General features: G+C 73.0%; 54 protein-coding genes and 1 pseudogene (2 of these 55 running past the window's edge). 35 read left to right on the top strand and 20 right to left on the bottom strand.

Annotated elements, in window-relative coordinates:
- The 12 genes in view from ACF1ED_RS25935 to nuoN are tightly spaced (at most 11 nt apart) and all read left to right on the top strand, a layout consistent with a single transcriptional unit that may run on beyond the window.
- On the top strand, nt 1-64 hold the 3' portion of the coding sequence (locus ACF1ED_RS25935) for an NADH-quinone oxidoreductase subunit C (RefSeq protein ID WP_391764307.1). Its footprint begins 668 nt before the window's first position; 64 of the gene's 732 nt are visible here — the last part of the coding sequence; its start codon lies off the left edge, out of view; the stop codon is at nt 62-64.
- Nucleotides 61-1,383: an NADH-quinone oxidoreductase subunit D gene (locus ACF1ED_RS25930; protein WP_391764305.1), complete on the top strand. Its 1,323-nt coding sequence runs from the start codon at nt 61-63 to the stop codon at nt 1,381-1,383. Before ACF1ED_RS25935 ends, ACF1ED_RS25930 begins: the two co-directional genes overlap by 4 nt.
- A complete protein-coding gene (gene nuoE, locus ACF1ED_RS25925) occupies nt 1,380-2,120 on the top strand; it encodes an NADH-quinone oxidoreductase subunit NuoE (protein WP_391764303.1) in 741 nt (246 codons plus the stop codon). Before ACF1ED_RS25930 ends, nuoE begins: the two co-directional genes overlap by 4 nt.
- On the top strand, nt 2,120-3,469 hold the full coding sequence (gene nuoF, locus ACF1ED_RS25920) for an NADH-quinone oxidoreductase subunit NuoF (protein ID WP_391764301.1): 1,350 nt from the start codon (nt 2,120-2,122) through the stop codon (nt 3,467-3,469). Before nuoE ends, nuoF begins: the two co-directional genes overlap by 1 nt.
- Nucleotides 3,466-5,946, top strand: coding sequence for an NADH-quinone oxidoreductase subunit G (locus ACF1ED_RS25915; RefSeq protein WP_391764299.1), 2,481 nt, complete (start codon nt 3,466-3,468; stop codon nt 5,944-5,946). Before nuoF ends, ACF1ED_RS25915 begins: the two co-directional genes overlap by 4 nt.
- Nucleotides 5,943-7,298: an NADH-quinone oxidoreductase subunit NuoH gene (gene nuoH / locus ACF1ED_RS25910; protein ID WP_391764297.1), complete on the top strand. Its 1,356-nt coding sequence runs from the start codon at nt 5,943-5,945 to the stop codon at nt 7,296-7,298. Before ACF1ED_RS25915 ends, nuoH begins: the two co-directional genes overlap by 4 nt.
- On the top strand, nt 7,291-7,908 hold the full coding sequence (gene nuoI, locus ACF1ED_RS25905) for an NADH-quinone oxidoreductase subunit NuoI (protein WP_391764295.1): 618 nt from the start codon (nt 7,291-7,293) through the stop codon (nt 7,906-7,908). Before nuoH ends, nuoI begins: the two co-directional genes overlap by 8 nt.
- On the top strand, nt 7,905-8,729 hold the full coding sequence (locus ACF1ED_RS25900; protein WP_391764293.1) for an NADH-quinone oxidoreductase subunit J: 825 nt from the start codon (nt 7,905-7,907) through the stop codon (nt 8,727-8,729). The genes nuoI and ACF1ED_RS25900 overlap by 4 nt, the downstream gene beginning before the upstream one ends.
- Nucleotides 8,726-9,025, top strand: coding sequence for an NADH-quinone oxidoreductase subunit NuoK (gene nuoK / locus ACF1ED_RS25895; RefSeq protein ID WP_043227770.1), 300 nt, complete (start codon nt 8,726-8,728; stop codon nt 9,023-9,025). The genes ACF1ED_RS25900 and nuoK overlap by 4 nt, the downstream gene beginning before the upstream one ends.
- A gap of 11 nt (nt 9,026-9,036) precedes the next feature.
- The gene (gene nuoL, locus ACF1ED_RS25890) at nt 9,037-10,929 is read left to right on the top strand and encodes an NADH-quinone oxidoreductase subunit L (RefSeq protein ID WP_391764291.1); all 1,893 of its coding nucleotides are present in this window, start codon (nt 9,037-9,039) and stop codon (nt 10,927-10,929) included.
- 4 nt (nt 10,930-10,933) lie between these two features.
- Nucleotides 10,934-12,520 carry an NADH-quinone oxidoreductase subunit M gene (locus ACF1ED_RS25885; protein ID WP_391764289.1) on the top strand — a complete coding sequence of 529 codons (1,587 nt, stop codon included), beginning with the start codon at nt 10,934-10,936 and terminating at the stop codon, nt 12,518-12,520.
- Nucleotides 12,517-14,166 (top strand): NADH-quinone oxidoreductase subunit NuoN, encoded by a 1,650-nt coding sequence (gene nuoN, locus ACF1ED_RS25880; RefSeq protein ID WP_391764287.1) that lies wholly within the window; start codon nt 12,517-12,519, stop codon nt 14,164-14,166. Before ACF1ED_RS25885 ends, nuoN begins: the two co-directional genes overlap by 4 nt.
- Before the next feature lie 59 nt (nt 14,167-14,225).
- On the opposite strand, the gene ACF1ED_RS25875 is transcribed toward nuoN, so the two are convergent.
- Entirely contained in the window at nt 14,226-14,786 is a 561-nt protein-coding gene (locus ACF1ED_RS25875; RefSeq protein ID WP_391764285.1) for a hypothetical protein, read from the bottom strand.
- A 252-nt stretch (nt 14,787-15,038) separates the two neighbouring features.
- Here ACF1ED_RS25875 and ACF1ED_RS25870 point away from each other — a divergent pair, with 252 nt between their 5' ends.
- Entirely contained in the window at nt 15,039-15,956 is a 918-nt protein-coding gene (locus tag ACF1ED_RS25870) for a helix-turn-helix domain-containing protein (RefSeq protein ID WP_391764283.1), read from the top strand.
- Between the two features lie 40 nt (nt 15,957-15,996).
- Nucleotides 15,997-16,821, top strand: coding sequence for a carbohydrate-binding protein (locus ACF1ED_RS25865; RefSeq protein WP_391764281.1), 825 nt, complete (start codon nt 15,997-15,999; stop codon nt 16,819-16,821).
- Here ACF1ED_RS25865 and fahA read toward each other — a convergent pair whose 3' ends face one another.
- A complete protein-coding gene (gene fahA, locus ACF1ED_RS25860; RefSeq protein ID WP_391764279.1) occupies nt 16,822-18,051 on the bottom strand; it encodes a fumarylacetoacetase in 1,230 nt (409 codons plus the stop codon).
- A gap of 285 nt (nt 18,052-18,336) precedes the next feature.
- On the opposite strand from fahA, the gene ACF1ED_RS25855 reads away from it, so the two are divergent.
- Nucleotides 18,337-19,758, top strand: a complete 1,422-nt coding sequence (locus ACF1ED_RS25855; protein WP_391764277.1) for an LAETG motif-containing sortase-dependent surface protein — start codon at nt 18,337-18,339, stop codon at nt 19,756-19,758.
- Nucleotides 19,759-19,790: 32 nt separating this feature from the next.
- Here ACF1ED_RS25855 and ACF1ED_RS25850 read toward each other — a convergent pair whose 3' ends face one another.
- The gene (locus ACF1ED_RS25850) at nt 19,791-21,791 is read right to left on the bottom strand and encodes a CocE/NonD family hydrolase (protein ID WP_391764275.1); all 2,001 of its coding nucleotides are present in this window, start codon (nt 21,789-21,791) and stop codon (nt 19,791-19,793) included.
- A gap of 54 nt (nt 21,792-21,845) precedes the next feature.
- Nucleotides 21,846-22,206, bottom strand: a pseudogene (locus tag ACF1ED_RS25845) (MFS transporter); the annotation flags it as partial.
- A gap of 101 nt (nt 22,207-22,307) precedes the next feature.
- Between ACF1ED_RS25845 and ACF1ED_RS25840 the strand changes: the two are divergent.
- Together ACF1ED_RS25840 and ACF1ED_RS25835 are read left to right on the top strand one after the other, a co-directional pair.
- Nucleotides 22,308-23,318, top strand: a complete 1,011-nt coding sequence (locus ACF1ED_RS25840) for a polyprenyl synthetase family protein (protein WP_391764273.1) — start codon at nt 22,308-22,310, stop codon at nt 23,316-23,318.
- A gap of 164 nt (nt 23,319-23,482) precedes the next feature.
- On the top strand, nt 23,483-24,649 hold the full coding sequence (locus tag ACF1ED_RS25835; protein ID WP_391764271.1) for an outer membrane lipoprotein carrier protein LolA: 1,167 nt from the start codon (nt 23,483-23,485) through the stop codon (nt 24,647-24,649).
- A gap of 124 nt (nt 24,650-24,773) precedes the next feature.
- On the opposite strand, the gene ACF1ED_RS25830 is transcribed toward ACF1ED_RS25835, so the two are convergent.
- Both ACF1ED_RS25830 and ACF1ED_RS25825 read right to left on the bottom strand, forming a co-directional pair.
- Nucleotides 24,774-26,078 carry a M28 family metallopeptidase gene (locus tag ACF1ED_RS25830; RefSeq protein WP_391764269.1) on the bottom strand — a complete coding sequence of 435 codons (1,305 nt, stop codon included), beginning with the start codon at nt 26,076-26,078 and terminating at the stop codon, nt 24,774-24,776.
- 446 nt (nt 26,079-26,524) lie between these two features.
- On the bottom strand, nt 26,525-27,511 hold the full coding sequence (locus ACF1ED_RS25825) for a LuxR C-terminal-related transcriptional regulator (RefSeq protein ID WP_391764267.1): 987 nt from the start codon (nt 27,509-27,511) through the stop codon (nt 26,525-26,527).
- A gap of 263 nt (nt 27,512-27,774) precedes the next feature.
- Between ACF1ED_RS25825 and ACF1ED_RS25820 the strand changes: the two genes are divergently transcribed.
- From ACF1ED_RS25820 to ACF1ED_RS25805, 4 genes are all read left to right on the top strand, one after another.
- Entirely contained in the window at nt 27,775-28,005 is a 231-nt protein-coding gene (locus tag ACF1ED_RS25820) for a hypothetical protein (protein ID WP_391764265.1), read from the top strand.
- Between the two features lie 5 nt (nt 28,006-28,010).
- Nucleotides 28,011-28,286: a hypothetical protein gene (locus ACF1ED_RS25815; RefSeq protein WP_391764263.1), complete on the top strand. Its 276-nt coding sequence runs from the start codon at nt 28,011-28,013 to the stop codon at nt 28,284-28,286.
- Between the two features lie 200 nt (nt 28,287-28,486).
- On the top strand, nt 28,487-29,692 hold the full coding sequence (locus tag ACF1ED_RS25810) for a peptidase S1 and S6 (protein WP_391764261.1): 1,206 nt from the start codon (nt 28,487-28,489) through the stop codon (nt 29,690-29,692).
- A 104-nt stretch (nt 29,693-29,796) separates the two neighbouring features.
- Nucleotides 29,797-31,113, top strand: coding sequence for a hypothetical protein (locus tag ACF1ED_RS25805; RefSeq protein ID WP_391764259.1), 1,317 nt, complete (start codon nt 29,797-29,799; stop codon nt 31,111-31,113).
- A 31-nt stretch (nt 31,114-31,144) separates the two neighbouring features.
- Here the strand turns inward: ACF1ED_RS25805 and ACF1ED_RS25800 are convergent, their stop codons facing one another.
- The 4 genes from ACF1ED_RS25800 to ACF1ED_RS25785 form a co-directional block, all read right to left on the bottom strand.
- Nucleotides 31,145-32,110, bottom strand: coding sequence for a HEAT repeat domain-containing protein (locus ACF1ED_RS25800; protein WP_391764257.1), 966 nt, complete (start codon nt 32,108-32,110; stop codon nt 31,145-31,147).
- 158 nt (nt 32,111-32,268) lie between these two features.
- On the bottom strand, nt 32,269-32,625 hold the full coding sequence (locus ACF1ED_RS25795) for a hypothetical protein (RefSeq protein ID WP_391764255.1): 357 nt from the start codon (nt 32,623-32,625) through the stop codon (nt 32,269-32,271).
- Between the two features lie 79 nt (nt 32,626-32,704).
- Nucleotides 32,705-33,544, bottom strand: coding sequence for a helix-turn-helix domain-containing protein (locus tag ACF1ED_RS25790; RefSeq protein ID WP_391764253.1), 840 nt, complete (start codon nt 33,542-33,544; stop codon nt 32,705-32,707).
- Between the two features lie 281 nt (nt 33,545-33,825).
- On the bottom strand, nt 33,826-34,245 hold the full coding sequence (locus tag ACF1ED_RS25785) for an ATP-binding protein (RefSeq protein WP_391764251.1): 420 nt from the start codon (nt 34,243-34,245) through the stop codon (nt 33,826-33,828).
- Between the two features lie 143 nt (nt 34,246-34,388).
- Between ACF1ED_RS25785 and ACF1ED_RS25780 the strand changes: the two genes are divergently transcribed.
- Genes ACF1ED_RS25780 through ACF1ED_RS25765 form a run of 4 tightly spaced genes read left to right on the top strand, consistent with a single transcriptional unit; the run spans nt 34,389 to nt 36,100 of the window.
- Nucleotides 34,389-35,255, top strand: coding sequence for a helix-turn-helix transcriptional regulator (locus tag ACF1ED_RS25780; protein WP_391764250.1), 867 nt, complete (start codon nt 34,389-34,391; stop codon nt 35,253-35,255).
- A complete protein-coding gene (locus ACF1ED_RS25775; protein ID WP_391764248.1) occupies nt 35,252-35,443 on the top strand; it encodes a DUF397 domain-containing protein in 192 nt (63 codons plus the stop codon). Before ACF1ED_RS25780 ends, ACF1ED_RS25775 begins: the two co-directional genes overlap by 4 nt.
- Nucleotides 35,444-35,469: 26 nt before the next feature.
- Entirely contained in the window at nt 35,470-35,658 is a 189-nt protein-coding gene (locus ACF1ED_RS25770) for a DUF397 domain-containing protein (RefSeq protein ID WP_391764246.1), read from the top strand.
- 22 nt (nt 35,659-35,680) lie between these two features.
- Entirely contained in the window at nt 35,681-36,100 is a 420-nt protein-coding gene (locus tag ACF1ED_RS25765) for a hypothetical protein (protein ID WP_391764244.1), read from the top strand.
- A 7-nt stretch (nt 36,101-36,107) separates the two neighbouring features.
- Here ACF1ED_RS25765 and ACF1ED_RS25760 read toward each other — a convergent pair whose 3' ends face one another.
- Both ACF1ED_RS25760 and ACF1ED_RS25755 read right to left on the bottom strand, forming a co-directional pair.
- Nucleotides 36,108-36,911 (bottom strand): MerR family transcriptional regulator, encoded by an 804-nt coding sequence (locus ACF1ED_RS25760; protein WP_391764242.1) that lies wholly within the window; start codon nt 36,909-36,911, stop codon nt 36,108-36,110.
- On the bottom strand, nt 36,904-37,446 hold the full coding sequence (locus tag ACF1ED_RS25755) for a VOC family protein (RefSeq protein ID WP_391764240.1): 543 nt from the start codon (nt 37,444-37,446) through the stop codon (nt 36,904-36,906). The genes ACF1ED_RS25760 and ACF1ED_RS25755 overlap by 8 nt, the downstream gene beginning before the upstream one ends.
- Nucleotides 37,447-37,588: 142 nt before the next feature.
- On the opposite strand from ACF1ED_RS25755, the gene ACF1ED_RS25750 reads away from it, so the two are divergent.
- Nucleotides 37,589-38,170: a YdeI family protein gene (locus ACF1ED_RS25750; protein ID WP_391764238.1), complete on the top strand. Its 582-nt coding sequence runs from the start codon at nt 37,589-37,591 to the stop codon at nt 38,168-38,170.
- Between the two features lie 84 nt (nt 38,171-38,254).
- On the opposite strand, the gene ACF1ED_RS25745 is transcribed toward ACF1ED_RS25750, so the two are convergent.
- The gene (locus ACF1ED_RS25745) at nt 38,255-40,462 is read right to left on the bottom strand and encodes an FG-GAP repeat domain-containing protein (protein ID WP_391764236.1); all 2,208 of its coding nucleotides are present in this window, start codon (nt 40,460-40,462) and stop codon (nt 38,255-38,257) included.
- 197 nt (nt 40,463-40,659) lie between these two features.
- On the opposite strand from ACF1ED_RS25745, the gene ACF1ED_RS25740 reads away from it, so the two are divergent.
- Complete coding sequence (locus tag ACF1ED_RS25740; RefSeq protein WP_391764234.1) at nt 40,660-41,352, top strand: alpha/beta fold hydrolase; 693 nt, start codon at nt 40,660-40,662, stop codon at nt 41,350-41,352.
- A gap of 40 nt (nt 41,353-41,392) precedes the next feature.
- On the opposite strand, the gene ACF1ED_RS25735 is transcribed toward ACF1ED_RS25740, so the two are convergent.
- A complete protein-coding gene (locus tag ACF1ED_RS25735; protein WP_391764232.1) occupies nt 41,393-41,815 on the bottom strand; it encodes a hypothetical protein in 423 nt (140 codons plus the stop codon).
- 94 nt (nt 41,816-41,909) lie between these two features.
- On the opposite strand from ACF1ED_RS25735, the gene ACF1ED_RS25730 reads away from it, so the two are divergent.
- The 4 genes from ACF1ED_RS25730 (at nt 41,910) to ACF1ED_RS25715 (ending at nt 43,947) form a co-directional block, all read left to right on the top strand.
- On the top strand, nt 41,910-42,293 hold the full coding sequence (locus tag ACF1ED_RS25730; RefSeq protein WP_391764230.1) for a VOC family protein: 384 nt from the start codon (nt 41,910-41,912) through the stop codon (nt 42,291-42,293).
- Nucleotides 42,294-42,413: 120 nt separating this feature from the next.
- On the top strand, nt 42,414-42,905 hold the full coding sequence (locus tag ACF1ED_RS25725) for a DUF1203 domain-containing protein (protein ID WP_391764228.1): 492 nt from the start codon (nt 42,414-42,416) through the stop codon (nt 42,903-42,905).
- A gap of 267 nt (nt 42,906-43,172) precedes the next feature.
- Nucleotides 43,173-43,517: an RNHCP domain-containing protein gene (locus ACF1ED_RS25720; protein ID WP_391764226.1), complete on the top strand. Its 345-nt coding sequence runs from the start codon at nt 43,173-43,175 to the stop codon at nt 43,515-43,517.
- 1 nt (nt 43,518) lies between these two features.
- Nucleotides 43,519-43,947, top strand: a complete 429-nt coding sequence (locus tag ACF1ED_RS25715) for an RNHCP domain-containing protein (protein WP_391764224.1) — start codon at nt 43,519-43,521, stop codon at nt 43,945-43,947.
- 36 nt (nt 43,948-43,983) lie between these two features.
- Here ACF1ED_RS25715 and ACF1ED_RS25710 read toward each other — a convergent pair whose 3' ends face one another.
- From ACF1ED_RS25710 to ACF1ED_RS25695, 4 genes are all read right to left on the bottom strand, one after another.
- A complete protein-coding gene (locus tag ACF1ED_RS25710; RefSeq protein WP_391764222.1) occupies nt 43,984-44,451 on the bottom strand; it encodes a VOC family protein in 468 nt (155 codons plus the stop codon).
- A gap of 50 nt (nt 44,452-44,501) precedes the next feature.
- Nucleotides 44,502-45,182, bottom strand: coding sequence for a DUF4291 domain-containing protein (locus ACF1ED_RS25705; RefSeq protein ID WP_391764220.1), 681 nt, complete (start codon nt 45,180-45,182; stop codon nt 44,502-44,504).
- Between the two features lie 63 nt (nt 45,183-45,245).
- Nucleotides 45,246-46,208 (bottom strand): EamA family transporter RarD, encoded by a 963-nt coding sequence (rarD, locus tag ACF1ED_RS25700; RefSeq protein ID WP_391764490.1) that lies wholly within the window; start codon nt 46,206-46,208, stop codon nt 45,246-45,248.
- A 218-nt stretch (nt 46,209-46,426) separates the two neighbouring features.
- Complete coding sequence (locus tag ACF1ED_RS25695; RefSeq protein WP_391764218.1) at nt 46,427-47,302, bottom strand: SDR family oxidoreductase; 876 nt, start codon at nt 47,300-47,302, stop codon at nt 46,427-46,429.
- Nucleotides 47,303-47,423: 121 nt separating this feature from the next.
- On the opposite strand from ACF1ED_RS25695, the gene ACF1ED_RS25690 reads away from it, so the two are divergent.
- The 4 genes from ACF1ED_RS25690 (at nt 47,424) to ACF1ED_RS25675 (ending at nt 53,528) form a co-directional block, all read left to right on the top strand.
- On the top strand, nt 47,424-47,816 hold the full coding sequence (locus ACF1ED_RS25690) for a winged helix-turn-helix transcriptional regulator (RefSeq protein ID WP_391764216.1): 393 nt from the start codon (nt 47,424-47,426) through the stop codon (nt 47,814-47,816).
- Nucleotides 47,817-47,898: 82 nt separating this feature from the next.
- Entirely contained in the window at nt 47,899-48,744 is an 846-nt protein-coding gene (locus ACF1ED_RS25685; RefSeq protein ID WP_391764214.1) for a hypothetical protein, read from the top strand.
- Between the two features lie 419 nt (nt 48,745-49,163).
- Nucleotides 49,164-51,335, top strand: a complete 2,172-nt coding sequence (locus ACF1ED_RS25680) for a bifunctional serine/threonine-protein kinase/ABC transporter substrate-binding protein (protein ID WP_391764212.1) — start codon at nt 49,164-49,166, stop codon at nt 51,333-51,335.
- A gap of 3 nt (nt 51,336-51,338) precedes the next feature.
- Entirely contained in the window at nt 51,339-53,528 is a 2,190-nt protein-coding gene (locus tag ACF1ED_RS25675) for a bifunctional serine/threonine-protein kinase/ABC transporter substrate-binding protein (RefSeq protein ID WP_391764210.1), read from the top strand.
- Between the two features lie 51 nt (nt 53,529-53,579).
- Here the strand turns inward: ACF1ED_RS25675 and ACF1ED_RS25670 are convergent, their stop codons facing one another.
- Nucleotides 53,580-54,641 carry a 2-oxoacid:ferredoxin oxidoreductase subunit beta gene (locus ACF1ED_RS25670; protein ID WP_391764208.1) on the bottom strand — a complete coding sequence of 354 codons (1,062 nt, stop codon included), beginning with the start codon at nt 54,639-54,641 and terminating at the stop codon, nt 53,580-53,582.
- Nucleotides 54,634-55,116, bottom strand: the end of a protein-coding gene (locus ACF1ED_RS25665) for a 2-oxoacid:acceptor oxidoreductase subunit alpha (RefSeq protein WP_391764206.1). Its footprint extends 1,455 nt past the window's final position; 483 of the gene's 1,938 nt are visible here — the last part of the coding sequence; its start codon lies beyond the right edge, outside the window; the stop codon is at nt 54,634-54,636. Before ACF1ED_RS25665 ends, ACF1ED_RS25670 begins: the two co-directional genes overlap by 8 nt.

The raw sequence follows: 55,116 nt of genomic DNA, 5'->3' as shown, positions 1-55,116 counted from the left end.
CATCGCCGTCGAGTACAAGGGCGCCCAGATCCCGGCTCCGGACCAGCGGAGGTCGTACTCGTGAACAGCACAGCATCCAGCCCCCGCGACACGACCGAGGGCGCCGTCTACACGGTCACCGGCGGCGACTGGGACGAGGTCGTCCAGTCCGCGGCGAAGGCCGACGACGAGCGGATCGTCGTCAACATGGGCCCCCAGCACCCGTCCACCCACGGCGTGCTCCGGCTCATCCTGGAGATCGACGGCGAGACCGTCACCGAGGCCCGCTGCGGCATCGGCTACCTCCACACCGGCATCGAGAAGAACCTCGAGTACCGGACCTGGACGCAGGGCACCACCTTCGTCACGCGCATGGACTACCTCACCTCGTTCTACAACGAGACGGCGTACTGCCTCGGCGTGGAGAAGCTGCTCGGCATCACCGACGACGTCCCCGACCGGGCGAGCGTCATCCGGGTCCTCCTCATGGAGCTCAACCGGCTCTCCTCGCACCTGGTGTGCATCGCCACCGGCGGCATGGAGCTCGGCGCCACCACGATCATGATCTACGGCTTCCGGGACCGCGAGATGATCCTGGACCTGTACGAGCTGATCACCGGCCTGCGCATGAACCACGCCTACATCCGGCCCGGCGGCCTCGCCCAGGACCTCCCGCCCGGCGGCGTCGACGCCGTGCGCGAGTTCGTGAAGACCATGAAGAAGAACCTGCCGGAGTACGACAAGCTCGCCACCGGCAACCCCATCTTCAAGGCCCGCATGCAGGACGTCGGCCACCTCGACCTCACCGGCTGCATGGCCCTCGGCGCCACCGGACCGATCCTCCGGTCGGCGGGCCTCCCGCACGACCTGCGGAAGACCGACCCGTACTGCGGCTACGAGAACTACGACTTCGAGGTCCCCACCGCCGACACCTGCGACGCCTACGGCCGCTTCCTCATCCGCCTGGAGGAGATGCGCCAGTCGCTGCGGATCGTCGAGCAGTGCCTCGACCGGCTCGAACCCGGCCCGGTCATGGTCGGCGACAAGAAGATCGCCTGGCCCGCGCAGCTCGCCCTCGGCCCCGACGGCCTCGGCAACTCCCTCGACCACATCAAGAAGATCATGGGCACCTCCATGGAGGCCCTGATCCACCACTTCAAGCTGGTCACCGAGGGCTTCCGGGTCCCGGCCGGCCAGGCCTACGCGGCCGTCGAGTCCCCCAAGGGCGAACTCGGCGTGCACGTCGTCTCCGACGGCGGCACCCGCCCCTTCCGGGTCCACTTCCGCGACCCGTCCTTCACCAACCTCCAGGCCATGGCCGCGATGTGCGAGGGCGGCCAGGTCGCCGACGTCATCGTCGCCGTCGCCTCCATCGACCCCGTGATGGGAGGCGTCGACCGATGACGGAGAACGTCAGCCTCGGGATGCCCCAGCTTCCCGCCCCCGCCTACCCGGACGACGTCCGGGCCCGGCTGGAGGAGGACGCGAAGGCGATCATCGACCGCTACCCCGGCTCCCGCTCCGCGCTCCTGCCGATGCTGCACCTCGTGCAGTCGGAGGAGGGCCACGTGACCCGTACCGGCATGGCCTTCTGCGCCGACATGCTCGGCCTGACCACCGCCGAGGTCACCGCCGTCGCCACCTTCTACACGATGTACCGCCGCAAGCCGTCCGGCGACTACCAGGTCGGCGTCTGCACCAACACGCTCTGCGCGGTCATGGGCGGCGACGCCATCTTCGAGGAGCTCCAGGAGCACCTCGGCGTCGGCAACAACGGCACCACCGAGGACGGCCGGATCACCCTCGAACACATCGAGTGCAACGCGGCCTGCGACTTCGCCCCCGTGGTGATGGTCAACTGGGAGTTCTTCGACAACCAGACCCCCGAGTCGGCCAAGAAGATGGTCGACGACCTCCGCGCGGGCCGCACCGTCGAACCCACCCGCGGCGCCCCCCTCTGCACCTTCAAGGAGACCGCCCGGATCCTCGCCGGCTTCCCCGACGAGCGCCCCGGCGCCGTCGAGGCCACCGGCGGCGCCGGGCCCGCCTCCCTCGTCGGCCTCCGCCTGGCCAAGGGCGAGGCCCCGCACACCCGAATCGTCCACCCGCGCGGCGAGGCAGCCGGTCAGGAGGGAGCGTGATGACATTGGCCGCCGAGATCGACTCCAGCAGCCCCGAGAAGCTGCTCTCCCCGGTGCTCTCCGCGTTCTGGGACCAGCCGGACTCCTGGACCCTGGAGACGTACGAACGCCACGAGGGCTACCGGGGCCTGCGCAAGGCCCTCGCGATGAGCCCCGACGACCTCATCGCCTACGTGAAGGAATCCGGCCTCCGCGGACGCGGCGGCGCCGGCTTCCCCACCGGCATGAAGTGGCAGTTCATCCCGCAGGGCGACGGCAAGCCGCACTACCTCGTCGTCAACGCCGACGAGTCCGAGCCCGGCACCTGCAAGGACATCCCCCTCCTCTTCGCCAACCCGCACTCCCTCATCGAGGGCATCGTGATCGCCTGCTACGCGATCCGCTCCAGCCACGCCTTCATCTACCTGCGCGGCGAGGTCGTCCCCGTCCTGCGCCGCCTCCACGAGGCGGTCCGCGAGGCCTACCGGGCCGGCTACCTCGGCACGAACGTCCTCGGCAGCGGGCTCGACGTCGAACTCACCGTGCACGCCGGCGCCGGCGCGTACATCTGCGGCGAGGAGACCGCCCTCCTCGACTCCCTCGAAGGACGCCGCGGCCAGCCCCGGCTGCGGCCCCCCTTCCCCGCGGTCGCCGGTCTGTACGCCTGCCCCACCGTGGTGAACAACGTCGAGTCCATCGCCTCCGTTCCCGCGATCCTCAACCGCGGCAAGGAATGGTTCACCTCGATGGGCAGCGAGAAGTCCCCGGGCTTCACGCTCTACTCGCTCTCCGGGCACGTCGCCTCGCCCGGCCAGTACGAGGCCCCCCTCGGCATCACCCTGCGCCAGCTCCTCGACATGAGCGGCGGGATGCGCCCCGGGCACCGGCTCAAGTTCTGGACCCCCGGCGGCTCCTCCACCCCCATGTTCACCGACGAGCACCTGGACGTGCCGCTCGACTACGAGGGCGTCGGCGCCGCCGGCTCCATGCTCGGCACCAAGGCCCTCCAGTGCTTCGACGAGACCACCTGCGTGGTCCGCGCCGTCACCCGCTGGACCGAGTTCTACGCCCACGAGTCCTGCGGCAAGTGCACCCCCTGCCGCGAGGGCACCTACTGGCTCGTCCAGCTGCTCCGCGACATCGAGGCGGGCCGGGGCGAGATGGCCGACCTCGACAAGCTCAACGACATCGCCGACAACATCAACGGCAAGTCGTTCTGCGCCCTCGGCGACGGCGCCGCCTCGCCGATCTTCTCCTCGCTCAAGTACTTCCGCGAGGAGTACGAGCAGCACATCACGGGCAAGGGCTGCCCCTTCGACCCGGCCAAGTCGACCGCCTGGGCGGACAACCACAAGGAGGTGACGGCATGACGGTCACCACGGCCGGCCCGTCCGGCGGCGGAAGCCCGGCGGTACCACCGGAGGACCTGGTCACGCTGACCATCGACGGCGCCGAGATCTCCGTCCCCAAGGGGACCCTGGTCATCCGCGCCGCCGAACAGCTCGGCATCGAGATCCCCCGCTTCTGCGACCACCCCCTCCTCGACCCCGCCGGCGCCTGCCGCCAGTGCATCGTCGAGGTCGAGGGCCAGCGCAAGCCGATGGCCTCCTGCACCATCACCTGCACCGACGGCATGGTCGTCAAGTCGCAGCTGACCAGCCCGGTCGCCGAGAAGGCCCAGCACGGCGTGATGGAGCTGCTGCTCATCAACCACCCGCTGGACTGCCCGGTCTGCGACAAGGGCGGCGAGTGCCCGCTGCAGAACCAGGCCATGTCCCACGGGCAGGCCGAGTCCCGCTTCGAGGGCGTCAAGCGCACCTACGAGAAGCCGGTGCCGATCTCCACCCAGGTGCTGCTCGACCGCGAGCGGTGCGTGCTCTGCGCCCGCTGCACCCGCTTCTCCAACCAGGTCGCCGGCGACCCGATGATCGAGCTCGTCGAGCGCGGCGCCCTCCAGCAGGTCGGCACCGGCGAGGGCGACCCCTTCGAGTCGTACTTCTCCGGCAACACCATCCAGATCTGCCCGGTCGGCGCCCTCACCTCGGCCGCCTACCGCTTCCGCTCCCGCCCCTTCGACCTGGTGTCCTCGCCCTCCGTGTGCGAGCACTGCGCCGGCGGCTGTGCCACCCGCACCGACCACCGGCGCGGCAAGGTCATGCGCCGCCTCGCGCAGAACGACCCCGAGGTCAACGAGGAGTGGATCTGCGACAAGGGCCGGTTCGGCTTCCGGTACGCGCAGCAGCGCGACCGGCTGACGACCCCCCTCGTGCGCAACGCCGACGGCGTCCTCGAACCGGCCTCCTGGCCCGAGGCCCTGGAAGCCGCCGCCCGCGGCCTCGTCCGCGGCCGCACCGGCGTCCTCGCCGGCGGCCGGCTCACCGTCGAGGACGCCTACGCCTACGCCAAGTTCGCCCGCGTCGCCCTCGACACCAACGACGTCGACTTCCGCGCCCGGGTCCACTCCGGCGAGGAGGCCGACTTCCTCGCCTCCGCCGTCGCCGGACGCGGCCGCGACCTGGACGGAACCGGGGTCACGTACACGACCCTCGAAGCCGCGCCGATGGTGCTCCTCGTCGGCCTGGAGTCCGAGGAGGAGGCCCCCGGCGTCTTCCTGCGGCTCCGCAAGGCCTGGCGCAAGCACGGACAGAAGACGTACGCGGTCGCCACCCACGCCACCCGGGGCCTGGAGAAGGCCGGCGGCACCCTGCTGCCCGCCGCCCCCGGCACCGAGACCGAGTGGCTCGACGCCCTCACCTCCCGCGTCGGCCTCGACCCCACCGGCTGGGCCGCCGCCGAGGAACTCCGCCGGGAGGGCGCCGTCATCGCCGTCGGCGAGCGGCTCGCCGCCGTGCCCGGCGCGCTCACCGCCGCCCTGCGGGCCTCCGCCGCCACCGGCGCGAAGCTCGTCTGGATCCCCCGCCGGGCCGGCGAGCGCGGCGCGATCGAGGCCGGCGCGCTGCCGAGCCTGCTGCCCGGCGGCCGTCCCGCGACCGACCCCCGCGCCCGGGAGGAGGTCGCCGCCGCCTGGGGCGTCCGCGAACTCCCGCACGGCTACGGCCGCGACACCGGCCAGATCGTCGAGGCCGCCGCCTCCGGCGAACTCGCCGGACTCCTCGTCGGCGGCGTCGGCGTCGACGACCTCCCGGACCCGGCGCGCGCCCGCGAAGCGCTCGACGCCGCCTTCGTCGTCTCCCTCGAACTGCGCCCCGGCGCGGTCACCGAGCGCGCCGACGTCGTCCTGCCGGTCGCCGCCGTCGCCGAGAAGCCCGGCACCTTCCTCAACTGGGAAGGCCGCGCCCGGATGTTCGAGGCCGCGCTCAAGCCCGAGCAGATGACCCGCCCGCTCGCCCCCACGGACGCGCGCGTGCTCCACATGCTCGCCGACGCCATGGACGCCCACCTCGCCCTGCCCGACCTCAAGTCGGCCCGGCGCGAGCTGGACCGGCTCGGCCGCTGGACCGAGGAGCGGGCCTCCGAGCCCACCGCCCACGCGGTCCCGGCGCCCCGGCCCGCCGACGGCGAGGCCGTCCTCGCCGGCCACCGGCTGCTGCTCGACCTCGGCCGCCTCCAGGAGGGCGACACCGCCCTGGCCGGCACCCGGCACGCGGCGGTCGCCCGGCTCTCCGCCGGCACCGCCGCCGACACCGGCGTCAAGGACGGCGACCTCCTCGAAGTCTCCGGCCCCGCCGGCACGGTCGCCTTCCCCCTCCAGGTCACCGAGATGCCCGACCGGGTCGTCTGGCTCCCCCTGAACTCGGCCGGCCGGGGCGTCCTCGCCGACACCGGCGCCCGCCCGGGCGACGTGGTCCGCATCGGCCCGGCCACCCCGAAGGAGGTGCAGGCGTGAACACGCTCCTCGCAGCCGAGGACCTCTCCCTGTTCGGGACGGACCCCTGGTGGCTCGTCGCGGTCAAGGCCGTCTTCTGCTTCGCGTTCCTGATGGTCACCGTGCTCTTCTCCATCGTGTGGGAGCGCAAGGTCGTCGCCTGGATGCAGCTGCGCATCGGCCCCAACCGGCACGGCCCCTGGGGCCTCCTCCAGTCCCTCGCGGACGGCATCAAGCTGATGCTCAAGGAGGACGTGATCGTCAAGCGGGCCGACAAGGTCGTCTACGTCCTGGCCCCGATCGTCGCCGCCGTCCCCGCCTTCATGGCGATCGCCGTGATCCCCTTCGGCCCGGCCGGCAACGAGGTGTCGATCTTCGGCCAGCGCACCACGATGCAGCTCACCGACCTGCCGATCGCGATGCTCTACATCCTCGCGGTCGCCTCCGTCGGCATCTACGGCATCGTGCTCGCCGGCTGGTCCTCCGGCTCCACGTACCCGCTCCTCGGCGGACTGCGCTCCTGCGCCCAGATGATCTCGTACGAGATCGCCATGGGCGCGGCCTTCGCCTCCGTCTTCCTCTACTCCGGCTCGATGTCGACCTCGGCGATCGTCGAGGCCCAGCAGGACCGCTGGTTCATCGTCCTGCTGCCGGTCTCCTTCCTCATCTACATCGTGACGATGGTGGGCGAGACCAACCGCGCCCCCTTCGACATGCCGGAGTCCGAGGGCGACCTCGTCGGCGGCTTCAACACCGAGTACTCCTCCATCAAGTTCGCGATGTTCATGCTCGCCGAGTACGTGAACATGGTGACGGTCTCCGCCGTGTCGGTGACCCTCTTCCTGGGCGGCTGGCGGGCCCCGTACCCGATCAGCACCTTCTGGGAGGGCGCCAACCACGGCTGGTGGCCGATGCTGTGGTTCGTCCTCAAGGTGCAGCTGCTGCTCTTCTTCTTCATCTGGTTGCGCGGCACCCTGCCCCGGGTCCGCTACGACCAGCTGATGAAGCTCGGCTGGAAGGTGCTCATCCCGGTCTCCGTGGTCTGGCTGATGCTGGTCGCCACCGTCCGGGCACTGCGCAACGAGAACATCGCCTTCACCAACATCGTGCTGTACGTGGCCGGTGCCGTCCTGGTGGTGCTGCTGCTCTCCTTCCTCGCCGACTTCTACCGCGACCGGAAGAAGGAGGAGCCGGCGGCCGCGGCCGAGCGGGCCTTCGACCCGATGGCCGGCGGCTTCCCCGTACCGCCCAAGCCCGGACAGTCCCTGCCGCCCGTGCCCCGGCGCAGGCCCCGACACCAGCGGGACCTCGTTGTCAGTGGTGGCCCCGATACTGCTACTGAGAGTGATGAGAGGGGGACGGATCGTGTCTGACTTCCAGAATCCGGTGGCCGGCTTCGGCGTGACCTTCAAGGCCATGTTCAAGAAGCGGCTGACCGAGCAGTACCCGGAGCAGAAGAAGACGACGGCACCCCGCTTCCACGGCCGGCACCAGCTCAACCGCCACCCGGACGGCCTGGAGAAGTGCGTCGGCTGCGAGCTGTGCGCCTGGGCCTGTCCCGCCGACGCCATCTACGTGGAGGGCGCGGACAACACGGACGAGGAGCGCTACTCGCCCGGCGAGCGGTACGGCCGCGTCTACCAGATCAACTACGCCCGCTGCATCCTGTGCGGGCTGTGCATCGAGGCGTGCCCCACCCGCGCGCTGACGATGACGAACGAGTTCGAGCTGGCCGACTCCTCCCGCGAGAACCTGATCTACACCAAGGAGCAGCTGCTCGCGGGCCTCGACGAGCGGATGGTCGACACCCCGCACGCGATCTTCCCCGGCATGACCGAGCAGGACTACTACCGGGGCCTGGTCACCGAGGCGGCGCCCGGGACCGAGCGCCAGGCCGCCGTCTCCAAGGGAGAGGGCCCGCAGGAGGGCGAGTCGACCTTCGGCGAGGACGAGCCGGCGTCGGGGAAGGTGATCGGCCGATGAGCGCGCTCGCCGCCTACGCCACCTCCACCGGCGAGGCGTTCCAGTTCTGGGTGCTCGGCACCGTCGCCGTCGTCGGCGCGCTGTGCACCATCCTGATGAAGAAGGCCGTCCACTCGGCCCTCTGCCTGGCCGGCACGATGATCGTCCTCGCGGTCTTCTACCTGGCCAACGGCGCGTACTTCCTCGGCATCGTCCAGATCGTCGTCTACACCGGCGCGATCATGATGCTCTTCCTCTTCGTCGTCATGCTGGTCGGCGTCACGGCCGCGGACTCGCTGAAGGAGACCATCAAGGGCCAGCGCTGGTGGGCCGCCGCCTGCGGCCTCGGCTTCGGCGTCCTGCTCTTCGCCGGCATCGGGAACGCGGCGCTGACCGAGTTCGCCGGCCTCGGCGCGGCCAACGCGGCCCACGGGGGGAACGTGGAGGGCCTGGCGGCCCTCATCTTCACCAAGTACGTCTTCGCCTTCGAGATCACCGGCGCCCTGCTGATCACCGCGTCCGTCGGCGCGATGCTCCTCACCCACCGGGAGCGCACCGAGCGGGCCCGCACCCAGCGCGAGCTGGCCGAGCAGCGCGTGCGCGAGGGCAAGCACCTGCCGCCGCTGCCCGCCCCCGGCGTCTACGCCCGGCACAACGCCGTGGACGTGCCGGGCCTGCTGCCCGACGGCACCCCGTCCGAGCTCACCGTCATCTCGACCCTGCGCAAGCGGGGCCAGGTGCGGGACGTGTCGGGTGAGGCGCTCGCCGATCTCAAGGCCCTGGAGCAGCGCTCCTCGGAGCGGCTCGGACGCGACCGGGACGAAGAGGAGGCCAACCGGTGAACCCCGTCAACTATCTCTACCTCGCCGCCCTGTTGTTCACCATCGGTGCGGTCGGGGTGCTGATCCGGCGGAACGCGATCGTGGTCTTCATGTGCGTGGAGCTGATGCTGAACGCCTGCAACCTCGCGTTCGTCACCTTCTCCCGCATGCACGGCAACCTCGACGGCCAGATCATCGCCTTCTTCACGATGGTCGTGGCCGCCGCGGAGGTCGTCGTCGGGCTCGCGATCATCGTGTCCGTCTTCCGATCCCGCCACTCGGCCTCGGTCGACGACGCCAGCCTGATGAAGCTGTGAGGGGCTGAACCGTGGACAACCTGATTGCGCTGCTCATCGCGGCGCCCCTGCTCGGAGCGGCCGTCCTGCTGTGCGGCGGCCGCCGGCTCGACAAGACCGGGCACTGGCTCGGCACGCTCCTCGCGGCCGTCTCCTTCGTCATCGGTCTCGCGCTCTTCGCCGACATGCTCGGCAAGGGCGCCGAGGACCGGGCGATGCACCAGCACCTGTTCACCTGGATCCCCGTCGAGGGCTTCCAGGCGGACATCGCCTTCCAGCTCGACCAGCTGTCGATGACCTTCGTCCTGCTGATCACCGGCGTGGGCACGCTCATCCACGTGTACTCGATCGGGTACATGGAGCACGACGAGCGGCGCCGCCGCTTCTTCGGCTACCTGAACCTGTTCGTCGCCGCGATGCTGCTGCTGGTCCTCGCCGACAACTACCTGCTGCTGTACTTCGGCTGGGAGGGCGTCGGCCTCGCCTCGTACCTCCTGATCGGCTTCTGGCAGCACAAGCCCAGCGCGGCCACCGCCGCGAAGAAGGCCTTCCTGGTCAACCGGGTCGGCGACATGGGCCTGTCGATCGCGATCATGCTGATGTTCACCACCTTCGGCACCTTCGCCTTCGGCCCGGTCCTGGCGTCGGCGGGGGAGACCTCGGAGGGCAAGCTGACGGCGATCGGCCTGATGCTGCTCCTCGCGGCCTGCGGCAAGTCGGCCCAGGTGCCGCTGCAGTCCTGGCTGGGTGACGCGATGGAGGGCCCGACCCCGGTCTCGGCCCTCATCCACGCGGCGACCATGGTCACCGCCGGCGTCTACCTGATCGTCCGTTCCGCCGACATCTTCAACGCGGCGCCGGACGCGCAGCTCGTCGTCACCATCGTCGGCGCGGTCACGCTGCTCTTCGGTGCGATCGTCGGTTGCGCGAAGGACGACATCAAGAAGGCCCTCGCCGGATCCACGATGTCGCAGATCGGCTACATGATCCTGGCGGCCGGCCTCGGCCCGATCGGCTACGTCTTCGCGATCATGCACCTGGTGACGCACGGCTTCTTCAAGGCCGGACTGTTCCTCGGCGCCGGTTCGGTCATGCACGGCATGAACGACGAGGTCGACATGAGGAAGTACGGCGGCCTCAGGAAGTACATGCCGCTCACCTTCATCACCTTCGGCCTCGGCTACCTCGCCATCATCGGCTTCCCGGGCCTCTCCGGCTTCTTCTCCAAGGACAAGATCATCGAGGCGGCCTTCGCCAAGGGCGGCACCGAGGGCTGGATCCTCGGCGCGGTCACCCTGCTGGGCGCCGCCATCACCGCGTACTACATGACGCGCGTGATGCTGATGACCTTCTTCGGCGAGAAGCGCTGGCAGCCGGACGCGGACGGCAACCCGCCGCACCCGCACGAGTCCCCGAAGTCCATGGTCGTCCCGATGGTCCTGCTGGCCGTCGGCTCGGTCGCCGGAGGCGCCGTCTTCGAGTTCGCCGGCTTCGTCGAGTGGCTGGAGCCCGTCACCGGCTTCGAGCACGGCCACGCGCCGATCGGCGCCGCCGCCGTCACCGCCGCCACCGTCGCCGTCATGGTGATCGGCGTCGGCCTCGCGTACCTCCAGTACGGGCGCCGCCCGGTGCCGGTGGTCGCGCCGCGCGGCTCGCTGCTCACCCGGGCGGCCCGCCGCGACCTGCTCCAGGACGACTTCAACCACGCCGTCTTCGTCACCGGCGGCACCCACCTGACCCGCTCGCTGGTCTACGTCGACCACAGCCTCGTGGACGGCGTGGTCAACGGCACGGCGGCGGGCGTCGGCGGGCTCTCCGGCCGGCTGCGCAAGCTGCAGAACGGCCGCGTCCGCTCGTACGCGGTCTCCATGTTCGGCGGTACGGCGGTCCTCATCGCCGCGACCCTGCTGATGAGGGCGGTGTAACCCGATGTCCTTCCCGCTCCTTACGGCGACGGCAGCGGTGCCGGCGGTCGGTGCGATCCTCACCGCCGCCGTGCCCGCCGCCCGCCGCACCACCGCCAAGTGGCTGGCGCTGCTCGTCTCGCTGGCCACGCTGGTGCTCGCCGGGATCGTCTTCGCCCGCTTCGAGCCGGGCGGCGACCGCTACCAGCTGGTCGAGTCCCACTCCTGGATCCGGGACTTCGGCGTCCGGTACGAGCTGGGCGTCGACGGCATCGGGGTGGCGCTGATCGCGCTGACCGCGCTGCTGATCCCGTTCATCGTCCTGGCCGGCTGGCACGACGCCGACCCCCTGGAGACGCAGTCGAAGCGCTGGCGTCCGACCCAGGGCTTCTTCGCCCTGATCCTCATGGTCGAGGCGATGGTGATCCTCTCCTTCGAGGCCACCGACGTCTTCCTCTTCTACATCCTCTTCGAAGCCATGCTCATCCCGATGTACTTCCTCATCGGCGGCTTCGGCGACCGCGCGCACAGCGGCACCGACGAGAACGCGGCGGCCCAGCGGTCGTACGCGGCGGTGAAGTTCCTGCTCTACAACCTGGTCGGCGGCCTGATCATGCTGGCCGCGGTCATCGGGCTCTACACGGTCGCGGGGAACTTCTCGCTCACCGAGATCGCCGAGGCGCGGGCCAACGGCTCGCTGGAGATGGCGACCAGCACCGAGCGGTGGCTCTTCCTCGGCTTCTTCTTCGCCTTCGCGGTGAAGGCGCCGCTGTGGCCGCTGCACACCTGGCTGCCGAACGCGATGGGGGAGGCGACCGCCCCGGTCGCCGTCCTCATCACCGCGGTGGTCGACAAGGTCGGCACCTTCGCGATGCTCCGCTTCTGCCTCGGGCTCTTCCCCGAGGCGTCGAAGTGGGCCACCCCCGCGATCGTCGTCCTCGCGCTCGTCAGCATCGTGTACGGCGCGCTGGTCGCGGTCGGCCAGCGGGACATCAAGCGGCTGGTCGCCTACGCGTCGATCTCCCACTTCGGCTTCATCATCCTGGGCATCTTCGCGATGACCAGCCAGGGCCAGTCGGGCGCCACGCTCTACATGGTCAACCACGGCATCTCCACCGCCGCCCTGATGCTGGTCGCCGGCTTCCTGATCTCCCGGCGCGGCTCTCGGCTCATGGCCGACTACGGCGGTGTGCAGAAGGTCGCGCCGGTCCTCGCCGGCACCTTCCTCATCGGCGGTCTCGCGACGCTGTCGCTGCCCGGACTCGCCCCGTTCGTCAGCGAGTTCCTGGTCCTGGTCGGCACCTTCGCCCGCTACCCGGTGGCCGGGATCGTCGCCACCACCGGCATCGTCCTCGCCGCGCTGTACGTCCTCGTCCTCTACCAGCGGACGATGACGGGCCCGGTGAAGGAGGAGGTGCGGTCGATGCCCGACCTGCGGCCGCGCGAGCTGGCCGTGGTCGCCCCGCTGATCGCCGTCCTGCTCTTCCTCGGCGTCTTCCCGAAGCCGCTGACCGACGTGGTCAACCCCGCCGTCCGGCACACGATGTCGGACGTCCAGCGGACCGACCCCCAGCCCGAAGTCCCCGTCCAGAACGTGGAGGCGGCCAAGTGAACGCCCTCGCTGTCCACAGCCTGTGGACGACGGCCGCCGAGCCGCTGAACAAGATCCCGGCACCCAAGATCGAGTACACCCAGCTCGCGCCGGTGCTCATCGTGGTCGGCGCGGCCGTCCTCGGCGTCCTCGTCGAGGCATTCGTGCCCCGCAAGGGCCGCTACCTCAGCCAGGTCTTCCTGACGGTCCTGGCCCTCGCGGCCTCGTTCGCCGCCGTCGTCGGCCTCGCGGCCGGCGGCTACGGCACCACCAAGGCCCGCATCGCGGCCATGGGCGCCATCGCCGTCGACGGCCCCGCGCTGTTCCTCCAGGGCACGATCCTGCTCGCCTCGATCGTCGCCGTCTTCACCTTCGCCGAGCGCAGGCTCGACCCGGCCGACCACGGCCACAAGGTCGACTCCTTCGCCGCCGAGGCCGCCGCCGTCCCCGGCGGCGACCACGAGAAGGCCGCCGTCAAGGCGGGCTTCACCACCACCGAGGTCTTCCCGCTCGCGCTCTTCGCGATCGCCGGCATGCTGGTCTTCCCGGCCGCCAACGACCTCCTGACCCTCTTCATCGCCCTGGAGGTCTTCTCCCTCCCGCTGTACCTGCTCTGCGCCCTCGCCCGCCGCAAGCGGCTGATGTCGCAGGAGGCGGCCGTCAAGTACTTCCTGCTCGGCGCCTTCTCCTCGGCCTTCCTGCTCTTCGGGATCGCCCTGCTCTACGGCTACGCGGGCTCCGTCTCGTACGCGGCGATCGCGGACGTGGTCGACGGCACGGTCGCCTCGGTGAACCCGGCGCTCGCCGGCACGATGGGCAACGACGTCCTCCTCCTGATCGGCTTCGCCCTCCTGCTGACGGGCCTGCTCTTCAAGGTCGGCGCCGTCCCCTTCCACATGTGGACCCCGGACGTCTACCAGGGCGCCCCGACCCCGGTGACCGGCTTCATGGCCGCCGCCACCAAGGTCGCAGCCTTCGGCGCGCTGCTCCGCCTGCTGTACGTCGTCCTCCCCGGGCTCACCTGGGACTGGCGGCCGGTCATGTGGGGCGTCGCGATCGTCACGATGCTGGGCGGCGCGGTCGTCGCGATCACCCAGACCGACATCAAGCGCCTGCTGGCCTACTCGTCGATCGCGCACGCGGGCTTCCTGCTCGCGGGCGTCATCGCCGCCACCCCCAGCGGCATCTCGTCCGTCCTCTTCTACCTGGGCGCCTACTCCTTCGTGACGATCGGCGCCTTCGCCGTCGTCACCCTGGTGCGGGACGCGGGCGGAGAGGCCACCCACCTCTCCAAGTGGGCGGGCCTGGGCCGGCGTTCGCCCCTCGTGGCGGCCGTCTTCGCGGTCTTCCTCCTCGCCTTCGCCGGCATCCCGCTGACCTCCGGCTTCTCCGGCAAGTTCGCGGTCTTCAAGGCGGCGGCGGAGGGCGGCGCGGGCGCGCTGGTCGTGGTCGGCGTCCTCGCCTCGGCGGTGGCGGCCTTCTTCTACATCCGGGTGATCGTGCTGATGTTCTTCAGCGAGCCGAAGGCGGACGGCCCCACGGTCGCCGTGCCGTCGGTCCTGACCACCCTCACCATCACGGCGGGCGTGGTCGTCACCCTGGTCCTCGGCCTCGCGCCGCAGTACTTCCTGGACCTGGCGAGCCAGGCGAGCGTCTTCGTCCGCTGACCCGTCGAGGAGAAGGGCCCGGCTCGGGGGCGAGCCGGGCCCTTCCGCGTGCCCGGCGCCTACTGGGGGCAGGGCCCGCAGTGCACCTCGGGGTTGTACGGGGCGAAGACCCCGGCCGGGTTCTTCTTGTAGATCCACGCGTGCAGCGAGTAGACCTCCCCGAGGCCCGGGATCGGCTCCGGGCCGTCGAAGTCCCGGTCGAAGGCGCGCGGCACCGGCTGCCCGGTGTCCGGGACGACCCACTCCAGGGCGACCAGCTTCCGCTTCCCGCTCCCGTGCTCCTCCGCGTAGATCACGGCCGCCGGCCGGGTCGGGTCGGTCGACCCGATGTTGGCCGGATTCACGTAGTGGTACCCCATACCGCCGAGCCGCGCGTCACTGGTGTCCTCCACGCACACGTCGGTGCGCTGGAACCCGTCGGCGATCGCCTTCTCCTCGGACCGGTACTTCTTCGTCGCCTCGTACGTGCGGTACAGGTCCGGGTGCGGGAACCCGTGGTCCCCTCCGGCGACCGGGGCGACGGGCCCCGCCGAGACGGCCGGAGCGGCGGCCCCCAGGGCCAGCGCGACGGAAGCGGCGAGAGCGAGAGCGGCCCTGAGGGCGCGGGGACGTGCGGACATCACGGATGTGCTCCTCTGAAAGGCGAAAGCGCCCACCGGGCGCCGGTGCGGAGGCGGCTCCTCCCCGAAGCCCGCCGCGAGGAGCATCGAACGCCGCCACCCCGCCCGCACCCGGAACTGACCCAGGGGAGTGGACACGCGGAGTGAGCTCCTGGGCTCCCGGCCCGTGGGGGCGGGCCTCCTGACAGGGCGCGGTTCGCGTGGGATCGTGGGTGAGGCGAATGGTCTGGACCTGTTGGGGAGGGGATCTCCGTGCGTGGGACCACCGTCTTACCCGGGGCGCCCTGTGCGGTGCCCCGGGGCGGGGAGCCGCCGGTGCACCGGCTGGAGGTGCGGTTGCCGGAGCGGGTGCCGTTCGCGGCCGGGGGGTTCGACGCGATGGGGCCCATGTCGCGGGCCGACTATCCGCACCGGCACACCTTCTACGAGATCGTGCACGTCGTGGAGGGGAGCGGGGTGCACGTGATCGACGCCGAGCGGTACGACGTGCGGCCGCCGCAGCTGGGGGTGATCCTGCCGGGGCAGGTGCACCGGTGGGAGGGGGTGCGGGGGCTTGAGGGGTCGCTCGTGCTGTTCACGCCCGAGTTCCTGGTCGGCGAGGGCGGGGACGAGGAGTTGCTGCGGCGGCTGGGGGAGCGGCCCTGGGTGGATCTCGACGGGGCCGCGCACGAGCGGACCTCGTTGCTGATGGGGGAGCTGGCGGAGGAGTACCGGAGCGGGGACGACGGGTTCGCGGGGGTGCTGCGGTCGTTGCTGCACGTGCTGCTGGTGCGGGCCGCCAGGGTGCCGGGCGGGCGGGCCGTGGCGGCGCCGCGGGGGGTCGCCGGGGAGTTCCTGCGGATCGTGGCCGAGGCCGGGGGCGGCGGGGTGTCCGTGCGGGAGTGCGCCGGGCGGCTGGGGGTCAGCCCGGGGCACCTGAACGAGGTGGTGCGGGGCGGCACCGGGCGGACGCCCGCCGCGCTGCTGCGGGAGGCGCGGGTGCGGGAGGCACAGCGGCTGCTGATCGCCACGTCGCTGTCCGTGCGGCAGGTGGCGGCGCGGGTGGGGTTCGAGGATCCGGCGTATTTCTGCCGGTTCTTCCGGCGGGAGGTCGGGACCAGTCCGGGGGGCTTCCGAAAACACCATGAGCGCCTTGTTCCGTCCATCGAAGCGGACGCTCCGCCCGCCTAGGTTCGTGCCGATCCCAGACCCCACCTGAGGAGCCAGGCACATGGACAGCGAGAGCAACACCGGTACCGGGCACGTCTCACGGAAGGCCGTGCTGCGCGCCGCGCTCGCGGCCGGCATGGCCGCGCCCGCGGTTCTGATGGGCGTCCCCGCGCTCGCCCGCACCCTCACCGACGGCGGCACGCCGCTCGACCTCACGCCGGAGTGCGACGACGGCGACGACCTGACCCTGCCGCAGATGGAGGGCCCCTACTTCAAGCCCAACTCGCCGCTGCGCAGCAGCCTCCCGGACGGCGCGGGAACCCGGCTGACCGTCAGCGGCTACGTGTTCGGGCGCGCCTGCCGGCCCGTGTCCGGGGTGCTGCTCGACTTCTGGCAGGCCGACAACAACGGGGCCTACGACAACACCGGCTTCAAGTTCCGCGGCCACCAGTTCACCGGCGCGGACGGGTCGTTCAAGCTCACCACCATCGTCCCCGGGCTCTACCCGGGCCGCACCCGCCACCTCCACGTGAAGGTGCAGGCGCCGGGGCGGCCGGTCCTCACGACCCAGCTGTACTTCCCGAACGAGCCCCGGAACAACACCGACACCATCTTCGACCCGCGGCTTCTGATGACCGTGCGGGACGCGGGCGGCGGCCGCGAGGCCGCCTTCGACTTCGTCATCGACGTGCCGCAGAACCCCGGGCCGACGCCCACCGCCACCTCCACCACGACCCCGCCCGGCGGCACCTGGGCCGCCGGACGGGCGTACGCCGCCGGGGACCGGGTCACGTACGGCGGTGCGGGGTACGTCTGTCTCCAGGCCCACACCGCCATGGCCGGCTGGGAGCCGCCGAACGTGCCCGCCCTCTGGCGGGTCGGCTAGCTACGCCGCCGCGGGGGCGATCCGGCCCCGGACCTCGCCCAGGCCCACCCGGGTGCCGTCCGGGCCGGGTGCCCAGGCGGTGAGGACGACCTCGTCGCCGTCCTCCAGGAAGGTCCGCTTGCCGCCCGCGAGTTCGAGGGCGTCACGGCCGTTCCAGGTGAGTTCGAGGAGCGAGCCGCGCTGGTTCACCTCGGGGCCGGAGACCGTGCCGGAGCCGTAGAGGTCGCCGGTCCGCAGGGAGGCGCCGTTCACCGTCATGTGCGCGAGCTGCTGCGCGGCCGTCCAGTACATGGTGGAGAACGGCGGCTCGGACACGACCTCGCCGTTGATCTCGACGGTGATCCGGACGTCGAAGCCGCCCGGGACCTCCTCCGCCGCGTCGTCCAGGTACGGCAGGAGGGGGAAGTCCCGGGCCGGCGGCGCGGTGCGGGCCGCGTCCAGGGCCTCCAGGGGCGTCACCCACGCCGACACCGAGGTCTGGAAGGACTTGCCGAGGAAGGGGCCCAGCGGCACGTACTCCCACGCCTGCACGTCCCGCGCCGACCAGTCGTTCAGCAGGGTCAGGCCGAAGACGTGGTCCTGGAAGGCGCCGAGCGGCACCGGGGTGCCCAGCTCCGACGGGACGCCGACGAGGAAGCCGACCTCCGCCTCGATGTCCAGCTTGACCGAGGGGCCGAAGACCGGCGCCGCGTCGGCGGGCGCCTTCCGCTGGCCCGAGGGGCGCGTCACGTCCGTGCCGGAGACGACGACCGTGCCCGCGCGCCCGTGGTAACCGATGGGCAGGTGCTTCCAGTTGGGCGTCAGCGGTTCGCCGTCGGGGCGGAAGATGTGGCCCACGTTGGTGGCGTGGTGCTCGCTGGCGTAGAAGTCGACGTAGTCCGCGACCTCGTACGGCAGGTGCAGCGTCACCGCGTCCAGCGGGTGCAGCAGCGGCTCGACGTCGGCGCGGTGGGCGGGGACCGTCACCCAGGCCGTCAGCGCGCGGCGGACGTCCCGCCAGGCGGTCCGCCCGGCGGCGAGCAGCGGGTTGAGGCTCGGCCGCGCGAGCAGGGAGGCGTACGGGGAGCCCAGCGCGTGCGCCGCGGCCCCCGCGTCCAGCACGTACCCGCCGATCCGGACGCCGAGCCGGCGGCGGCCGGGCTCGTCGCTCGTGGAGAAGACGCCGTACGGGAGGTTGTGCGGGCCGAAGGGGTCGCCCTCGGCCAGGTCGAGCGGGCTGTGCTCGGACATCGGTACGTGCCTCGCTTTCACAAGATGGGTGAGGGACACGTTACGGGTCGTGCCGCCGGGCGCGGATGACATGGATCACAGAGAAACCCGCCGGGAAGAGAGCAACTGTCCGGGTGCGGACGGTTTGTTCCGGGGGAGGGGTCCGTACCGCCTCCGAGCTGGGAAAACGGGCCCTGCCGCGGGGCCCGTCCGGGTCATACGATCGCGGTGGTGTCGCCCCCGCGTGAGGACTTCCGCGGGCGCGCGCCCCCCTTTTTTCTTCCCTGACCAGGAAAAGGTCCGCACGTGAAGATTCGCCGCATGCTCGCGACCGCCGTCGCCGCCGCCGTCACGACCCCGGTCGTGTTCCTCTCCGCCGGGACCGCCTTCGCGGACACCCCGAAGCCGACCGCGGCCACGGCCGCCCCGGACGCCTCGACCCGCGAGGCGCTGGAGAAGGCCGTCGCCGACGCGCGGACGAAGGTCGACGACCTGGAGAAGCAGCGCCGGGCCGTCGTGGCCGAGATCGACAAGTGGCACACGGATCCCGCCGCGATCGTCGACCCGGCCCTCATCGAGGCGCGCACCGCCGCCGAGAAGGCCGTCGAGAAGGCCGAGACGGCCAAGGCCGCCGCCGACGCGGAGCTGGCCGCCGCCGAGGGGCGGCTGGAGAACGCCACCGAGGAGGAGAAGGCGGCGGCCCAGCAGGACGTCGACGCGGCGAAGCGGGCCGTCGAGGACGCCGCCGGCGTCCTGGCCACCGCGGAGGCCGAGCTGGAGACGGCCCGGCAGAACGCCATCACCGGTTTCATCGACTTCATCCGCCGCGAGCTGAACCCGCTCGTCAAGCAGCTGGAGGCCGCCGAGAAGGAACTCGCCGAGGCCGAGCAGGCCCTGGCGGACTTCGAGGAGAGGCAGGAGGAGACGCCGGGCGAGGCGGAGGAGCCGGACGAGGAGAAGCCGAAGCCGGGCGAGGAGGACAAGGACGGCGAGGACGGCGAGGACGGCGAGGACGACGGCGACGAGGAGTGGCAGGAGTGCGACGAGGACGGCCTCGCCCTCGCCCTCGCCGGCCCCGCCTCCGTCACCGCCGGCACCAGCGCCGTCTTCTCCCTGACCGTCGGCAACACCTCCGGGGAGAAGCTGGACGACGTGAACGCGTACGTCCTCGCCGGTCTCGTCCCGAACTCCGCGAAGGCCCTGAAGGAGCTGGACGGCGAGGACTTCGGCGACGCCGAGGCATTCGTCCGGTACACGACGGTCGAGTGGTCCTCCGCCTCCCACCCGGCGTGGACGAAGCTGCGGATGCTGGAGCTCGGCGCCATCGAACTCGGTGAGCTCGCCAAGGGCGGCGAGGCCGACGTGAAGCTGCGGCTGACCGTCGCCGCCGACGCGCCCGCCGGCGCCGGTGTCGTCTCCGTCTCCGGCGACTACGACAACGAGGACGGGGCCTGCGGCTACACCGAGGACGAGGACGCCTACTTCGACGTCGTCGGGGCGGCGGCCGGCACCGGGCCGTCGCCGTCCCCCTCCACGCCGGCCGCCACCTCCTCTCCGGCGCCCGCGCCGTCCTCGAACGGCAGCGTTCCGCAGGGCGGGCGCGGCGGTGAGCTCGCCGAGACCGGCTCCTCCGACGTCCTGCCGCGGGTCGGCGCGGCCGCCGGCGCGGCCCTCGTGCTCGGCGCGGGCGCGGTGTTCGTCGCCCGGCGCCGGAAGGCGAACGCCTAGAGTTCCGCCGCGATCCCCCGTACGGCCCGGGTTCAGCCCGCCGTGCGGGGGATCCGCTTTTCCCAGGTGCGGTGGAAGACGACCTCGCCGCCCTCCTCGCAGACGACCTCGTCGGAGGTGTGGAAGGCGTCCGCGTCGCAGGTGATCTCGGAGCGGGTCTCGACGCGGACGTCCCAGGCGAGTTCCGGCCGGTGGAGGCGGATGGTCCACGCGGAGCGGGTGCGGGCGGAGAGCGGGTCGTCCTCGGCGATCGTGTAGGTCTCGACGGCGTCCTCGGTGAACTCCAGGCCGTCGGGGTACACGCGGGTGCCGCCGTACTTCGGGTCGACCTGGAGGGTCCACTCGCCCTTGGCGACGTCGCGCAGGACCAGCCGTTCGGGGCGGGTCTCCTCCAGGCCGCCGGGGGACGACACGCCGAGCGGCGGGGACTGTTCGGGTTCTTCGAAGGCCACGGAGTCATCCGTACGGGCGCGGACCGGAAGGGTGAGGGAGGAGCCGGCCGGGTCGAGGGTGAAGCCGCCCGCGTCGGGCTGCGGCCAGATCCACGGCCAGTACGCGGAGGAGACGGCGAGCCGGACGCGGTGGCCGGGCGGGAAGGAGTGCCCGATGCCGTTCAGCTCGAAGCCGTACGTCTCCCACTCGCCGGGCTGGGCGTCGACGGCCCGTTCGCGGCCGTAGCGGGCGGAGAGGTTGAGCGCGCCGCGGGTGACCAGGGTGGAGGAGCCGTCGGGGGCGATGTCGCAGAGCCGGGCGATGATCTGGCCGGTGGGCGCGGGCGTCATCAGGTGGAGGCTGACGCCGGGGCGGCCCAGGATCTCGATCGGGTCGCCGTCCGGGGGGACGGCGAAGTCGAAGCAGGCCGAGTGGGCGTCCTCGTCGCGCTGGTCGGGGGGCAGGTCGGCGTCGTTCCCGAAGGGGAAGAAGCGGCCCGCGTCGATGCCGGTCTGCTGCGGCGAGCCGACGACGACGGGCTCGCCCTGGAAGGCGTACGGGACGGGGGTGACGTGCGGGGACGGCCAGGACGGGTCGGCGACCCAGCGGCCGGGCAGCTCCTCGTAGACGGTGGCCGGGGGGTGCGACTCGCTGATCCAGGAGCGGAGCAGCGGCTCGGCCATCACGTCGTTGTCGACGTCCTTGAGGTGGTGGTCCCACCAGCGGAGGGTCTCCTGGAGGAAGCCGATGGCGGGTCCCGGGGGCAGGCCGCGGTCGGGGTACTGGTGGGACCAGGGGCCGATGATGCCGCGGACCCGGTCCTGGGGGAGGTGTTCGGCGAGGCGCAGGACGGTGTCGCGGTAGGGGTCGTGCCAGCCGCCGACGGCGAGGACGGCGCAGCGGATCGCGGAGTAGTCCTCGCAGACGCTGCCGTGCTTCCAGTAGTCGTCCCGGGTCTGGTGGGAGAGCCAGGTGTGGATGAAGGGTTCGACGGACTCCAGGCGGCGCAGCCACAGGTCGCGCCACTCCTCGCCGGCGTACCGCGGGTCGGGCGGGCGGCAGACGAAGGCGAGCATGGTGGCGGCCCAGGCGTGCATGTCGACGCCGAGGACGGAGCCGCCCATGTAGTGGACGTCGTTGTCGTAGCGGTCGTCGGTGGAGCAGACGGTGACGATCGCCTTGAGGGGTTCGGGGGCGAGGGCGGCGATCTGGAGGCTGTTGAAGCCGCCCCAGGAGATGCCGAACATGCCGACCTTCCCGGTGCACCACGGCTGCTCGGCGAGCCAGTGGACGACGGCGACGCCGTCGGCGAGCTCGGTGGCGTCGTACTCGTCGCCGGGCAGGCCCTCGCTGTTGCCGTGGCCGCGGACGTCGACCCGGACGGAGGCGTAGCCGTGGCCCGCGTACCAGGGGTGGCGCTGCCAGTCGCGGGGCGCGGTCCAGTCGGTGAGCCGGTAGGGGAGGTACTCCAGGAGGGCGGGGACGGGCTCCTCGGTGAGCGGCCGCCACACGCGCGCGTACAGCAGGGTGCCGTCCGGCATCGGGATGCGGACGTCCTCGTGCCGGGTCTCGTACGGGAACTCGGTGCGGATCTTCGTCATCGGGTCACCTCAGTGGACGGGGTGCATCGTGCGGCGCAGCCAGGGCGCCAGGGCCATCACGCCGAGGCCGGCGGCGACGGAGGCGGCGGTGCCGGGCGCCATGCCGAGGCCGCCGTCCGACGCGCTCGCGGCGAAGTACAGGACGAGGATGGCCTGCATGCCGAGGAACGAGAACCGCTCCCGGACCTCCAGGCCCGAGAGCGCGAGCAGGCCGCGGGGGTGGCCCAGGAAGGCGTGGTCGTCCTCGGGGGGGCGGCTGCTCGCCCTCCGGTTCCGTGTCGATCGCTGTTCGGGACAATTGGCGTACTCCATGTCGTATCAGCTGATCACGAACATACCGGGGGTGACGGGAAGGCGCCCACGGTGATCGAAACGTGACCGGATACGCTGGCTTGAGTGAATCCCGGCGACACATCGACAATCCGTGTGACCACGGCCACCGTGTGATCACCACCCGGACCGTGTGATCGTCGGCATGTGATCGTCAGCAGGCGTCAGCAGACAGGAGACCCCCTCGTGACCGTCGTCGGGCCGTTCGGTCTTAGCGTGCGGGACCAGGCTCTTGAGGCCGATGTCCAGACCGGGTTGGCGGCCGTCGAGGCCGGCCTCCTCGACGCCACCAAGAGCGATGTCCCCTTCATCACCGAGGCCGCCCAGCACCTGGTGCTCGCCGGCGGCAAGCGGTTCCGTCCGCTGCTCGTGATGCTCGCCGCCCAGTTCGGCGACCCCTACGCGCCCGGCGTGGTGCCCGCGGCCGTCGTGGTCGAGCTCACCCATCTGGCCACGCTCTACCACGACGACGTCATGGACGAGGCGGCCGTGCGCCGGGGCGTGCCCAGCGCCAACAGCCGCTGGGGCAACTCGCTCGCCGTCCTCACGGGTGACTTCCTCTTCGCCCGCGCCTCGCACACCCTCGCGGACCTCGGCCCCGAGGCCGTCCGGATCCAGGCCGAGGCGTTCGAGCGGCTCGTCACCGGCCAGATCCTGGAGACCGCCGGTCCCATGGACGGCCGCGACCCCGTCGACCACTACCTCGACGTCCTCGCCGGCAAGACCGGCTCGCTCGTCGCCGTCTCCTGCCGCTTCGGCGCGATGATGTCCGGCGCCGACGAGTCCGTCGTCGACATCCTCACCCAGTACGGCGAGCGGCTCGGCGTCGCCTTCCAGCTCGCCGACGACGTCCTCGACATCGCCTCCGAGGGCCACGAGTCCGGCAAGACCCCCGGCACCGACCTCCGCGAGGGCGTCCCCACCCTGCCGGTCCTGCGCCTGCGGGCCGCCGCGGCCGCCCACGGCCGCGCCGAGGACCTGGAGCTGGTCTCCCTGGTCGACGGCGACCTCACCGACGACGCCCGGCACGCCGAGGTGCTCCGCCGGCTCCGCGTCCACCCCGCCCTGGAGCAGGCCCGCCGGGACACCGTGCGCTACGCGGAGGAGGCCAGGGCCATGCTGGCGCCGCTGCCCGAGGGCTACGCGAAGTCGGCCCTCCAGGAGCTGTGCGACGCGGTCGTGCACCGCGCCGGCTGACCCCGGGACGGTCCCTCCGGAGCACGGTCTCGGGGTGGGTCATCCCGGAGTCGTACGCGAGGTTGGGCCCCGGGGCTGACGATTCGGGGTCGCCGCCCTGGTGTGATGGGTACATCGACCAGGGGCCCAGGCGGCCCGCGGAGGGCACGGAGGGATCGCAGACCATGGCAGCACAGCGAAAGACGAGCCGGTACGTCGTCCCGGTCGCGGTGGCCGGCATCGCCGCCGCGACCATCGGACTGGTCCCGGCGCTCGCCGCGTCCGGTGACCCGGACCTGCCGGAGATCACCGCCCAGCAGCTCATCGAGAAGATCGCCGCGTCGGACACCCAGACCCTGTCCGGCACCTTCAAGGTCTCCACCGACCTGGGCCTGCCGGCCTTCGACGGCCTGCTCGGCGGCCTCGCCGGCGGTTCCGGCGAGGGCTCCGGAGGAGCCTCCGCCGACCCGTCGGCGCAGCTCACCAAGCTGGTCTCCGGCACCCACACCCTCAAGATCGCCGCCGACGGCCCCGAGCGCCAGAAGCTGACGCTGCTCGACGGCGAGGAGCAGTACAGCCTGGTCCACAACGGCGACGAGGTGTGGGCCTACGACTCCGCCTCGAACGAGGTCTTCCACGAGAAGGGCGCCGGAGAGGCCGGCCGGGCCCCGGAGGAGGAGCTCCCCGCCTCGCCGAAGGCGCTCGCCGACGAGGTCCTGGAGGCCGCGGGCGACACCACCTCGATCACGGTGGGCGGCACGGCGAACGTCGCGGGCCGCGACGCGTACCGCCTGGTGATCGAGCCGAAGCAGCAGGGCTCCACGGTCGACTCGGTCACGATCGCGGTCGACGCGGCCACCGGCACCCCGCTCAAGTTCACCCTCGACTCCACGAGCGGCGGCAAGCCGGTCCTCGACGCGGGCTTCACCAAGGTCGACTTCGGCCGGCCGGCGGCCTCGGAGTTCGACTTCACCGTCCCGAAGGGTGCGAAGGTCACCGAGGGCGACCAGCTGGAGAAGGACCACGCGGGCAAGGCCCCCGAGGACCTGGAGAAGGCCCTCGGCGGCTTCGGCCCCCTCGGCGGCGGGAAGAACGGTCCCGAGGTCATCGGGGAGGGCTGGACGGCCATCGCGAAGCTCGACACCGGCGAGGCCGCCCCGAAGACCGAGGACGCGCCCAAGGAGGCCCAGGGCTTCCTGGACGCGCTCGGCGACCGGGTGAACGGCGAGTTCGGTTCCGGCACCGTCTTCAAGACCAAGCTGGTCAACGCGCTGATGACGGACGACGGCAAGGTCTACGTCGGCGCCGTGACGCCGCAGGCGCTGGTGGACGCGGCGAACGCGGCGAAGTAGCGGCAGCGGCGGCGGAAGCAGTAGGTGAGAGCTGGTGGCCCGGGCGGGTCGGGGAAGGTCACCGACCCGCCCGGGTGGCTTGCGGGCAGGGGCCCTGCGGCTTGCGGGCCGAAGGCCCCGCCGCTTACGGGAACGTGAGCTTGAACCCGTTGATGTAGCCGGTGTCGGCGGACGCGGTGTCCTGCGCGCGCAGCTTCCAGACGCCGTTGGCGACCTCGCTGGAGGCGTTCACGGTGAAGGTCTGCTGGATGTTGTCGGCGCTGCTGCCGGTCCGGTTGTGCAGGTTGTAGACCGTGCCGTCGGGGGCGATCAGGTCGACGATCAGGTCACCTCGCCAGGTGTGGACGACGTCCACGCCGACGGCGAGGGCGGCCGGGGCGTTGCCGGTGATCCCGGAGACGGTCACGGAGGAGGTCACCGCGGCGCCGTTGTCCGGGATGGCGACGTCGGCGGTGTTCTCGAAGACCTTGCCGACGGGCGGGGTCGTGGTGGTGCCGGACAGGGTCCAGATCGCGTGCGCGATGGCGTCGCTGTTGCGGTCCAGGGCCGTGTCGCTGATGTTCGCGGTGGTGTCGCAGGAGGAGTGGTAGCAGCGGTCGAAGGCCGTGGCCGTGCCGCCCCACTTGGACACCTGGGCGCTGGTCTTGACCCGGCTGGCGCCGGTGAACAGGCCGCCGACGGGGATGCCGACGTTCTTGAAGGAGGCGTGGTCGGAGCGCCCGTCGCCCTCGGTCTCGATCTCGGTGGGGACCCCGAGGCCGGCGAAGTAGTTCTTGAAGGTCGTCTCGATCACCGGGTCGTCGTCGTAGACGAAGTAGCCCGGGTTCGGCGAGCCGATCATGTCGAAGTTGAGGTAGCCCTTCATCTTCGAACGCTCGGTGGCGGGCAGGTTGTTCACGTAGTGCTTGGAGCCGACGAGGCCCAGCTCCTCCGCGCCCCACCAGCCGAAGCGCAGGTGCTTGTCGGGCTGGTAGCCGGTGCGGGCGACGGCGAGCGCGGTCTCCAGGATCGCGGCGGAGCCGGAGCCGTTGTCGTTGATGCCGGGGCCCGAGCTGACCGAGTCGAGGTGCGAACCGGCCATGATGACCTGGTTCGGGTCGCCGCCCGGCCAGTCGGCTATCAGGTTGTAGCCGGTGGTGCCGTTGTACGTGAACTGCTGGATGGCCGTGGTGTACCCGGCCGCGTCCAGCTTGGCCTTCACGAAGTCGATGGACGCCTTGTAGCCGGGCCGGCCGTGCGCGCGGTTGCCGCCGTTGGCGGTGGCGATGGACTGCAGGTCGGCCAGGTGCTGCTTCACGCCGGCCACCGGGATGTCCGGCGCGGCGGTGGCGCCGGCGGGCGCGGCGGTGGCCGGCGCGGCCCCGGCGAGGGCGCCGAGGACGAGGGCCGTGGAACCGGCCAGGGCGGACAGTCTCGCGGAGAGCTTCATGTGGGGGCTCCGGATTCCGAACGGGGATGGGACGGAACGTGCGAGCGCCTCGCGCCGTGGGTGACGCGAGGCGTTGGAGCTGTGCGGGTGGTGCCCGCGGGGGTGTGACGGGATCCCCGCGGTGGGTGTGCGCGTGCTGAATGCTCAGTGAAGTGACGATGTCCCGTCAAGACCTCAATCCGGTCAGGACAGTTCGCTCAGCGGACGGCTACCTCCGGTACGCCCCGGACACCGCCTCCCGGCCGGCTTCGGAACCGGCCCTTCCCGTACGCCCCCGGCCTCCCCGCGCCCGCTTCGGAACCGGCCCTTCCCGTACGCCCCCGGCCTCCCCGCGCCCGCTTCGGAACCGACCCTTCCCGCACGGCGCCGGAGGCGTCCTGCCCTGGCCCGTCCCGGAGGCGCCACTCCCCGCGCCCGCCCCGGAAGGCGCCCCTCCCGGCGTGGGGTCAGAGCCAGCCTTCGCGGGCCGCCTTCAGGCCCGCCTCGAAGCGGCTGGTGGCGTGGAGGCGTTCCATCAGGGCGGACATCTGGCGCCGGACGGTGCGCAGGGACACCCCGAGCCGCTTGCCCGCCGCCTCGTCGGTCATGCCCGAGGCCAGGAGCCTCAGGAGTTCGAGCTCGGCCGCGCTGGGCCGTTCCTCGGTGGCGCGGGGGCGGTCCGCCCCGAGCGGGACGGCCGCCTGCCAGGTCTGTTCGAAGAGGGTGACCAGGGAGGCGACGATGCCGGGCGCGCGGGTGCACAGGGCGCCCATGCGGGAGTTGCCGGGGTCGATCGGGACGACCGCGACCGTGCGGTCGAAGACCAGCAGGCGGGGCGGGAGCAGCGGGCTGGTGCGCACCTGGCCGCCCTGCTCGGTCAGCCACCGGGCGTAGGCCAGGGTCGCCGGGTCGTTGCGGGCGCTGTCCTGGTAGACCGAGCACATCTCGATGCCACGGGCCAGCGCCCGCCGGTCCAGCGGGCGCGAGGCCGCCATGCTGGCCTCGGACAGCGCGCCGCCGGGCAGGATCGCCAGGCACTCCCGGGTGAGGCCGTGGGCGAGCTCCTCCAGCCGGTTCTGGATGGCGTCCATCCCCACGAGCCGTTCCGCGCCGTCGATTTCGGTGTTCGGCCGCAGTTCCGCGAACTCGGAGACCACCTCGGCGGCGGCGGCCCGGCTGCGCTCCAACTCCTGCTGCTGACGGGCGAGTTCCCTCTCCTGGCGGCGCAGGAGCACTTCAAGGCCGACCTCGGGCCGTACGGCCCGCAGCGCGCCGGGGCTGTCCCGTGACGGCCTGAGCAGACCGAGGTCGACGAGCTGGTCCAGGCCCTCGCGGACCTCCGCCTCGGAGAGGCCGACGCGCGCGCCCAGTTCGGCGATCCCTCCCGAGGGATCGGCGAGCATCCCCCGGTACACGGCTTCCACGGCGGCCCCGAGTCCCAGTGCCTGCAGCATGCCCAGCCCCCCAGCTGTGCTCGGCCGCCCGCCCCTCGCGAGCGTCCCCTCGCCGTGATCGTAGACGTGGTCTGGCACCAAGGTGCCAGACCCCTTGGTGTCAGCCGGAACTTCTTCCCCGCCCGCCCCGGGGACAGCAGCATGGTGACCACCGGAACGGCGGGGCGACAGCCCGGGGGCCGGGTCCGAACCGCACCGCACAGCGCACCGCACACCGCACCTCACCTCACCTCGCCACCCGACTTCCGACCAGGGGGATCACGATGTTCCGCACCCAGCGCACCGCCGGTACCGCCCGCTCCTCCTCCGCCGTCGCCATCGCCGCCGCCCTCTGCGCCCTGGCCTTCGCCGGTGCCGGCGCCGCCTCCGTCGCCACGGTGGCCGCGTCCGCCGGGGACCGAGCCGGGTACGTCGTCAGCGCCACCGACGGCGACGGCAGCATCAGCTGGGACTCGGCCCCGGAGTCCCCCTCCGACAGCATCAGCTGGGACTGAGGAGCGTGCGCGTCGTCCTCGCCTCCCTCGAAGGCCCGCACCACGGCCCCGCCTCCCCCGGCGCGCTCGCCCTCCTCACGGACCTCGTCTGGGCCCACGCGGCCACCACGAACGGGCTTGAGCACGTACGCGCCAGGGCCTCGGCCGACGGCGCCGACCTCTACCTCTTCCTGCGCGCCGCCTCGGAGGCACTCGCCCTCGACCAGGCCCGCGCCATCCTCGACGGCGCCCGCGCCTCCCTGAGCGTCCACGGCTACAGCACCGCCGCGCCCCACCGCTGACGGCGACCGCCCCGCGCCCGCACCTCCGCACGCCCGTACTCCCTCACCGGGCCGCGTACTTCACCGGGCCGCGCACTTCGCCGCACCCCGTACTCCGTCGTGCCCCCGCGCTTCGCCGTGCCCGCTCCCGCTCCCGTACCCGCTCCCGCCCCCGTACCCGCTCCCGCTTCCCCACGCAGACGTCTCCGGAAGGAACGCCAGTGACGACCACCCTCCGCCAGGCTGCCCGCAAGGCCACGATCGCCGCCCTGTCCGGCGCCCTCGGGGCCGGGCTCCTCACCGTCGCGGCCATCGAGGCCGCTCCCGCCGCGCAGGCCGCGACCACCTGCGCCGGGACCGCCTCGCTCTACGGCATCCTCCCGGACGGCCGCCTCACGTTCAGCACCATCACGCCGGCCACCGGCGAGCTGAAGAAGGTGCTGATCGGCGTGGACCTGGGCTTCGAGCCCCAGGCGATGGCCACCCTCAACTTCAACACCGTCCTCGTCACGTCGACCGCCGGCGCGCTCTACCGCGTCGACGTGCTCACCAACAACACGTCCCTCGTCCTGGAGCGCCCGCCCGTCAAGATCTTCGACAGCGGCTGGACCCACGACAAGCTCACGTACGACGGCAACGGCCACCTCTACGGCACGGCCGGGGGCGTCCTCATCCAGTACCTGGTCTCCCAGCCCAAGCCGACGGGCCCGGCCCACATCGGCCAGCGCAAGGAGATCGGCGGCGGCTTCGTCCTCAAGACCCTCACCGCCGCCGGGGACGACCGGCTGCTCGCCACCACCGCCGGGGGCGCGCTCTACTCCTACAAGATCGACGGCGCCGGCGGCTGGTCGCGGGACGACCTCAAGACCTCGGGCTGGTCCGCCTTCGACCAGGTCGTCTCGCCGGGCGGCGGCCTCTACTACGGCCGGATCCCCACCACGGGCGCCATGTACTGGTACAAGGACGCCAACCCGGCCGACGGCTCCGGCGGCGACATCGCCTACCACAACGAGACGCCCGTCAACACGGGCGGCTGGACGCAGAAACTGCTCTCGGCCCAGCCGGGGACGTTCACCTGCACCACCGCCTCCACCCCGCTCGACGGCACCGACATCCCCGCGGTGAAGGCGGCCGGCCGCGATCTGATGAACGCGTACGACGGCGGCGCCTGGAACAGCTCCACCCAGTGGAACTGCCTGGACCAGCTGTGGACCAAGGAGAGCGGCTGGCGCTACTGGGCCGACAACCCGAGCTCCACCGCCTACGGCATCCCCCAGGCCCTGCCCGGTTCCAAGATGGACGCCTTCGGCGACGACTGGCGCACCAACCCGATCACCCAGATCAAGTGGGGCCTGTCGTACATCGACGGCCGGTACGGCACGCCCTGCGCCGCCTGGAACCACTTCCTGAACAACAACTGGTACTGAGCACGGCCCGCGCCGCACCTCCCGCGCACCCCCGCTTCTTCGTCCGCTCACCCTCCCCGGCCCGACGCGCGTACGTCAGGGCTGCCCCAGACCTGGAGAACCCCATGCTCACGTCGTCCCGCGCCCTCCGCTTCGCCGCCGGTCTCGCCCTGACCGCCTCGACCCTCAGCCTGGTCACGCTCGGCACGGCGGCCCCGGCCCAGGCCGCCGCCATCTGCGGCGGAGACGTCTCGGTCTACGGAATCCTCGCCGACGGCCGCCTCACCTACACGGCGATATCGCCCAACACCGGTGACCGCGTCAAGACGCTGGTCGGCCCCGACCTCGGCTTCGAGCCCAAGGCCATGGCCACCCTCAACTTCAACACGGTGCTGGTGACGTCCACGTCCGGAGCGCTGTACCGCGTCGACGTCCAGACGAACAACACCTCCCTGGGCCTCGCCGGGATCACCAAGCTCTGGGACGGCGGCTGGACCTTCGACAAGATGACCTACGACGGCGCGGGCCACCTCTACGGCACGGTCGCCGGCCAGCTCCACCGCTACAACGTCTCCCAGGCCAAGCCCGCGGGACCGGAGCACATCGCCAAGCACGTGGTGATCGACGAGGGCTTCGTCCTGAAGACCCTCGCCGCGGCGGGCGACGACGTCCTCGTGGCCACCACGTCCGACGGCAAGCTGCTGTCCTACCAGATCAACGGCGTCGGGGACTGGGAGCGTTCGGACCTCAAGGCGTCGGGCTGGTCGGGCGTCGACAGCCTGGTCTCGCCCGGCGGCGGCCTCTACTACGGCCGTACCAACGGCGGCATGTACTGGTACCACGACGCGGACCCGACCGACGGGAAGGGCGACGACATCGCCTACCACTCCTCGGACCCGGTCGACGCGAGCGGCTGGACGCAGACCCTGCTCTCCGCCTTCGCCAACGACTGCACCTATCAGACGCCGACGACCCCGCCGGCCAACCCCTCCACCAAGGGCGGGACGATCGCCCGCAGCGAGGTCATCGGCCGCGCCCTGAACTGGCTGGCCCGCGACGTCCCGTACGTCTGGGGCGGAAGCGCCCTGGACCCCGAGGGCGACCACGCGTACCGCACCGACTGCTCCGGCTTCGTCTCCATGGCCTGGCATGCGAACAGCAGCTACTCCACCGAAACCCTGCCGGACGTCAGCACCGTCATCAACAAGTCCGACCTCCAGCCCGGCGACGCGCTGAACACCGAGGGCGGCGGCCACGTCATCCTCTTCGAGAAGTGGGTCGACAAGGCGGCCGGCAAGTTCTCCTACATCCACGAGTCCAACCCGAACGACGACATGATGCGCGGCCAGGACTACCTCAACGGCGGCCCCGACGGCAGCATCGCGGGCCACGCCGCCTCCGGCTACGCCGCCCTGCGCTACGACAAGATCGTCAACGGCTGACGCCGCCGCCCCGCACGGAACCCGGCCCTGCTCACTCCTCAGTGAGCAGGGCCACGGCCGTGCGCACGGAGACGACCGGGTCGTCGGCGAGCAGCGCCAGCACGGCCTCCGCCCCGGGCGTCCCGCACTCGACGAGGCCGTCGACGGACGCCTCGCGGACGGCGGCGGAGGGGTCGCGGCCGAGGACCGCGAGGAGGGCGGCGGCGGCCTCGGTGCGCCGGAAGGAGAGGGCCACGGCGACGGTCCGCCGCACCTCGGTCACGGCGTCGCCCGCCAGCTCCCGCAGCAGCCCGTCCGCCCCGGGAGTCGACCACTCGGCCACCGCCCGGGCGAGTTCCTTCCGGACCCCGGGGTCCGGGTGGGCCGCGAGCGGCGCGAGCCGCTCCACCGGCCCGCGCCGGCGGAGCCCGTACCAGCGGAGGGTCTCGACCAGCGCGGCCGTGTCCGCCCGCGCATCGGCCCGGCCGAGCCGCGCGAGCAGGACGCGCGAGGCGGGCGCGGGCCCGTCCAGGGGGTGGGGCCGCCGCTCCCGCAGCCGCCGCGAGCCGTACGTGCCCGGCTGCACGCACCCCGCGCAGACGCAGGGCGCGACCCCGTGCGCCCCGGGGAAGTAACGCCACCCGGCGACCTGCCGCACCGCCCGCACCCGCCGCACCTCGGCCCGCGCGACCGCCCGGGGCAGGAACACCTCCCAGCCGAGCGCCCCGTCCCCCAACTCCCTTATCAGCCACACCGCTTCGGCCGCCGTGACCTCCCGGTCGCTCCGCCCGTACCGCCCCACGGCCACCGGCTCCCCGTCCGGCAGCCGCACGTGCACGGCGACGAGACCCCGGGGCCCCTGCCGCCGCCCCAGCTCCCGCAGCCACTGGTGCGTCAGCGGGTACGAGGCCAGCACCGGGAACAGGTAGACCCCGCGCCGCTCCCCCCGCGCCTTGATCCCGCTCCGCCGGATGCCCGCCGCGCCGGCGGCGGGCGTGAGGTGCACGAAGGTCGCCATGCGGTGATGCTAGATCGTGCGCCGCAAGGGGATCCCGGCCTGTGCGGGTCGGCCACCTGTCCGGTTCCGGCGGCGGCCGAGCGACGACGGCATGCGGTGCGGGGCCCGGGCCGGTGTGCCGCGGCCCGTACCGCCGAGGGCGTGGCGGTGATCCTTCGCTAGAAGCGCATGGGGGTCCACGGCAACGCCTCCCGCCACCCCTGCCGGTCGTGAGCCCAGTCCATCATCACCTTGGCGGTCAACACTTCCGGGCCGAACACGTCATGGAGCCTTGGAACGTGGGCCTGGTAGTGCTTGTCCGCACTGCCCGCGCGGTACTCGACCTGGTAGCTGAGGTCGTCGTTCAGGTACGCCTGGATGTAGTGCTGACCCACAGGCGCCAGATCGAGTCTGTCCAGGATCACGAACCGGTGCGACAGGCTCATCTCGGCCAGCAGGTCGTGCAGGACCTCCTCGGTCGGATCGTCCACGGTACGACCGCTCTCTTCCACCGCACGCAGCACTGGTTTCAGCATGCGCACGACTGTACCGACCGACGGGATTCGGCCGCGGACAGCGCGCTTCCCGCGACAGCCCCGGGACCAGGGCCGGGACTCAGGCGGCTGCCGGGGCGGCCTCCGCCGCAGCCCGGCACCCGTCGCACCGGCCCGGCTCCGGGGCGCGGTGGGCGCGGTCGCAGTCGTCGCAGTTCTGGAGGGGGACGGGGGCGGCCGGACCGGCGGGCGCGGCGGGGAGGGGCGGCGGCAGGAGAGCCGTCAGCCGGTACGCCAGCAGGCCCGCCGGGTACGCGAGGTCGGGCGGAAGGTCCGTGCAGAGCGTGCGGCGCACGGCGTCGGGACGCGCGCCGCGATCCAGCCAGCCCGTCACGCCGGGCGCGAGCCGCCGCACGTCCCGCTCCGACAGCAGCAGCCGGGGCTCGTGGGCGCGGAGGCCGCAGAGCAGCTCGACGGCGGGGGCGTGCCGCGCGTCGAGCGGCGGCTCGACGGACCGCGCCGGGGCGGGTGGGGCGGCCGGGAGAGGGGCGGGTGCCGGTGGCGCCTCGTGCGCCGTGCGCGGCTCCTGCGGCTCAGGGGTCTCCCGTACGGCGTCGGGGTCAGCCCCCGGCCTGTTGTACGAGACCGTGCGCTGGGCGAACCGGCCGTCCGGCAGCCGCTCCCGGGAGCGCGAGAGGAAGCCGGCCGCCTCCAGCTCCCGCAGGGCCGCCGCGATCTTCATCTCGCTCATCCCCCTGGTCCGCGCCGCCAGCGCCTTGATCCCGACGGACACGCCGGCGGGCAGCGACTGGATGAGGACGGCGAGCCCGATGGCCGGGACCGTCAGGTCGGGGTGCTGGGCGAGGTCGTTGCTGATGACGACGTACCGGCTGGTCAGCCGGACGTTGCGGTGAACGAGCCCGCAGGCGCGCGAGGGCGCGTTAGGGTGCTTGATAGCCACGGGAAGGGTCTTGGTCTTCCTAGTCGGTGAGACGGCCCTTGACCGGGAGTGGAGTTTCGGTCGGGGGCCGTCGCATTTCACGGGGAATGGCCGGAGCATATGCCAGGCAAGCCACCCCGAATCCAGCCCAGTTGGCACAGATCACCCATGTGAGTGACGGGCTCCCGGCGGGGAGGCGGGTGGGGTGGGAAGGGGTACTTCCCCGGTCTTTTGTCTTTACGTCGCGGGCGACCGCGTCGCGGCCCACCGCGTCGTGGACACCCGCGACGCGGTGGGGGCCGTCACGGCAGCGGCAGCTCGGCCCAGACGGTCTTCTGCGGGGCGGGTCCTGGACTCACGCCCCAAGTGCGGGCCAGCGCCTCGACGATCAGCAGTCCCCGCCCGTTCTCGGCGGCGGGGGAGCGGCCGCCGGCGAGCGGTACGCGGTCACCCCGCGTGTCCGTCACCTCGATCCGGAGCGCCGACCCCGTGGCGATCGTCCTGAGCCGGAAGTCCCGCCCCGGCACGTGCCCGTGCGTCACGGCGTTGTTCGCCAGCTCGGCCACGATCTGCTCCGCCGCGTCGATCGAGTCCTCCAGTCCCCAGGAACGCAGCTGCTCGACGGCGAGCAGCCGCGCCAGCCGGGCCCCTCGGGGCGTCGAGGAGAGCTGGAGTGTGAAGTGGCGTGCGGTCGCCATGAGTTGGCTGGTTTCCGGGTTCATGGAACCAAGCGTGGCGACCTCTGCTTACGCTGCCCACCAGAAACGCCCTTACGTACGGTTACTGTCCTGCGACTGTCCTGTCCTGTCTCGACTGTCTCGGGCCGCGCTCCGGGTAGAGGGCCGCCACGAGGAGGTGGGCACGCATGAGCGTGGACGAGGTGGACGGTGTCGTCGTAGAGGACGCGGGCTGGGAGGTGGACCCCGGAGACGAACCGGGGAAGGCGATCCTGGCCACGGTCGGGCGTCAGCTCAAGACGTGGCGGGAGGCGAAGGGGCTGAGCGCGGCGGAGTTCGGCGGGCGGACCGGTTACGGCGAGGACATGATCCGCAAGCTGGAGCGGGGGGACCGGATCCCGCGCCCCGAGTTCCTGGACAAGGCCGATGAGGTGCTGGGCGCGAGCGGACTCGTTGCGGAGATGAAGAAGGACGTCGTAGTGGTCCGGTATCCGAAGGAGGTGCGGGATCTGGCGAAGCTCGAAGCTCGGGCCGTCGAATTCTCGATGTACTTCAACTACAGCATCCACGGCTTGCTCCAGACCGAGGAATTCACCAGGGCGCTGCTGCGCACCCGCCGTCCGGCCTACGGGCCAGCTGAACTGGAGAGGCTTGTTTCGGCTCGTGTGGCGCGACGGTCGGTCCTGGAGAAAGACCCAGGTCCGGAGTTCAGCTTCGTTCAGGAAGAGGTGACCCTGCGGCGGCCCATCGGGGGGAGAATGGTGCTGCGCCGCCAGCTCGAACGTCTCCTGGAGGTGAGTGCGCTGCCCAACGTCGAGATTCAGGTGATGCCGACCGAGCGTGCGGAGCATCCGGGCTCGGGAGGGTTGATCGAGCTGCTGAAGTTCATCGACGGCACGGCGGTGGGGCGCTCGGACGGCATCTTCAACGGCCGTCCGGTCTATGACCCCAAGCGCCTTCGGATCTTGGAGCTGCGCCATGGCATCATCCGGGCTCAGGCTCTCACTCCGGGGGAGTCGCGGGCCTTCATCGAGCAAGTGCTGGGAGAGACATGAGCAGCAAGTCCGAGCTGGAATGGTTCAAGAGCAGCTACAGCAGCAACAGCGAAGGCACCGACTGCGTCGAGGTCGCCACCGCCCCGGGCGCCGTTCACGTCCGCGACTCCAAGGACATCGCCGGGCCCCGGCTCGCCTTCGGTCCGGCCGCGTGGGCCGGGTTCGTGGCGTACAGCTCGGGGGAGTAGCCACGTAACCGACCTGAGGAGCGGACGTGAACCGTACCCCCGAGCTGCACTGGTTCAAGAGCAGCTACAGCAACGGTGGCGGCGAGACGTGCGTCGAGGTCGCCACCACCCCCCGTGCCGTCCACGTCCGTGACTCGAAGGACATCGCCGGGCCCCGGCTCGCCTTCGGTCCGGCCGCGTGGGCCGGGTTCGTGGCGTACAGCCGTGGGGAGTAGCGGGCGCTCCTAGGGTGTCGGCATGTCACTGGGGCACATGGTGCTCTCGTCCGGGCGTCGGATCCGGCTCACCGAGCTGTGGATGTCCTCGACGTACGGGGGGATGCTGGAGGGCTACCCGCACCGGCGGGTCAACGACCGGAAGGTCGACTGGCTCCGGCAGAAGGCGGAGCGTGAGTACTCCTCCACGGCAGTCCATCTGGTGCCGCCCGGGCGTGCGTACCCGGACCGGGCCGCCGGTTCGGCCGGGCCCGTCGAGGTGTTGCCCGCCGTGATGTGCGTCGGCGCCTTCGACTCCGCGCCGCTGGACCGGGCCATGGACGGGTCCGCCCTCGTCGTCGCCTGGTTCCAGGACGAGCCGCGGGTGCCGGCGGGAGAGGATGCCGACGCCGGGCTGCGCGGCGTCCCGTGGGAGGAGCTGGCCCGGGACTACGAGCTCTAGAGGCGTACTACTGCCAGGTCGCCGTGTCGGGGTCGATGCCGTGGGCGCGGGCGCTCGCGTCGACCGCGCGGCGGAACCAGGCGGCCAGGCCGGGGCGGACGCCGTCGTAGTGGGCGGCGAAGCCCGGGTCGGACTCGTACGTGCGGGCGAGGACGACCTGCATCTCCCTCGTGAGGGGGAAGTAGGCGGCGAAGACGGCGCGGTGGCGGTCGACGAGGCCGTCGGCCTCCGGGGTGCCGGGGGCGACGCCCGCGTCCATCGCGGACGCGAGGTCGCCGTCGAGGGCGGTCGTGGCGTCGGTGACGGCCTGCCACTCCTCGGGGGTGCGGGAGGCCGCGCGTTCGGCGTACTGGCGCCACTGGGTGGTGTCCCCGTACCGGTCGCGGGCCTTCGCCGGGCCCTCCGGGTCCCAGCCGGGGCCGAAGATCTCGGCCTGCTGCTCGACGGTCAGCAGGAGTCCGCGCTCGTGGGCCTCGATCATCCGGTCCAGGCCGGCGCCGAGCCGCTGGAGGCGTTCGACGCGGTCGGCGACCTGGGCGCGCTGGGCGCGCAGCGCGGCGGGGACGTCGGTGGCGGCGTCGTCGAGGACGGCCCGGATCCTGTCGAGGCCGAGGCCGATCTCGCGGTAGACGACGATGCGGTGCAGGCGTTCGAGGTCGGCGGCGGTGTAGAGGCGGTAGCCGCCCGTCGTGCGCAGTGAGGGGCGGGCCAGGCCGATCTCGTCCCAGTGGTGCAGCGCGCGGACGGTGACGTCGAGGCGGGCCGCGACCTGACCGACGGTCAGGCCGGCGGCGCCGGGGGTGTCAGGCATGCTCCTCATTGTCGTCGCGGCCGGTGGACGGGCCGGTGATGCCGATGGCGGCGAGGTTCCGCGCCTCCTGGGTGGCGGGGTCGTAGGGCTTCGCGGCGGTGAGGACGATCCGGGCGTTCTCGGGGGTGATCACCTCGATGTCGCGGGTGTTCCACGGGGTGTCCCGGGGGCTGTCGGCGGAGACGGAGCCGGGGCGGGCGGCACGGCAGTCGGCGGCCAGGCCGTCGATCTGGCCGAGCACGCAGGCGAAGCTGACGCTCATGGCCGGTGCCTGTGCGGGGACGGCGTCCGCCGCGACGAGGAGGACGTCCTGGAACGCCCAGCGGCGCAGGTGCACCAGGGTGCCGGGGATGGTGAACAGTTCGAAGAAGCCGAGGCCGCGGGTCCAGAAGTCCACGGAGGCTGCCAGGTCGGTGGTGGGGACCGAGACGAAGGCGGGCATGCCGTAGATGCCGTGGAAGGGCTCCGGCGGCACGGCGTCGGGGCCGGGCGCGGGGACGGGGCTCATTTCGAAGGCGTCGTAGTGGTCGCTCATGGCCCCCACCTTTCGGCCTCCCGCTGCGTGAGGGTCAAGCCCGATGGCGGAGAGCCCGGCCGGAGCCTGACCCGAGCCCGCCCGTGGAGGGCCCGGCGCGGAAAGTCCGGCGGGGGGCGGCCGGTTGTGGTTCGCTGCCGGGATGACTCAGGACCAGGACTTGGAGACCGTCACCTTCGATTCGGCGGAGGCGTTCGAGGCGTGGCTCGGGGAGCACCACGCCGACTCGCCCGGCCTCTGGCTCAAGCTGCGGAAGAAGGGGCCCGGGATCGTCGCGCTGGACTACGCCCAGGCGCTCGACGTGGCGCTCTGCTACGGCTGGATCGACGGCCAGAAGGCGAAGTTCGACGAGCTGTGGTGGCTCCAGCGCTTCACCCCGCGCCGGCGGAACAGCAGGTGGTCGAAGGTCAACCGGGACAAGGTGGCCGCCCTGACCGCGCAGGGCCGGATGCGTCCGCCGGGGCAGGCCGAGGTCGACCGGGCCAAGGCGGACGGCCGCTGGGAGGCCGCCTACGACAGCGCGCGGACGGCCACCGTGCCGGACGACCTCGCCGCCGCCCTGGCCGCCGAACCGGCCGCGGCGGCCTTCTTCGAGACCCTCGGCAGCGCGCACCGCTTCGCGGTCCTCTACCGCGTCCAGGACGCCAAGCGGCCCGAGACCCGGGCCCGCCGCATCGAACAGTTCGTCGCGATGCTGGCGAAGGGCGAGAAGCCGCGCCCGTGAGGGGGCGGGAGGGGGAAGGCGGGAAGGGGAGGCCGCGTGGTGCCACGGCCTCCCCTTCCTCTCCTCTCCGCGCGGCGCGCGGGATCAGAACACGAGGTCCGAGGAGTTCGTGGTGACCTGCTCCACGTACATGACCTCACCGCGACGGAAGGGGACCTTCCAGTCACCGGTGCTCTTGTACAGCTTCGGCGACTGGTAGCTCACGCCGAGGCCCATGAGGTCCGGGCGGCCGTCGCCGTCCGCGTCACCGACGGCGATCAGCGGACGGAACGCGTCCCAGCCGCCGCCGATCTTCGTGCGGGGAGCGAACGTGCCGTCGCCCTTGCCCAGGTAGAGCCAGAGGACGCCGTCCCTGTCACGGGCGACGAGATCGCCGGCGGCGCCGCCCGCGATGTTCCCGACGGCCGTGATGTCGTTGTGGACCCCCCAGCCGGTGCCGATCTTCTTGCGGGGGAGGAACGGCTTCGTGGCGCTGCCGGTTCCGGGGTAGAGCCAGAGTCCGCCGGACCGGTCGGTGGCGAGCGCGTCCACGCGGCCGTCACCCGTCAGGTCGCTGCCGGACGTGATCTTGTCGTACACCTGCCAGCCGCCGCCGACCTGGACCCGGGCGGCGAAGTTGCCGGTGCCCTTGCCCTGGTAGAGCCAGAGCACGCCGGACTTGTCGCGGGCCAGGAGGTCGCCGACCTGCGTGCCGCCCAGGTTCCCGGCGGCCTCGATGCGGTCGTAGAGGCCCCAGCCCGAACCGATGTAGGCCTTCTCCGAGGCCTCGTGGACGCCCGGCCACGAGTCGATCGGACGGTAGTAGAGGTCCGTGCGCCACAGACGGCCGGCGGAGTCCCGGTGGAACAGGTCGGGGCTGCCGTTGTCGTTGAAGTCGTGCGGCTGGGCCTTGCGGACGACCTTGAACGCGCCCCGGGCCGTGACGGCCGGGCCGATGCCGTTGGCCGCCTCGCCGGTCAGCTCCCAGGTGTAGTCGCCGTTGGCGCGGTTCTCCTCCCAGCTGCCATCGCCCCAGGTGACCGTCGGCGCGCTGGTGGAGGGCTGCCAGCTCAGGGTGTTGGTCTCCCCGGTCCGCACGTGGCGGACGGTGAGCTTGGGGTTCCGCACCTCGCGGGAGAGCGTCCACTTGAAGGTGAACTCGTTGGCCCGGTCGAAATCGAGGACTGCCGGGGGCACGGTGGAGCCCGTGACGACGACCTCGGTGGGCTCGCCGGTCGCCGCGACCATCCGGGCCCCGATGGCGCCGTCGTCCGAGGCCTCGATCCGGTACATGCCCTCGCCCTGGCCGGCGAGACCGCCGCGCGCGTACAGGCTGCCGTCGGGGGCGGACGTGAACTCGTAGGCGTGGTCGAGCACCTTGACCGTGGCCTTGGTGGTGACGTTGTAGGCGGTGATGGCGTGGTGGACGCTCGGCTGGGAGAAGCCCATGCCGCCCTTCTGCCCGTACAGCACCCAGTCGCCGACCAGGCCGACCTGGAGGTTGCCGAGCGACGGCACCGCGGGCACCGGTGCCTCCTGCACGGCGTCGGAGCCGGCGGCCCGGTCCGCGACGAAGACCCGGGGACCCTGGTCCGTCGCCGAGTCGATGATCCAGGCGAGGTGCGTCGCGGAGACCACCTGCCCGTGGATCCCGGCGGCGCCGGGGGTGAAGACGCCGGTGGCGAGGTCGAGGAGACCCCACTTGCCCAGACCGTTCTGGGTGAAGGAGACCTTGGCGTGCTCGGGGGTGGCGGGCGTGACCATGACCGTGGACGCGTCGGCGGGCAGGCCGGTGACCGTCACGTCGGGGGTCTCGTCGACGTGCTTGCGGAGCACCGTGCCCGCCTCGGTCGTGACGGTCGTGAAGACGGCGTCGGCCGCCGCGCCCGCCCACTTCGCGTCGCCGGCCAGGGTGCCGACGGCGACGTCGAGGACGCCGCCCGTCCGCAGGTTCCGCTGGGTGATCGTGCGCGAGCCCCGGAAGACCAGGAAGTCGGTCGTCGCCGTCGACCGCAGATACACCGCGCCGTCGTACGCCTGCCCGGCGCCGTCCGTGTAGCGCCGGAAGGTCGTGACGTTGTCGTTGCTGGTCGTCAGGAAGCCGGACACACCGGCGCCGACGAGCCTGCTGCCCCCGGGGTACGCGATCGGGTCGGTGATCGGGTCCGGGTCGGCGGCCGGGTTCGCGTCCGCCGTGAGGGGGGCGGCGTGCGCGGGAACGGTCAGCGCCGTCGCCCCGAGGGTGACGGCGAGGACGGTGGTGACGGCGCCGGCGAGCCGCCGTCGGGTCGAACGGGCCAGAAGCACGGGCATTCCTCCCCAAAACATCAGGCGCACCACGCGCCTCACCTGCTGAGACACCCGAACAAGCGAATGGTTGTACGCCTCCTGGATTTGCTTCCGGACTTCTCCGGGGAGCGGCGGGAGGGGGCTGTTCGCCGGGCCGCCGTCAGAGCCTCCCGGTAGCGTGCGGAAGGGACTTGAACCGTCGCGCGCCTGGGGGCACCACCATGGACATCCTGCTCATCGCCGGCCTGTGGCTCGACGCGTCCGCCTGGGACGACGTCGTGCCCGAGCTCACCGCCCTCGGCCACCGGCCCGTGCCCGTCGCCCTCCCCGGGCAGGGCGACGGCGACGTGTCGGCGACGCTGGACGACCAGCTGCGGGCGGTGCTCGCGGCGGTCGACGCGGCGGAGGGGAAGCCGCTGGTGGTGGGGCACTCGGCCGCGTCGAGCCTGGCCTGGCTGGCCGCCGACGCGCGGCCGGGGAAGGTTGCCGGGGTCGCGCTGATCGGCGGCTTCCCCGCCGAGGACGGGAAGGCGTACGCCGACTTCTTCCCCGTCGAGGACGGCGTCATGGCCTTCCCCGGCTGGGGCCCCTTCGAGGGGCCGGACGCGGCCGACCTCGACGGACCGGCCCGCGACCGGCTCGCGTCCGCCGCCGTCCCCGTCCCCGAGGGGGTCGCCAGGGGGGTGGTCCGGCTGACCGACGAGCGCCGCTTCGACGTCCCCGTCGTCCTCGTCTGCCCCGAGTTCACCCCCGCTCAGGCCAAGGAGTGGATCGCCGCCGGCGACAGCCCCGAACTCGCCCGGGCCCGCCACGTCACGTACGCGGACCTCGACTCCGGCCACTGGCCCATGGTCACCCGCCCGCGCGCCCTCGCCCGAGTCCTCGCGGACGCCTGCCCGGCGCGGCCCGCCTAGCGCCGGACAGGGCCCCGGCGCCGCGTGCGCCCGGCCGGGGCTAGTCCGCCGTCACGCCCCAGTAGCCGATCTCCGAGGGTTCGCCGTTCTCGTACAGGACCGTGCAGCGGCCGAGGCCGCGCCGGGGGAAGAGGTCGAGGTCGGCGCGGAGGGCGGCCCGCCATTCGGCGGCGGTGGGCCTGCCGTGGGAGCACCAGGCGCGGACCTCGCCCTCCGTCAGCGGGCGCATGTACGGCCCCTCTTCGGGCTCCGTGGCGGGCACCGTGTGGATCTGGTCCAGGACGGTCGCGGTGCCGCCGGTGAAGATGAACTCGGCCCAGTCCGGGCTCTTCCACAGCTCCTCGACCGTCCGGCCGGTGAACCCCCGGTCGTCCTCGGCCAGTTCCGCCTCCTGCGCCCGCCGGAAGGCGGCCGGCAGGTCGCGGTCGTACGGTCCGGTCTGCCACCAGCAGTCGCCACCCACGATCCCGCCCCTCCTCGACTCCGGGCGTCCGTACGCCCGTTCGTGTCGCACGGTAGGGCCCGGGTGTGACATCGGGGCCCGTACGCTGGACCGCATGGCATGCCGCATCAGTGAGCTGATCCTCGACTGCGCCGACCCCGAACGGCTCGCCGCGTTCTGGAGCGAGGTCCTCGGGTACGTGGAGATCGGCCGGGAGGACGACGGCAGCATCGAGATCGGGCCGCCCGGCACCGGCTTCGGCGGCCCGCAGTCGACGCTGATCCTCAGCCCGAGCGGCGACCCCCGCCCCGGCAAGCTCCCCCTCCACATCGACGTCAGCCCCACCGACCGCGACCAGGACGCCGAACTGGCCCGCCTGCTCGCGCTCGGCGCCCGCCCGGCGGACGTCGGACAGACCGGCGAGGAGGCGTGGCACGTCCTGGCCGACCCGGAGGGCAACGAGTTCTGCCTCCTGAGGCCGCGCGTCGACCCGGTCTGACCGCTCGGGCCGGTCCGGGGGAGAGGGCCGTTCCCCCCGGGGCCACGGCCGGTCGAGGACGCCGAGCGCGGCGTCCGAATGCCGCCAGCGGGCCGCCCCGGCCGGGCCGACGCTGGAGCCATGAACGCCTTCACGCCACGGGCCGTCGAGCCCGCCGTCCTCGCCGCGCTCCGGGACACCGACGACGCCGGACGCCCCTCCCGGCCGTACACCGCCGAGGAGGGCGGCGAGCCGCTGCGCTGCTGCCTGCGCAGGGCCCGCCCGGGCGAGCGCGTCGTCCTCGTCGCCTACGCCCCGCTGCGGCGCTGGGCCGCCGCCACGGGCGCCGAGCCGGGGCCGTACGACGAGGTCGGGCCCGTCTTCGTGCACGCGGAGGAGTGCGCGGGGCCGCGGGAGCGCAAGCCCTCGGAGGCGTACCCCTTCGAGCGGGCGGGCGTCCTGCGGACGGTCCGCCGGTACGGCGCGGATGGCCGCATCCTCGGCGGGCGCCTCGTCGAACTCCCCGGCCTGGACGAGGCCCTCACCGAGGCCTTCGCCGACCCGGCCGTGGCCCTGGCGCACGTGCGCGCGGTCGAGTACGGCTGCTTCCTCTTCGAGGTGCGGCGGTCCTAGGGGCCAGGGGCCAGGGCCGCGCGGAGAAAAACCGGTGGCGGGGCGGGGGCGGGCGTGTCTACCTTCGGGGTGACCCGACGCCGGACCCCGACCCGGGTCCGGTCCGTCCCGTCCCCGTGCCTTCGAGAGGGTGTTCTATGACCCGGCCCGCGCCGAGCGCGCCTCAGCCCACCACCCCTGCCGCCTAGCTGCTCAGGCGGCCCCTTCGCTGGGCCCGCTCGGCCGACTCCTGCTGTCAGTGACACTTCCTCAGCCAGGAGCCTCCGGGTGACCATCACCATCGACACCTTCACCTGCGTGTGGTGCGGACTCACCGTCCACGCCCACGCCGCCGGCGGACAGCGGCGCAACCACTGCCCGTCCTGCCTGCACTCCCGGCACGTCCACGACCACGTCGAGGGCGGCGCCAGTGACTGCCGGGCGCGGATGACACCGATCTCCATCGCCGTGCCGCGGACCGGCGACTGGATGGTCGTCCACCGCTGCGTGCGCTGCGACGAGCTGACCTCCAGCCCCGTCGCCGAGGACGACAACCGGCTCATCCTCATGCGGATGGCGGTGCGGCCGCTGGCCCAGCCGCCGTTCCCGCTCGAAGCGTTCGGGGACCTGTGACATGGCCCGCCGCACGCGGACGGACGACCGCCGCCGGGCCCAGCGGCCCAAGGACGTGCTGCACGCGCAGCGCGACGGACACCGGGAGCAGGACTTCCGGTGCGCCGGCTGCCGGCTCGTCGTCCCGCTGGCCGCCCCGGGCACGGCACACCGCAACCACTGTCCGACCTGCCTGACCAGCCTGCACGTCGACGGGCGGGTCCCCGGTGACCGGGCCGCCGCCTGCCGGGGCCGCATGGTGCCACTCAGCGTCTCCGTCCGGCCCGACGGGGAATGGCTGCTCGTCCACGAGTGCCGCTCCTGCGGCGAACTGAGCGCCAACCGGATCGCCGGCGACGACAACGCCCTGGCCCTGATGCGGCTCGCCCTGCGACCGCTCCGGGACCCGGGCGTGCCGGACGCGGCGCAGGGGGTGCTGCTGGGCCTCTGAGCGGACGGGCCCCGGCCCCGGGGGCGTACGGACGGGTCACTGCACGCAGAACTCGTTCCCCTCGGGGTCGGCCATCACCACCCACGCGCCGCCCTGCTCGGCGACCCGCCGCAGTACGGACGCGCCCAGCTTCTCCAGCCGCTCCACCTCGGCGTCCCGGGCGCCGGGCGGGGCGTGCACGTCGAGGTGGACGCGGTTCTTCACGGTCTTCGCCTCGGGCACCCGCTGGAAGAGGATCCGCCGTCCCAGCCCGGCGCCGTTCTCCTCCGACACCGGGTCGTCCGGGTGCCGCACGGCGGCGAGGTCGTGCCACCCCGGGCGCTCCTCCGGCTCCCCGGCGTGCACGGTGACGGTCGCTCCGGCCGGTACGGCCCCGGCGGCGAGCAGTTTCCCCACGAGCCCGCTGTGGTCCTCCTCCACGTACCGGAGGGCGGCCGCCCAGAACACGGCCTGGGCGTGCGGGTCGGCGGCGTCGATCACGAGTTTCCAGCTCAGCGGCTCCATCCCCCACACATACGTGCCCCAGGCCGCCCCCCGCCACCGGAACGCGGGAATCAGCCCGCCCGGACCCGGTCCAGCAGGCCTTCCGTCTCCGGATAGGGCGTCTCGGCCGGGAGCAGCCGCGCGGCGCCCGGCAGGTCGCCCGCGCGGACGAGGGCGTGCGCGCGGCGGGCGAGCGGGGTCACGTCGGTGACCGAGACCGTCCACTCGTCCGCGTACCGCCCCGCCGCCTCTCCCGCGAGCCCCAGCTGGAGCGAGCGGTACGGCAGCGGAGCCAGCCGCAGGTCCCGCTCCGGGTCCCACTGCACCCGCGCCGGCGCCCGGCGCAGCTCCCGCCGCCAGGACTCCCGGTCGGCGTGGAAGCCGCGCTCGTAGTGGGACAGGCAGGCGTGCCGCAGCGCCCACTCGAAGCCCTCGCGGGTGATCTCCACGGCGAGGACCGTCTCCTGGCCCTCCTTGGTGCCCCAGCCGGAGCGGTACATCATCCACAGGAACGACGGCTTGATCCACGTCATCCGGTCCCGCTTCCAGACCGCGGGGAACCGGCCGTCCCGCGCGGCGGCCAGGCCGATCTCCGGCCGGTACGCCTGGTAGACGGTGACCGTGGTGGCGGTGTGCAGCGCGCGGACGCGGCGCTTCGGCTCGGCCGCGGGCCCGGGCCCGGGCGCGGACGCGGGTGCGGATACGGCCGCGGGCTCGGGCACGGGCGTGATCAGGGGCTCGGGTGCGGGCATGGGGACAGCGTGGATCGCGGCGCCCGCCCCGGGCCAGTGGATTTCGCGCGGGCCGCTCCGGCGTCAGGCGCGGACGTCGCCCGGGGCCGTCGGGGCCGTCGGGGCCGCCGGGGTGCGGAAGGCGTCGGCCTCTTCCGTGAGGCGTTCCGCGGCCTCCTTCGCGGCGCGGGCGATCTCCGCGCGGCTGCGGCGGGCGGAGCGGAGGGCGTCCCAGGTGAGGAGCGTGAGGGCGAGCCAGACCAGGGAGAAGCCGGCCCAGCGCTCCGGCGGCATGGCCTCGTGGAAGTACGCGACGCCCAGCAGGAACTGGAAGGTGGGGGCCAGGTACTGGAGGAGCCCCAGGGTGGAGAGCGGCACCCGGATCGCCGCCGCGCCGAAGCAGACCAGCGGGATCGCCGTGACGACGCCGGTCGAGGCGAGGAGCGCCATGTGCCCCGCGCCCTCGGTGCCGAAGGCGAGCTCGGAGCGCGAGCCGAGGAGGACCAGGTAGCCCAGCGCCGGCAGGAACAGGACGGCCGTCTCCGCCGCCAGCGACTCCAGGCCGCCGAGGTTCACCTGCTTCTTCACCAGGCCGTAGACGGCGAAGGAGACGGCGAGGGTGAGGGAGATCCACGGCGGGCGGCCGTAGCCCACCGCCAGGACCAGCACGGCCGCGAAGCCGATGCCGACCGCCGCCCACTGGGCCGGGCGGAGGCGTTCCTTCAGGACGAGGACGCCGAGCGCGATCGTCATCAGCGGGTTGATGAAGTAGCCGAGGGACGCCTCGACGACGTGGCCGTTGTTGACCGACCAGATGTAGAGGCCCCAGTTCACGGTGATGACGGTCGCGGCGAGCGTCAGCAGGGCCAGCTTGCGCGGGTGGGCGAGCAGCTCCCTCACCCAGCCCCAGCGCCGCAGCGCCAGCAGGGCGAGGCCGACGAAGACGAAGGACCACACCATCCGGTGCGCCAGGATCTCGCCCGCGCTCGCCGGCTTCAGCAGCGGCCAGTAGAGCGGGACCAGGCCCCAGATCGCGTACGCGGCCATGCCGTACAGCAGCCCGGCGCGGTTCTCGGTCTCCGCGCCCGCGCTCGTGGCCGCGTCCGCGCCCGTGCCCGTCGTGCCGGTCCCTGTGACCGTGCCTCTTCCGCCGCCCATGAAAGCCTCCCGCCCTGCGCGCGCTGTTCCGACGAAGGTAGCGCCGCACAGGGCGGACTGTCATGTGTGTACCGCTATACGGTCATGACCTTGAGGAGGGGGAGGGGTCACTCCGCCGCGGCCAGCGCCTCCGCGACCGTCGTGCCGATCGGGGTGGTCGGACGGCCGATCAGCCGCGCCAGGTCGCCGGTCCGGACCGCCAGCGCGCCCCGCCCGATCGCCTCGTCCACGTCCACGAGGATCGCCGCGAAGGGCTCCGGCACGCCCGCGCCCGTCAGGATCTCCAGGTGCGTCCCGGCCGGCACGTTCGTGTACGCGATCTCGCGCCCGGCGCGGGCGCCGACCTCCGCCGCGTACTCCGCGAGCGACCACGCCTCGTCGCCGCTCAGCTCGTACGCCTTGCCCAGGTGCTCGGCGGCCGGACCGGTCAGCACCGCCGCCGCGGCGGCCGCGTAGTCGGCGCGGGCGGCGGAGGCGACCCGGCCCTCGCCCGCGTTGGCGACGACCGCGCCGTGGGCGAGGACGGGGGCGAGGTTCGCCGTGTAGTTCTCGCTGTACCAGCCGTTGCGCAGGAAGGTGTACGGCAGGCCGGAGGCGAGGATCAGCGCCTCGGTCTCCTTGTGTTCCGCCGCCAGGTCGAAGTCGGCGTCGGGGCCGCCCAGGACGCCGGTGTACGCGAGCTGGGCCACGCCCGCCGCCTTGGCCGAGTCGATCACGGCGGCGTGCTGCGGCACCCGCCGCCCCACCTCGCTGCCGGAGATCAGCAGCACCCGGTCGCCCGCCCCGAACGCGCCGGCCAGCGTCTCCGGCCGGCTGTAGTCGGCGATCCGCAGCTCGACGCCGCGGTCCGCGAGGTCTGCGGCCTTCTCCTCGTCCCGCACGACGGCGGCGACGGACCCGGCCGGGACGGCCGGGTCCGCGAGGAGGGCGTCGACGACGAGACGGCCGAGCTGTCCGGTGGCTCCGGTGACGACGATGCTCATGGGGGGTCCTTAGGGGAGCGGGGCTTTCGGGGTGCGCACTCACCGTACGACGGGCACTAACCAGAAGAAAGTACCCACTTTGAAGTAAGGTACTGGCGTGGAAATAAGTGAGAGGAGTGCGATGAGCGTCGAGACACCCGGGGTCCGGCCCCTGCTGGCGGACGTCGACGGCGCCATGTGCCCGTCCCGGCTCGTCCTGGAGCACGTCACCAGCCGCTGGGGCGTCCTCGTCCTGATGGCCCTCCTGGAGCGCTCGTACCGCTTCAGCGAGCTGCGGCGGCGGATCGGCGGCGTCAGCGAGAAGATGCTCACGCAGACGCTCCAGACCCTGGAGCGCGACGGCTTCGTCCACCGCGACGCCAAGCCCGTCATCCCGCCCCGCGTCGACTACACCCTCACCCCCCTCGGCGAGGACGCCGCCCGGCGCGTCAGGGCCCTCGCCCTCTGGACCGAGGAGCGCGTCCCCGCCGTCGAGGCCGCCCGCGCGCGCTACGACGAGGCGCGCGGGCAATGACCTTGTAACGCACCGGAGTTGGTCCCTCCGCGCATACGATCGTGCCCCCTGGGGGAATCGTGTGGGCGGGGGTGGGGGAATCATGTCCGGTGCGCGGCTGTCGCGTTCCTGCTGTGCCGTGCTGGCCGGCGGACTGCTGGTGGCGGGATGCTCGGGAGGGGGCGGCGGGGGAGACGGGAAACGCGGCCCCTCGTCCGGTACGCCCCCGGCGGCGAGCGCGACCCTCACCCCGACGGCGACCCCGACCCCGGCCGCCGAGCCCTCCACCTACCCGACCGCCCTCGGGTTCGACCCCGACCCGGCCCGCGCGCCCAGGACCCGGTCCGACGCCGTCGCCCTCGCCCGCACGGTCCTCTCCGGCGGCCCCGGCGCCTGGGGACCCGGATACGTCGAGCGGAAGCCGTACCTCAGCCCCGAGGGCTACTGGCCCGTCCTCTCCGAGGACTGCGGCTGGGAGACGGGCACCCTCCCGGCGACCGTCCTCCACAGCGTGACCGCCTACATGGAGCTCCCCGCCGAAGGCGACAAGGGGACGGTCCGGGTCTCCGCCACCGTCACCGTCCACCGCACCGAGGACGCCGCCGACTGGGAGATGGCCGAGACCCTGGAGGAGGTCCTGCGCTGCCCCGGCCAGACCCTCCGGGACGGCGAGCGGATCTCCGGCCTCATGTCGCTCGGCAACGCCTACGGCGTCGGCGGCAACCGCACCGCCTCCGACACCGTCAACGAGCGCGGGACGTACCTCAAGGACGGCGTGCCCGGCGAGCACTACTACGGCTGGTCCCAGTCCCGGCTCGGCCAGGTGACCGTCGCCGTCTCCGCCAAGGGCGCCCCCGGCCACACCGAAACCGACCTGGCCACGGCGATGGCCCAGGCCTCGGTGGCCATGCTCACCCGTGCCGAGAGAGCGCTGGAGGCAGAACAGTGACCGCCCCGGACGACACACCGGACACCCCGGGCACGCCCGATGCCCCGGGTACCCCGGCCGCCCCGGGGACGCCCGCCGCCCCGGGGACGCCCGCCGCCCCGGGTACGCCGGGTACCCCGGGGACGCCGGGCACGCCCGCCGCCCCGGGTACCCCGGGCGCGCCGGGTACCCCGGCCACGCCCGACCCCCCGGCCACGCCCGACCCCCCGGCCACGCCCGACCCCCCGGCCACGCCCGACCCCCCGGGCGCGCCGCACACCCCGGGCGCCCCGGCCCACGGCCGGTCCGCGGCTTCCGGCGGCACGTCCGCCGGCGCCCAGGACGAGGCTCCCGCCGCCCCGCCCGCGCCCGCTCCGACCGCCCCGCCCGCGCCAGCGCCGGCTCCGACCGCCCCCCTCCCGCCCCCGCCCGGGGGGCTCGTGGCGCTGCTGCCCTCCGACCCGTCCGGGATCGCCGGGTACCGGCTGCTCGGGCGGCTCGGGGCCGGCGGGATGGGGGTCGTGTACCTGGGGCGCACGGAGGCGGGGGAGCTGGCGGCGGTCAAGGTGACGCTGGCCGACCGGGCCGAGCGGGCCGACTTCCGGGCCCGGTTCCGCCGCGAGGTCGAGGCGGCCCGGCGGGTCGACTCGCCCTGGGCCGTGCCGGTGCTCGGCGCGGACCCCGACGCCCCCGAGCCCTGGCTCGCCACCGCCTTCGTGCCCGGCCCGTCCCTCGGCGAGGCGGTCGTCGCGCACGGACCGCTGCCCGCGCGGAGCCTCACGGTCCTCGGCGGCGCCCTGGCCCGGGCGCTCGCCGCCGTGCACGCCGCCGGGATCGTCCACCGGGACGTCAAGCCGGGCAACGTCCTGCTCGCCGCCGACGGGCCCCGGCTCATCGACTTCGGCATCGCCCGCGCCGCCGACCCCGCCGGGGAGACCGCGCTGACCGGCACCGACCTGGTCGTCGGCACCCCCGGCTTCCTCGCGCCCGAGCAGGCGGAGGCCCGTACCGAGGACATCGGACCGGCCTCCGACGTCTTCGCCCTCGGCTGCCTCCTCGCCTACGCGGCCACCGGCCGCCCGCCCTTCGGCACCGGCGCCGTCGACGCCCTCATGTACCGGACCGTGCACGACGAGCCCGACCTCACCGGCGTGCCGTCCGGGCTGCTGCCCGTGCTCCGGGACTGCCTCGCCAAGGACCCCGCCGCCCGGCCCACCGCCGGGGAGCTCGCCGGGCGGCTCGTCGCGGACGCCCCCGGCACCGCCGCCGACTGGCTGCCCGCGCCCGTCGTCCGCACCATCGCCGAGCGCTCCGCCCGGATGCTCGCCCTCCCGGACATCGAGGCCACCACCGCCGGTGCGGCCCCGCCCGGGCCCCCCTCCCGCAGCCGCCGCCGCTTCCTCCTGGCCTCCGGCGCCGCCGCCGTCCTCGCCGCGGGCGGCGCGGGCAGCTGGCTGGCCCTCCGGGACGACCGCCCGGACGCCAAGGGCGCGCCCCCGCCAAAGGCCCGCGCGTGGACCATCGGCGTCCAGGCCGACCTCAGCGGGCCCGGCAAGGAGGTCGGACAGGCCCAGGAGCGCGGCGTCCGGCTCGCCGTCGAGGCCTTCAACTCCCGCGAGGACAAGCCGTTCACGCTCGACGTGAAGGTCTCCGACGACCGCGGCGACGCGACCCGCGCGCTCGCCGCCGCCCGCGTCCTCACCACCGACCCCGACGTCCTCGGCATCATCGGCCCCAGCCACGACTACACCGGCCAGGAGTCGCTGCCCGCCTACGACGAGGCCCGGCTCCCGGTCGTCACCGTCTCCGCCGGGCTCAACCTCCTCATCAACCCCGCCCAGAACCAGGGCCGCAGCCTCGTCCGGGCCTGCCCCGTCCACGCCTTCAACGGCATGCACCTCGCTTACCACGCCCAGGCCGTCCACCACCCGAAGCGCCCCGGACTCCTCCAGGAACGCACCGACGACCCGTACTCCTGGCAGTTCGTCGTCGGCACCGACTTCGGCTTCGAGCAGGGCGGGATCCCGCCCCGCCCCCGGGTGATCCCCGCCGGTGCCAAGGGCCTGGAGCGGGTCGTCGGCGAGATGGTGGAGGCCGGCATCGACGCCTACGTCCACGCCGGACTCCTGCCCTCCGCCGTCCGCGCCGCCAAGGCCCTCGACGCGCTCGGCTTCACCGGCCCCCGCCTCGCCGGACAGCACGTCTTCGGCGACCGCTTCCTGCGCGACGCGGGCCGCGCCGCCGAGGGCTGGACCGTCGGCGCGCCGGTCGCCGACCCCACCGCCCGCAAGGAGGCCGCCGGCTTCGTCGCCGCCCACCGCGCCCGCTACGGCAGCGCGCCCCTCTGGTACGCGGGCGAGGCGTACGACGTCACGCTCCTCCTGGCGAAGCACGTGGAGGCGGCGTACGAGAAGGGCGGAAAGCGCCCCGACCGCACCACCCTCGCGCCCCTCCTGCGCAAGGACTCCCACCAGGGCGTCATGGGCGGCTACTCCTTCGACGAGGACGGCAACCTCAACGGCGTCGGCACCTTCCTCTACCTGGTGAAGGACGGGCGGTACCGGTCCCTCGGCGCCGCGCCCGCGACCCCGACGAAGCGGGCGGGCGGCTGATCCGTGCGCCCGCTGCACCGGTCCGACCCCTCCGCCGTCGCCGGCCACCGCCTCCTCGGCCGGCTCGGCGCCGGCGGCATGGGCGTCGTCTACCTGGCCCGCACCCCCGGCGGCGCGCTCGCCGCCGTGAAGGTCATCCGCGCCGAGCACGCCGCCGACCCCGCCTTCCGCGAGCGCTTCCGCCGCGAGGCCCGCACCGCCGGGCGGATCACCGGCCGCTGGGTCGTCCGCGTCCTCGGCGCCGATCCGGAGGCCCGCGAACCCTGGCTCGCCACCGAGTACGTCCCCGGGCCCTCCCTCGCCGAGGCCGTCGCCCTCCACGGGCCCCTGCCCGAAGCGGCCGTCCGGGCCTTCGGCGCCCGGCTCGCCGACGCCCTCACCGAGCTCCACGCGGCCGGTCTCGTCCACCGGGACGTCAAGCCCGCCAACGTCCTCCTCGCCCTTGACGGGCCCCGGCTCATCGACTTCGGCATCGCCCGCACCGCCGGGGCGACCGCCCTCACCGCCACCGACGCCATGATCGGCACCCCCGGCTTCCTCGCCCCCGAGCAGGCCAGGGCCGCCGGAGCGGGCGAAGTCGGCCCGCCCGCCGACGTGTTCGCCCTCGGCTGCGTCCTCGCCCACGCCCTCACCGGCGAACGGCCCTTCGGCACCGGCGCGGTGGCGGCCGTCGTCTACCGCACCGTCCACGAGGAACCCGAACTCGGCTCCGTACCGGACTCCTTGAGGCCGCTCGTCGCCGACTGCCTCGCCAAGGACCCGGCCGACCGGCCCACCGCCGGGGCCGTACGGGACGCCCTCGGCGGCACCGGGGGCCCGGCCGGGGAGCTCCTGCCGCCCGGCCTGCCCGCCCTCATCGCCGAACGCTCCGCCCGGGCCCTCGACCTCCCCGTCCCGGAACCGACGGCACTGGCGCCCGCTGACCTCCCGCGCGGGCCCTCCCGGCGGCGGCTGGTCGTCGGCGGCTCGGCCGCCCTCGTCGCCGGTGCCGGCGGCCTCACCGCCTGGCTCGCCACCCGCCCCACCGGCAGCGGGACCACCACCGGCACCCGGGCCCTCGCCACGTACGCGATCGGCGTCCAGACCGACCTCAGCGGCCCCCGCAAGGCCGACGGCCGCGCCCAGGAAAGGGGCGCCCGGCTCGCCGTCGAACAGTTCAACACCCGCCCCGACCGCCCCTTCGACCTCGCCCTGAAGGTCCGCGACGACGCGGGCGACCCGCGCCGGGCCGTCGCCGCCGCCGAGGCCCTCGGCGCCGACCGGTCCGTCGTCGCCGTCCTCGGACCCACGACACAGGAGGTGGTCCTCGCCGTCGTGCCGGTCCACCAGCGCACCGGGCTCCTCTGCGCGGCCATCGCCACCGGCCTCGACCAGGGGCAGCTCTCCCAGACCCTGCTGACCGGCTGCTACTTCGAGTTCCGGCCGGTGGGCACCACGCTCCAGCTCGCCTTCTCGACCGCGGCCCTCGCCCGCGGCATCGAGCGGTTCGCGGTCGTCGATGACCGGGCCGCCGGCCGGTTCTCCTGGCACATGGGCCTCGACGCCGAGACCACCCTCGGCACGTACGCCACCGTCGTCCGCAGACCGGTCGCCGCGGACAGCGAGGACTTCGCCGCCGTCGTCCGGCCCCTCGTCGCCGACGGCGCCGGCGCCGTCCTCTACGCGGGGGTGTCACCGCGCCGCGCGGGACTCTGCGCCCGGGCGCTCGCCCGGGAGGGCTTCGGAGGACTGCGCGGCGGGATCGAGCCCCTCCTGGAGCGGGAGTTCCTCACCACCGCCGGATCCGCGGCCGAGGGCTGGTTCATCGGCACCAGCTACGCCGACCCGGACGTGGTCCCGGCCGCCAGGGCCTTCGCCGCCGCCTACCGGAAGCGCTGGGGAGTGCCCGCCGCGACCCCCGTCGAGCGGTACGCGGTCGAGGCGTACGACACCGTCCACGCCCTCGCCGGGGCCGTCGGGGCCGTGCTGGAGGACGGGCTCGCGGTGCAGCGCGACGGGGTCGCCCACCGGCTCGCGGAGCGCACGTACACCGGCGCCGTGAAGAAGTACGCCTTCGGCGCCGCGCGTAGCTACCGCTTCATCGAAGAGGTGTTCGCGTACCGGATCGAGAAGGGCGTCCCGCGCTGCCTCGGGCGCTCCCTGGAGGTCAACCAGAAGGAGAAGGAGCGCCGCGACGCGTCCCGGAAGCCCTGAGGGGCGCGTCCGGTGTCCCGGACGCGCCCCTCACACGGTCATGACGGCACGTCAGCCGACCACGGTCCAGGTGTCGTTCCCCGCCAGGAGGCGGCCGAGGTCGCCCTCGCCCTGCTGGGCGGCCGCGCGGTCCAGCTGCTCGGCCATCAGGGTGTCGTAGACCGGGCGCTCCACCGAGCGGAGGACGCCGATGGGGGTCTGGTGGAGGGTGTCGGGGTCGGCGAGGCGGGAGAGCGCGAAGGCGGTCGTCGGGGAGGCGGCGTGCGCGTCGTGGACGAGGATCCGGGACTCGTTCGAAGGGGTGACCGTGACGACCTCCAGGTCGCCGGTGGCGGGGTCGCGGACGACGCCCTTCTCGTTCTCGGCGCCGAAGCGGATCGGCTGCCCGTGTTCGAGCCGGATGACGGCCTCCTGGGCCCGGTCCTTGTCCTTGAGGACCTCGAAGGCGCCGTCGTTGAAGATGTTGCAGTTCTGGTAGATCTCCACCAGCGCCGTGCCGTTGTGGTCGGCGGCCCGGCGCAGCACCTCGGTGAGGTGCTTGCGGTCGGAGTCGACCGTGCGGGCGACGAAGCTCGCCTCCGCGCCGAGCGCGAGGGACACCGGGTTGAAGGGGGCGTCGAGGGAACCCATCGGGGTCGACTTGGTGATCTTGCCGAGCTCCGACGTCGGGCTGTACTGGCCCTTGGTGAGGCCGTAGATCCGGTTGTTGAAGAGCAGGATCTTGAGGTTCACGTTGCGGCGCAGGGCGTGGATCAGGTGGTTGCCGCCGATGGAGAGCGCGTCGCCGTCGCCCGTGACCACCCAGACCGACAGGTCGCGGCGGGAGGTCGCCAGGCCGGTGGCGATGGCCGGGGCGCGGCCGTGGATGGAGTGCATCCCGTAGGTGTTCATGTAGTACGGGAAGCGGGAGGAGCAGCCGATGCCGGAGACGAAGACGATGTTCTCCTTCGCCAGGCCCAGCTCGGGCATGAAGCCCTGGACGGCGGCGAGGACGGCGTAGTCGCCGCAGCCGGGGCACCAGCGGACCTCCTGGTCGGACTTGAAGTCCTTCATGGTCTGCTGGGCCTGGGCCTTGGGCACCAGGTGGAGCAGGGGCTCAGAGGTCTCAGGCATCGATGGCCTCCTTGAGGGCGGCGGCGAGCTGCTCGGCCTTGAACGGCATGCCGTTGACCTGGGTGTGGCTGCGGGCGTCGACGAGGTACTTCGCGCGGATCAGGGTGGCGAGCTGGCCGAGGTTCATCTCGGGGATCACGACCTTGTCGTACCGCGCCAGGACCTCGCCGAGGTTCTTCGGGAAGGGGTTGAGGTGGCGCAGGTGGGCCTGGGCGATGTGGCCGCCCTCGCGGCGGATGCGGCGTACGGCGGCGGTGATCGGGCCGTAGGTGGAGCCCCAGCCGAGGACCAGGGTGTTCGCGCCGTCCGGGTCGTCGACCTCGGTGTCCGGGACCTCGATGCCGTCGGTCTTGGCCTGCCGGGTGCGGACCATGAACTCGTGGTTGGCGGGGTCGTAGGAGATGTTGCCGGTGCCGTCCTGCTTCTCGATGCCGCCGATGCGGTGCTCCAGGCCGGGCGTGCCGGGCACGGCCCA

Origin of the sequence: Streptomyces sp. NPDC014656, assembly GCF_043084305.1 — a bacterium.
Classification (GTDB): Bacteria; Actinomycetota; Actinomycetes; order Streptomycetales; family Streptomycetaceae; genus Streptomyces.
The sequence above is the reverse complement of the archived record's forward strand: the minus strand, read 5'-3'. Positions and strand labels throughout refer to the sequence as shown.

Bases quoted from the DNA above. Each gene is read 5' to 3' on its own strand.
- ACF1ED_RS25805 (WP_391764259.1), top strand. From the start codon at position 29,797: ATGCTCACGTCGTCCCGCGCCCTCCGCTTCGCCGCCGGTCTCGCCCTG.
- ACF1ED_RS25690 (WP_391764216.1), top strand. From the start codon at position 47,424: ATGAGCGTCGAGACACCCGGGGTCCGGCCCCTGCTGGCGGACGTCGAC.
- ACF1ED_RS25695 (WP_391764218.1), bottom strand. From the start codon at position 47,302: ATGAGCATCGTCGTCACCGGAGCCACCGGACAGCTCGGCCGTCTCGTC.
- ACF1ED_RS25865 (WP_391764281.1), top strand. From the start codon at position 15,997: ATGGACAGCGAGAGCAACACCGGTACCGGGCACGTCTCACGGAAGGCC.
- ACF1ED_RS25750 (WP_391764238.1), top strand. From the start codon at position 37,589: ATGACTCAGGACCAGGACTTGGAGACCGTCACCTTCGATTCGGCGGAG.
- ACF1ED_RS25900 (WP_391764293.1), top strand. From the start codon at position 7,905: ATGAGCGCGCTCGCCGCCTACGCCACCTCCACCGGCGAGGCGTTCCAG.
- ACF1ED_RS25760 (WP_391764242.1), bottom strand. From the start codon at position 36,911: ATGCCTGACACCCCCGGCGCCGCCGGCCTGACCGTCGGTCAGGTCGCG.
- ACF1ED_RS25835 (WP_391764271.1), top strand. From the start codon at position 23,483: ATGGCAGCACAGCGAAAGACGAGCCGGTACGTCGTCCCGGTCGCGGTG.
- ACF1ED_RS25765 (WP_391764244.1), top strand. From the start codon at position 35,681: ATGTCACTGGGGCACATGGTGCTCTCGTCCGGGCGTCGGATCCGGCTC.
- ACF1ED_RS25730 (WP_391764230.1), top strand. From the start codon at position 41,910: ATGGCATGCCGCATCAGTGAGCTGATCCTCGACTGCGCCGACCCCGAA.
- ACF1ED_RS25785 (WP_391764251.1), bottom strand. From the start codon at position 34,245: ATGAACCCGGAAACCAGCCAACTCATGGCGACCGCACGCCACTTCACA.
- rarD (WP_391764490.1), bottom strand. From the start codon at position 46,208: ATGGCCGCGTACGCGATCTGGGGCCTGGTCCCGCTCTACTGGCCGCTG.
- ACF1ED_RS25830 (WP_391764269.1), bottom strand. From the start codon at position 26,078: ATGAAGCTCTCCGCGAGACTGTCCGCCCTGGCCGGTTCCACGGCCCTC.
- ACF1ED_RS25875 (WP_391764285.1), bottom strand. From the start codon at position 14,786: ATGTCCGCACGTCCCCGCGCCCTCAGGGCCGCTCTCGCTCTCGCCGCT.
- nuoE (WP_391764303.1), top strand. From the start codon at position 1,380: ATGACGGAGAACGTCAGCCTCGGGATGCCCCAGCTTCCCGCCCCCGCC.
- ACF1ED_RS25820 (WP_391764265.1), top strand. From the start codon at position 27,775: ATGTTCCGCACCCAGCGCACCGCCGGTACCGCCCGCTCCTCCTCCGCC.
- ACF1ED_RS25800 (WP_391764257.1), bottom strand. From the start codon at position 32,110: ATGGCGACCTTCGTGCACCTCACGCCCGCCGCCGGCGCGGCGGGCATC.
- ACF1ED_RS25795 (WP_391764255.1), bottom strand. From the start codon at position 32,625: ATGCTGAAACCAGTGCTGCGTGCGGTGGAAGAGAGCGGTCGTACCGTG.
- ACF1ED_RS25755 (WP_391764240.1), bottom strand. From the start codon at position 37,446: ATGAGCGACCACTACGACGCCTTCGAAATGAGCCCCGTCCCCGCGCCC.
- ACF1ED_RS25850 (WP_391764275.1), bottom strand. From the start codon at position 21,791: ATGACGAAGATCCGCACCGAGTTCCCGTACGAGACCCGGCACGAGGAC.
- ACF1ED_RS25710 (WP_391764222.1), bottom strand. From the start codon at position 44,451: ATGGAGCCGCTGAGCTGGAAACTCGTGATCGACGCCGCCGACCCGCAC.
- ACF1ED_RS25885 (WP_391764289.1), top strand. From the start codon at position 10,934: ATGTCCTTCCCGCTCCTTACGGCGACGGCAGCGGTGCCGGCGGTCGGT.
- ACF1ED_RS25825 (WP_391764267.1), bottom strand. From the start codon at position 27,511: ATGCTGCAGGCACTGGGACTCGGGGCCGCCGTGGAAGCCGTGTACCGG.
- ACF1ED_RS25725 (WP_391764228.1), top strand. From the start codon at position 42,414: ATGAACGCCTTCACGCCACGGGCCGTCGAGCCCGCCGTCCTCGCCGCG.
- ACF1ED_RS25775 (WP_391764248.1), top strand. From the start codon at position 35,252: ATGAGCAGCAAGTCCGAGCTGGAATGGTTCAAGAGCAGCTACAGCAGC.
- ACF1ED_RS25705 (WP_391764220.1), bottom strand. From the start codon at position 45,182: ATGCCCGCACCCGAGCCCCTGATCACGCCCGTGCCCGAGCCCGCGGCC.
- ACF1ED_RS25745 (WP_391764236.1), bottom strand. From the start codon at position 40,462: ATGCCCGTGCTTCTGGCCCGTTCGACCCGACGGCGGCTCGCCGGCGCC.
- ACF1ED_RS25685 (WP_391764214.1), top strand. From the start codon at position 47,899: ATGTCCGGTGCGCGGCTGTCGCGTTCCTGCTGTGCCGTGCTGGCCGGC.
- ACF1ED_RS25715 (WP_391764224.1), top strand. From the start codon at position 43,519: ATGGCCCGCCGCACGCGGACGGACGACCGCCGCCGGGCCCAGCGGCCC.
- fahA (WP_391764279.1), bottom strand. From the start codon at position 18,051: ATGTCCGAGCACAGCCCGCTCGACCTGGCCGAGGGCGACCCCTTCGGC.
- ACF1ED_RS25740 (WP_391764234.1), top strand. From the start codon at position 40,660: ATGGACATCCTGCTCATCGCCGGCCTGTGGCTCGACGCGTCCGCCTGG.
- ACF1ED_RS25780 (WP_391764250.1), top strand. From the start codon at position 34,389: ATGAGCGTGGACGAGGTGGACGGTGTCGTCGTAGAGGACGCGGGCTGG.
- ACF1ED_RS25670 (WP_391764208.1), bottom strand. From the start codon at position 54,641: ATGCCTGAGACCTCTGAGCCCCTGCTCCACCTGGTGCCCAAGGCCCAG.
- nuoF (WP_391764301.1), top strand. From the start codon at position 2,120: ATGACATTGGCCGCCGAGATCGACTCCAGCAGCCCCGAGAAGCTGCTC.
- ACF1ED_RS25915 (WP_391764299.1), top strand. From the start codon at position 3,466: ATGACGGTCACCACGGCCGGCCCGTCCGGCGGCGGAAGCCCGGCGGTA.